This window comes from Photobacterium sp. HL06, assembly GCF_059552575.1.
Map to the genome: position 1 here is coordinate 57,672 of NZ_CM183914.1, position 57,268 is coordinate 114,939.

Here is a 57,268-nt window from a genome sequence, read left to right on the forward strand (position 1 = left end):
TGGGCACTGATGACCAGGGGCGTGATATTTTCTCGACCATTCTTTATGGTTCGCGCTTATCCCTGACGATTGGTTTGTTAGCGGTGGGTCTGCAGTTGATCCTCGGGGTGACAATCGGTTTGAGTGCTGGTTACTTCGGCGGTCGTATCGACAGCTTCTTGATGCGTTTTGCTGATGTACAGCTGTCTTTCTCGACCATGATGGTGGCGATTATCGTATCGGCGATATTCCGCACTGCATTGGGGGCCGAGATGTTTGCTCAGTATGCGGTGGTGATGTTGGTGATCATTATCGGTGTGGCAGAATGGCCGCAGTATGCGCGAACGGTGCGTGCGTCGGTACTGGCCGAGAAGAAGAAAGAGTATGTCGAAGCGGCGCGTGTTATGGGCTTTAAGGCACCTCGCATCATGTTCCGCCATATTCTACCGAACTGTTTGTCACCGATTTTGGTTATCTCTACGGTGCAGGTGGCGAATGCGATCATGTCTGAAGCCGCGCTTTCTTTCCTCGGACTAGGGCTACCGGTTGACCAGCCATCGCTAGGCTCTCTGATCAGCATTGGCTTTAACTATATCTTCTCGGGCTCATGGTGGATCACGGCCTTCCCTGGCCTGGTGCTGGTTACTTTAGTGCTAGTGATTAACCTGTTGGGTGACTGGTTACGAGATGTCTTTAATCCTAAGATTTATAAGGGATAAAGATAGCATTATTGAAAAAGCGGCCAGTTGGCCGCTTTTTTTGTGGCTGTAAAACCACCGCAGATAGCCAGCTATCTTCAAATATTGCGATGTGTCATTTTTTGCTATTTAAAATCAATCACTTGTTTTATTTAATGCAACTGTTAGCAGTATAATGCTGCTCTTTAGTTTCAATAAGTAGCAGGGTCGCTGATGATGAGCTAATTCGCAGTAGGATGGCGAATCACAGGCGACGTAATAATTGAGAATAATAATGAAAAAGTCACTAGCAACACTATTATGCCTGTCGACATCAGCTGCCATGGCCGCTGATGTTGCCGATTCGAACAAGGATGACAGCAAGAATGGCTATTCGTATTTTACTGTCGGGGTGGAGTCGGTTAATTATCAAGAACGATTTAGTAGCAAGGGTGAAAATTATGAGTCAGATGCAACCGCGCTGAGCCCGGTGATCAATACCGGTAGCCTCACTCAGGTTAACGAGACATTCGATTTTTCGATTGATGCTCTGGCAACATTTTCGCCGGGTAGTGTGGATGAAGAGTGGTCCAACAGCAATGGGGTTTATCAGCGTAACAAGTTTGAGTACATCAAGGCGTCAACAAATGTACTGTTGCATTATAAGATGACACCGGAGTGGCGCTTGGTCGCTGGTCCATCGATGACCTACCAAACCTACAAGCGTTATCAGAACCAGAATGAAAATGCCATCTACTACGGTACTTGGGAAGAAAGTTCGACAGACATCTTTATCGATGCCGGTATTGCGTATGACAGTGGTTCACTGTATGCAGATAGCCCGTGGCACTCCTATTTCCGCCTGGTGGCTGGCGTGCCACTGTGGAGTGAGACAACCAACACCGCGATTGACGGCGTGACCTTCAATGATTTTGGTTTCCGTACCAGTCTTGATGGCGGGATCAGCTACCGGGTAATGAAAGGGATCCACCTTGGTTGGTTTGTGATGGCAGGCTACGAGAAGCGCTTCGAGGAAGGGCCGACGTTCTGGCGCTACGATGACGATGGCCGCAAGCAAATGGCGACACTGCCTGAAGCCGAGACCATGAGCTTGAGTACTGGCTTGCAGGTGTTGTGGAACTTGTAAGCGAGAACTTTTGTTTCATCATAAAGAAAAAGGCGACCGCATGGTCGCCTTTGTTGTTTTACAGTAACCCGATATTACTGAATTGGTTCCATGCGGCTGTCACTCGTATGGCCTGTAGACCAGTGCAGCTTCTCGCGGTGCAAGATGCCGTCATTCTCAGAATACTGCCAGCTTACACTGTATTTTAATTCTTCTGTTGGACAGCTATCAAAGTCAGTCGGGGTATCGGTATCACAGAAGTTGTAAGTACCGTTTAGCTCGGCAACGGTACAGGTATGGCCTTCTTCAATCAGACAAGGCAGGTCATTAGGGTACTCGCTCCAGGCAAATTCTTCATCACCATAGGTTGCGCCATTTTCAGTGTAAGAGACCTTTGTTGCGTGAGCGATACCATCTTCTGTGTAGTAGTCTGTCCAGCTAGTACCGATAAAGGGAACTTCGGTATTGAGGCTAGCTTCAACAGCTGCCTTTGCGTCTTCTTCTTTGTAGTAGAGAGTCGCGGTGAAGATGCAGTTTTCATCATCAGGTGTAGCATCGCATGACGGAGCTCTGTCGACCTCGACACCGGCTTCTGCGAACTTTATCTCAGTACCGCCGTCAGTCCAGATAGTGTAGGACTCATCGACAGGTTCGTCTTCTGCCCATCCCTGGAACAGCTGGTGGCCGTTGGCCTGGTAGGCGGTAAACGAGGAGGTGATAGGCATTGCATCGCTCCAGCCTTTGGCTGGGCTGTACGCCCACTCCTGCTCTGTGACCTCGTTATTTGTTTCACGGTACAATTGGATGACTGAACCATAGCCTCCGTCTACTTCTGTGATGAAAATACCGGCTTCATCGATGATCAGGGATGCTTGTGGTTCAATGGTATCGTTACGGTCAACATAGGTATTGATGATAAACTCTTCGCTGACCGTCCCTTCATTCGGATTGGCAAATATCACCACGGATTCACCCGGTTTGATATCGGCTTGGCCTAAGTAGTCGAAGTCGATAGCACATGCGGTACCGTTATCGGCACTGAATGCGACGCCTTGGTTATCCTGACTGCTGAGATTATACATTTCGTCGGCGAACTTGCTATTTAGCAGGTGGAACTTGTAGGCCATGTTGCTACCGAAGCGGTAGCTTGGGTTGCCCATCGGATCTTTATTGCCGTCTTTTTCAAAACCAAGGCTCTCACAGTTGGTCGTCAGGTACAGGTCAACATCCAGGTCATCCATTTCATACTGCTGGGCAGCACGGCTCTTGCTTGCTGCGTCGGCTTCGGTTAGTTTCCCGTTGACAATCACCTCGGTTGTTGGCTGCTGCCAGTAAGCCTCGGCACTTTGCTTGCCGATATAGAAAGTGGCTGGCTCGTTCTGAGTTTCGTTTGTCAGTGCCAGCCCCGTCGCAGCCTTGGTGATGCTGGCTTTCGGTGATACTGCATACAGGTAAACACGAGGCATCTCTGCATCGTTCGAACGATCTTCTCTCAGCATCAGGGTCGCCGGGCTTTCGTTATCAAGGGTTAGCTTGATGTTGTCGCCGTCGAGCTCCCAAGTACCGCTTTGAGTCTGGATAGTGTCTTCAGCAGGGCATTCGCCGTTGACCGAATTGGCTTCCAATACCTTGTTATCTGCGGTCAGACGGATAGCCCAGCAATCAGGCTTGGCGGTATAACTATCACCGCCCTGGTTGATCCACTCGGCATTAAAACGATACAGGTTCTTATCGACGATAATATCGCTCAGCGGGTTATTGGTGGCCGGCTTCTCAGTGATAGATAGCTTAACGGCTGCACTAGCCTGATTATTGTCATCATCACGAGCGGTAATAGTGACGGTAAAATCACCCGGAACCTGAGGTGTGCCGGTAATGTTGACTTCTGGATACTGGACATCATAGTTCAGGCTGGTATTGCCATCGGTGAAGGTGTAGGTGAGCGTATCGCCATCTTCATCTGTGAATAGATCGGCAATATTCAGCCAAACACTACCTACATCTTGTCCTTCCTGAAGCGCTAGGCCATCGATGTTTTCCTGTAGTTGTGCTAGACGAACCGTGTCAACGACTGGTTTGGTGTCAAAAACCTTAACCTCAAACTGTATCAAGGTTGTGACTGTGCCAACTTCTTTGTCTGCGGCATCGAGATCCGTCGCTGCAAGCTCAAGATGGTAATCTCCTGCCGGTGTTTTAGAGCCACCTTCCATCGCTGTTAGTTGAATGGTGTTTTCAACAGTAAGTTCTGCGTGGATGCCTTGATCCAGTAGGTAATCGTAGCTTGCCTGTGTTATTGAAACCTTTGGTGCTGTGGTTTGGTCGGCATCCGTGAATAGACCGACAACCGTTTCGGTGCCAAAGAAAGCGAAGTTTTTTCCGGCGATCATCTCTGCTTTGGTAAGTTCAGCGGCAAGCGGGGCAAGTACTGCGGAATCAACCACTGCTTGGTGGTTAACAACCGGCTTTTCTACCACAACGTTGTCATTAGCATCTTTTTCGACTGGAACAACAGGCTTGTAGTTCGGGTTATCTAGCTGCTCTTGGGTTGCATCGTTAACGGCACCAACTGCTTCTGTGACGACTTTCTCGGTAACCTCATCAAGGTCAATACTCTCATCGGTTTGGTGGTGAGTTTCGGTGAGGATCTGTGCAGTCTTGTGCAGCTTGCTGGCCAGCTGTTTCTCTTCTACTGAGCCTGCGTTAGCCTTGGTATCGATATAATCTGCGTACAGGTCGATCTCAAGGCTGGTATCACCTTCTTTCAAGTCGGTAAGCATTGCCTGGACAGTGGCTTCTGCCGTTGCTTGGTCGACGCCTTTTTTCATTTCGGCGACAACTAAATCAGTAATCGGCGTTGCAATGGCGCTGCCTGCTGGGGCACGGAATACCACGTTTTTGCCCATCGCCTGCAGCGGTTGGTCCATATCGACGGTGTAGATCCCCGGCTCAACCTTAAAGTTACTGTAGTCTTTGTAAGGTTCTAGGATTTTTACGACGATAGGATTTGCCTTGATCGCTTCTTCGACTGTTTTGTCGACTTTGATGTCCAGTTTACCTTCGGAGTCGGTCAGCACTAGCTTGCCGTCGATATCTTTGATCACTTCATCGGCGTCACAGCTACCGTTGTTATTTTTGTCCGAGCAGACAAGGGCATTTTTCAGATAACCATCAATGGTGGTGATCACGACGCCGCCAACAACTGGCCCTGTAATTGGAGGTACGCCTTCATTACCACCAGGCTTGCTGGTGCCGCCACTGTCACCCCCTCCACAGCCAGATAAAGTGAGTGCCGTCGCCAAAGACGCTGCTAATACTGAGTATTTAAAGTGCATTATTATTTCCTTTTTAATGCATGCTGATGCGCTGTTGAAAATATTGTTGGTGTTTTATGTGTTGATAGTTTTATAAACACGCGCGCATATATAGCGAATGTCACCTTATGATCAAGATCTCATTTTTGTGTCTGTGAAGTTGGGCATGATTTTTCTTTCAAGTAGGGAGTGTTGATGCTTTTAGGGGATATTTTGAGGGTTATTGCTAATAAAGTATTGATTGCAAAGTGGTTAGAGTAATTGCATTAATATGCATGGAGAGCTGGGGAGAGGGTTCGTACCTATATAAAAAAAACCAGCTGACGGGCAGCTGGCTTTTCGATTTTTCTGAATAGTTATGGGTTAAAAGAACAAATGTCCCATTAACGCAATAACAGGTAGCGTCACGACAGTACGCAGGATGAAGATCATAAATAGTTCCCACGGCTTGACCGGGATTTTACTACCGATCAGTAGGGCACCGATTTCTGACATGTAGATCAGCTGGGTGACTGACATAGCTGCAATCACAAAGCGGGTTAGATCGCTTTCAATACCTGATGCCAGAATTGACGGCAGGAACATATCGGCAAAACCTACCACAATCGTTTCTGATGCGGCGGCAGCTTCAGGGATCTGCAACAGCTCCAGGAATGGAATAAACGGCTGGCCCAGAATGCTAAATACCGGAGTGTGCTCGGCAATGACTAAGGCCACCGTACCAATTGCCATGACGACAGGCAGGACACCAAAAATCATATCGACGGCATTCTTCACGCCTTCAGCAACAACGCTACGTAGGCTTTTCACTTCACTGGCTTTGCTTAACGCTTGCTCAAGGCCAAAACCTACCACTGTTTTGCCTGCAGGAACGGCTTCGTAGTCATTGGTAAGGTCGGTGCCATCGATGTAGTGGTCTTTTTTCCAAGAAAGCGGTGGCAGGCGCGGAACGATCACTGCGGCTGCCAGGCCAGCCAGGCAGACGGTCAGGTAGAAGGGTGCAAACATATGCTCCAGGTTCACCTGAGCGATAACCACGAGGCTGAAAGTGATAGAAACGGCAGTAAAGGTGGTACCAATCACCGCGGCTTCACGCTCAGTATAGATTTTGCTTTCGTACTGCTTGCTGGTCATCAGGACACCGACACTACCATCGCCGAGCCATGAGGCGATACAGTTAACGGCAGAGCGGCCAGGCAGGTTAAACAGCGGGCGCATGATCCGGGTAAACAAGGCACCGACAAACTCCAGCAGACCGAAGTTCAGCAGTAGGGGTAGCAGCAACCCGGCAAACAGGAATACGGAGAACAGCACCGGAAGTAAATCATTGAGCACCAGGCCGCCTGTCGCGCCATCATGGATCATCTTCGGACCGATACCGAAGAATGTCATCACCACAAAAACAGCGCCCATTAGCTGGACAATAAACCACACTAGGCTTGGGTTTAGCAGCCCATTCAAAAAGCTGTTTTCGGTGATCGCACGAGGCTTGATAAGCTTGGTGAAAATGGAAGCTATGGCGGTGAGTGAGATCACAAATGTGACGACAGCTGTCAGCATGCCATCAAACAGTGACTGAACCGATTTGGCCAGCACGGCAATAGGGATCGTGAGGGTATCTTGGTATTCGATAGGTGCCATGAATAGAAACACACCTAGCAGAGAGGGAAGAAGAAACATCAGCCAGTTGGCTTTGTTACCCGATGATGTTGATATTGCCTGATCCTGCATACTCGACCTTTAACTCGCTGTTTTGATTGGGAGTAAATAACTGCTCTTATTCCGGTCGGAATAAATATTCACTGATCATCCATAATCAGGTGGTGAAAGATTACATTTTTTATCTCAATAATGGAATAGTTCACGGTGTTTTCTGTGTTTTTATTCACTTTATGCTAAGTAATGCTAAATAGATAGCGATGTATTTTTAATCGATGGGTCTTCGTCTGCCATAAATGTGACTGCAACCTTAACTTGATGAATTTTTAGCGAAGTGCCGATTGGGGTCATTGTTTGGCTAGTTGAACAACTTATAATGGGAGCGAAAAGTAACTTCGATAACTTTAACTATAAGTACAGAGAACCATGACAATATCTCAAAAAGGACTTTCTTTGGCAGTCGCAGCAGCGTTGCCATTTGTTTCATTTTCTTCAGCGGCTATGTTTAACGGGGCTGATGCCCGTGGCGGTGCGATGGGCGGGACAGGCGTTGCCTCGGCAGAGTACCTGACGGCCAGCTTTTATAACCCGGCAATGGCAACCAACTATATCAAAGGTGATGATTTTGGCCTGATCCTGCCGATGCTTGCCGTTGGCGTGCATGATAGCGATGATCTGTATAGCGAAGTTGAAGATTTCCAGGATCTCAATGATAATCTGGGTGACAACCCGTCTCCCCAGGAGCTGGATGAGTGGCGTAACGCCTTGCGTGACTTGGACAATAAAGAAGTGGACATGGATGTGCTTGCCGGGGCTTCTGTCGCTATTCCCAACCGCTTTGTTAGCGCAAACCTGTTCTTAAAGGCCCAGATTGCCAGTATGGCAAAGGCAAATGTTGAAGAAAGCGATCTGGTTAACCCTAATCCAAATACCGAGGATCTTGACTCGACCGTACAGGGGCTGGCTGGTGGTACCGTGGATTTAGGCCTGACGTTGGCAAAAGAGTTTGCACTGCCGATCCCGGGCCAGCGTTTTTCAGTCGGTGTTTCGCCAAAATTCCAGAAGGTATTGGCACTGAACTATCTGGCGAGTGTCAGTGACTTTGATGATGATGACTTTGATATTGACGATACCGAGGAGGCAACCGCATTTAACCTTGATTTGGGTGTTGCCTATAAACCGGCTAATAACCTGACTTTTGGTCTGGCTGCGAAGAACGTGATCAAGCAGGAGCTGGATACCAATGAATCGTTTGGCACCGTAGCGACGTTCTTGGTTGAGCCTCAATATACTGCTGGTGCGGCGTTTGATAATGGCTGGTTGCTGGTTGCTGCCGATGTTGACTTGAATGAAAGACAGTTTTTCAGTGAGTCAGATTACAAAACCCAGTTTGCCCGTGTGGGGCTGGAGCTTGATGCTTGGCGCTGGGCGCAGCTTCGGGTCGGTTACAGCCATAGTATGACCGATAGCGCAGAAGATATGCTGACAGGCGGTCTCGGCCTGACTCCATTTGGTGCCGTCGGCCTGGATGTGGCAATACAATACGGTGAAGACGATCACTATGGTGTTGGGGCACAGCTAGCCTTTATGTTCTGAGTTAGCGGATACGGCTTTCTCGGGAGTGATCAAAAAGGAGGCTCAGGCCTCCTTTTTATATTGCTAAATTGCCAGGCTACACCTTAGCGCATGGTAACGAATTCTTCAGAGCCGGTCGGGTGGATCGCAACTACACTGTCGAAATCCGCCTTGGTGGCACCCATCTTCATGGCTACACCAAAACCCTGGATCATTTCATCAACGGTATAGCCAATGCCGTGTAGGCCAACCACTTTCTCGTCAGGGCCGGCACAAACCAGTTTCATCTTGCATGGCTGGCGGTGCGAGGTGACAGCGGTATACATTGCCGTAAAGCCAGATTTATAGACTTTCACGTTTTCTTCGCCGTACTCGGCAATTGCTTCTGGCTCAGTCAGGCCAATGGTGCCAATTGGCGGGTGGCTGAAGACCACGGTCGGGACCAGTTTGTAATCCATTTTGGCTTCGGTCTTGCCGTTGAACAGGCGCTCAGACAGCTGGCGACCGGCTTTTACTGCCACTGGTGTCAGCTCAATACCGCCTTCCATGATATCGCCGACACAGTAGATGCCTTTGACGTTGGTCTGCTGGTATTTATCAACCTTGATGTAGCCGCGGCCGTTGGTTTCAACGCCCGTCGCCGCCAGGTTGATTTTGTCGGTAGTCGGGTTACGGCCGATAGCCCAGATCAGAACATCGGTATTGTGGGATTCACCGTTTTCAAAGTGAAGGGTGACTGAGCCGTCTGCTTCTTTTACCACTTCTTTGGGTATCGAGTGGGTGTGCAGGGTCGGGCCTTCTGCATCCATCACCTCAACCAGGGTGTCGATGATGATTGGGTCAAAGCTGCGCAGTGGGGATTCCTTGCGGACGAACAGGTGAGTATCGGTACCCAGGGCACTCAGTACGCCGGCAATTTCGACGGCAATGTAGCCCGCACCAATGACGGCACTGCGCTTAGGTTGCTCGTTCAGCTCAAAAAAGCCGTTAGAGTCGATACCGTGCTCGGCACCCGGTACGTTTGGAATAGTGGGTTCGCCGCCGACGGCAATAAGAATGTGATCGGCTGTGTAGTGCTCGCCGTCTACTTCGACAGTTTTTTCATCAACGAACTTGGCGAAGCCGTTGATCACTTCAATCTTGTTATTGCCCAGTACGTTATCGTACGCGGCATGAATGCGGCTGATATACGCTTCGCGGTTTTCTACCAGTTTGCTCCAGTCGAATTTTTTGACATCGACGTCGAAGCCGTAATCTTTGGCATAAAGGTGCATGGCTTCAGCAACCTGTGCGCCATGCCACATGACTTTCTTCGGCACACAGCCGACGTTTACACAGGTACCGCCTAGTGCTTTGGCTTCGATCAGAGCGACCTTGGCGCCATGCATTGCTGCGCGGTTTGCTGATGCAATGCCGCCGCTGCCGCCACCGATACAAATGTAATCAAAATGCTTTGCCATGACTTTCTCCGCTTAATTCTACGATTTATTAGCTGAACCTAGTGTAATAAAGAACGTTGAGAGTTACGAGAGCTGGGGATCGAGAAAGTCGAGTGGTGGGGGAATAACTTATCAAGGGCAAGAATAAGGCGGGCTTATGCCCGCCTGCAAACGCAGCGTGGTCCGGAATACCGGGATTATTCCGGCACTATCCATTCGACCTTGTGGAAGCCGCGGCTTGGGGCAATAGCCTGCTGCAGCCAAGGCAGAATCGCCTTCATCTGGCTTTCCAGCTTCCATGGCGGGTTGATGACAATCATGCCGGATGCCGTCATGCCCCGCTCGGTGGTATCGGGCTCTACGCCCAATTCTATTTGCAGGATTTTGCGAATACCCAGTTTTTCTAGCCCTTTTAGCATTTTGTCGATGTTCTCGCGATACACCACCGGGTACCAGATAGCATAAGTACCGGTTGCCCAGCGCTTGTAGCTTTCTGCGATGGCGTTGACCACATCCATGTACTCATGTTTGAGCTCATAAGGGGGATCGATCAGTACCACCCCACGGCGCTCTTTCGGTGGCAGGCTGCCTTTTAAACGCAGGAAGGCATCTTCCTTGTAGATTTTCACCTGGCGATCGCTGCGAAATTCTTGCAACAGCAACGGGAAGTCAGCCGGATGCAGCTCGGTCAGCACCATGCGGTCTTGTTCGCGTAGCTGGGCCCGGGCAACACGTGGTGATCCCGGGTAGTAGCGTAAGTCATCACTGTTATTCAGCGCTTTGATCGCATCAATATACGCGCTGATTTCAGCGGGAATATCATCACGAGACCACAGGCGGGCAATGCCTTGCTTGAATTCGCCGGTTTTCTCGCTACGTTCATCCTGCAGATCGTAGCGGCCGACACCCGAGTGGGTATCGTGATAGACAAATGGCTTATCCTTTTGCTTCAGGGCATCAAGGATCAAGCTTTGTACAATATGTTTGACCACATCGGCATGGTTGCCGGCATGGAAACTGTGGCGATAACTCAGCATGAATGAGGTCTCTACAGGTAGTAAGTCATGGGGTAGGGGGCATATTATGGCGGATTGTCGGCGAATATCCAGAAAGCAGTCAGAACTTTAGTCATACAGGGTGTTAATTACACGTTAAAATGAAAGGATGAGTGAGATCATAAACCGCGACTAAGGGATTGAATTTATACGCCAGAAGACACATCTAATAAGGGATAGAAGAATTAAGGATTAGCGCATGTCGAACCCACTACTAACCATGACGGATCTGCCTCCGTTCTCTCAGGTTACACCCGAACACATAAAACCAGCCGTTGAGCAGGCCATCGCTGACTGCCGTGCCAACGTGGAAGCCGTAATGGCCAACGATGCTGCGCCAAGCTGGGAGACAATTTGCGCCCCGCTGGCAGAGACCGACGATCGCCTGAGCCGGATTTGGTCGCCAGTTGGCCATTTGAATGCGGTGAAAAACAGCAATGAGCTGCGCGAAGCGTATGAAAGCTGCCTGCCAATTCTGTCAGACTACGGAACCTGGGTTGGCCAGCACAAAGGCCTTTACGAAGCCTACAAAGCCATTAAGGCGGATGACAGTTTCAGCCAGTTGACCCAGGCGCAGCAAAAATCAATCACCGATGCACTGAAAGATTTTGAGCTGTCCGGTATCGGCTTGGCGGCCGCTGATCAGCACCGCTATGGAGAGATCAGCAAGCGCTTGTCAGAGCTGGCATCGACCTTCAGCAACCATGTGCTCGATGCCACTATGGGCTGGTCCAAGCTGGTTACCGACAAGGCCGATCTCGGCGGCTTGCCGGAATCTGCTCTTCAGGCAGCGCAAGCGGCGGCAGAGGCGAAATCGCAGCAAGGCTATCTCTTTACTTTGGAAATTCCGTCTTATCTGCCGGTGATGACCTATTGTGAGAACCGCGAGCTACGCCAGGAAATGTATGAAGCTTTTGTCACCCGCGCTTCTGATCGTGGCCCGAATGCGGGTAAGTGGGATAACACAGATATTATTTCAGAGAAGCTAAAGCTGAGCCATGAGCTGGCCCGCCTGCTGGGCTTTAATTCCTACAGCGAGAAATCCCTGGCGACCAAAATGGCTGAAACGCCGGATCAGGTACTGGGCTTTTTGAATGATCTAGCCTTACGCGCCAAGCCGCAGGGAGAGCGTGAAGTTGCTGAGCTGCGTGATTATGCCGCCTCAGAGTTCGGTGCCACTGATCTGGCACCTTGGGATTTTGCCTTCTATGCCGAGAAGCTGAAGCAGCACCGCTACAGTATTTCTGACGAGCAGCTGCGTCCGTATTTTCCTGAGCAAAAAGTGGTTGCCGGGCTGTTTGAGGTACTGAAACGTGTGTTCGGTATGGACGTGAAGCCGCGTGACGGGGTGGATGTCTGGGACGATAGCGTGAGCTTCTACGATATCTTCGATGCCGCGGGCGAATTGCGCGGCAGTTTTTATCTCGATCTCTATGCCCGTGAGCACAAGCGAGGCGGTGCCTGGATGGATGAGTGTATGGTGCGCCGTACCTGCACCGACGGCAGCTTGCAAAAACCAGTGGCCTACCTGACTTGTAACTTCAACAAACCAATTGGTGACAAGCCAGCCTTGTTTACCCATGATGAAGTCGTGACCTTGTTCCATGAGACCGGCCACGGTATTCACCATATGCTGACCCAGGTCGATGCCCCTGCCGTTTCTGGCATTAACGGTGTGCCATGGGATGCGGTTGAGCTACCGAGCCAGTTCCTGGAAAACTGGTGCTGGGAAGAAGAGGCCCTGGCGTTTATCTCTGGTCACTATGAGAGTGGTGAAGCCCTGCCAAAAGAGATGCTGGATAAAATGCTGGAAGCGAAGAATTTCCATTCGGCGATGGGGATCTTGCGCCAGCTGGAGTTTGGCCTGTTCGATTTTACCCTGTACACCAACTACGATCCGGAAGTGGGTGCCCAGGTGCTTGATACCCTGTTTGATATCAAGTCTCGGGTATCGGTCGTGCCAAGCCCTGAGTGGGGCCGTTTCCCTCACAGCTTCAGCCATATTTTTGCAGGTGGCTACAGTGCGGGCTACTACAGCTACCTGTGGGCAGAGGTATTATCGGCTGATGCCTATTCGCGGTTTGAGGAAGAGGGGATTTTCAACACCAAGACCGGTGCCGATTTCCTTGATTGCATTTTAGAGCGCGGTGGTAGCGAGGAGCCGATGGCGTTGTTCAAGCGCTTCCGTGGCCGTGAGCCTAAGATCGATGCATTGCTACGTCATTCCGGCATCACCGGCTAACTTTGCAGATTAGGCTGGTTATTTCACCCCATTGCGGCATCGGACGTGCTCATTGATGGTTATCAACTCCACGCGGCCTCTTTGCACTGAGGTGAAATTCCAGCGCTGAACCAGCAAAGTGGCTATTGCCAATTAATGAATATAAAAAAGGCTCCCTAGGGAGCCTTTTTTGATCGAACGGGTATTGCAAAGAGCGGTGTTACTCGCTCTCTTCTATGACCAGGGGCCAGCCCATATCCGTCTGGCGGATCGCTTCTTGCTGCAACTCGGCCTGGGTCAGCGGATTGGCATTAAGCCAAAGCGCAGGCAGGGTTAAGGTCAGCTTGTTGTCATCAACCGCCAGTGTAAACGGCGGCTGGTGGTTATGGTCACGGCGGTGACACAGGATCACGGCCAGGCGCAGCAGGCGTAAAATGCGCGCTGCACTATGGGCCGAGAGCGCGTGCTGTTCCGGCAGGCTGGTTAGCTGCTCGCGGAAGCGGCGCAGCAGTTCGGCGATCAGGTGCTTTTGGGCACGGGTAAAGCCAGGTAGGTCGATGTTGTTGATCAGGTAGGCAGCGTGCTCACCACTTTTCTTGAACTCAATACTGGTGCCGATTTCATGCAAAGATGCACTTGCATGGAGCAGGTATTTTGCCTGTGGCTCTAATTGCCACATTGGCTCACAACTGTCTAATAGTGACATCGCCGTATGGGTAACGGCTTCGGCATGCTCGGCATCAAGCTGAAAGCGGGCCTGCAGGCTCATCAGGGTACGCTCACGTACATCGTGATGGCGCATTTGGCTCATCATCTCGTAAACCATACCTTCGCGCAGGGCGCCACCGGCCAGGGTCATCGACTGGATATTCAGTGACTCGAAGATAGCGATAAGGATCGACAGGCCGCTCGGGAAGACCAAGGCCCGTTCCAGGGTTAGCCCTTCGATATCAAGGTCCTCCAGGCGTTCATATTGCATGGCCTGGCGCTGCATGCGTTTGAGTTTCTGCAAGGTGATGATTTCATCCATCCCCTGTGCCAGCATGATTTCCTGCAGTGCCTGAACGGTACCACTGGCACCGACGCAGGTTTCCCAGCCTAGCGTGTGGTAGGGCTTGACAATAGGCTCGATCGCACGCTTCGCTGCATTGATTGCCGCTTCAAAGTTCTCTGCCGTTAGGTAACGATCCTTGAAGTAACGCTCCAGCCAGGTGACACAGCCGATCTTCAGGCTAGTCAGGGCACTGGCATCAAAGCCTTCGCCGATAATGACCTCGGTACTGGCACCGCCGATATCGACCACCAAGCGTTTGCCGCACCCACCGGAGGTGTGGGCCACACCTTGATAGATGATTCTGGCTTCTTCTTCGCCAGGAATGATCTCGACACTATGGCCAAGGATATCCTTGGCTTTAGAAAGAAAAGTATCTGCATTAACTGCTGTACGCAGCGCTGCGGTTCCGACAATCCGGATTTTGTCGGCGGGGATATCTTGTAGCCTTTCTGCAAACAGGCTCAGGCAGTCCCATCCGCGTTGCATGGCTTCTTCACTCAGCTCGTTCTGGCTGTTGAGGCCTGCCGCGAGGCGGACTTTCCGCTTGATTTTGGCCAGTGTCTGCACACTGCCGGCGACTTCCCGCACAATCCACATATGAAAGCTGTTAGAACCTAAATCAATCGCGGCGTACAGAGGTGATACTGTTCTTTCCATAAGCATATCTTATTGTTGTTTTTGTTGCTGCGGGCGGCGGCGGTTGTTGTTGCGCTGACGCGACTGACCCTGACGTGATGAATTGCTGCGGCGGTTTCCGCCCTGGCGCGGAGCGCGTGGGATGCTTACCGGGGCAGGCAGATCGTCCAGCAGGGCTTCTCCATCGTACTTAGACAGTGGAATAGCGTGCTCGATATAGGTTTCGATAGCCGGTAGGTTGATAGCATATTGCTCACAGGCAAAGCTAATCGAGTGGCCACTGGCACCAGCGCGGCCAGTACGGCCAATACGGTGAACGTAGTCTTCCGCATCGTCAGGCAGATCGTAGTTGAATACGTGGGTAACCTGAGGAATATGAAGGCCTCGGGCAGCAACGTCGGTAGCAACCAGAATATCGACTTCACCCTGGGTGAACTGTTCCAAAATACGAACACGTTTTTTCTGTGGCACATCGCCAGTTAGTAAGCCTACGCGGTGTTTGTCTGCCGCTAGGTGGGCCCAAATATCTTCACAGCGGTGCTTGGTATTGGCAAAAATGATCGCACGATCAGGCCATTCTTCTTCAATCAGGGTTTGCAGCAGACGCATTTTGTCCTGGTTGGATGGGTAGAACAGCTCTTCCTGGATACGGTGGCCAGTTTTCTGCTCTGGCTCAACAATCACACTTTCTGGGTTGTTCATGTGCTCGAAAGCCAGCTCTTTCACGCGGTATGACAATGTCGCCGAGAACAGCATGTTCAGGCGTGCTTTTGGCATAGGCATACGGCGGAACAAGAAGCGGATATCTTTGATGAAGCCTAGATCGAACATACGGTCAGCTTCGTCGAGTACCACAACCTGAATTGAGTTCAGATCGATAACACGCTGCTTATAGAAGTCGATAATACGGCCACAGGTGCCGATCAGGATATCAACACCGGCTTCCAGTGTTTTTTGTTGTTTCTCATAGGCTTCACCGCCGTACGCGAGGCCAGCCTTAAGGCCTGTGCTTTCGAGCAGCGGTTTGGCATCATTGTAAATCTGGATTGCCAGTTCGCGTGTAGGTGCCATAATGATGGCACGAGGGTGGTTAGTTTTGCGCTCCTCCGATGCTGGATTGAGTAGCAAATAGTTAAAAGTCGCCGTCAGGAAGGCCAGGGTTTTCCCTGTGCCTGTTTGAGCCTGACCTGCAATGTCTCGGCCGGTGAGCAATACCGGCAATGCCAACGCCTGGATAGGTGTACAATTGTGGAAACCTTTAGCTTCCAGTCCTTGTAAAACCTTAGGGTCTAAACCCAGGTCGGCAAATTTCTGCTCTGTGATGTGAGTCGTCTTCATTCGTATAGAATATCAGCTTAGGGTTGCAATACGAAACGGATTCCATTCAAATAGGGCATCGATTTGCTGGTTAAAATAAAATCAGCCAAGAAAATCAACCATTGGAGTGGAAGATGAGCGACAAGATTGTGCAGCTGACAGACGCAAGTTTTGATAACGACGTGATTAGCGCTGCGGGCCCTGTATTAGTCGATTTTTGGGCTGAATGGTGTGGTCCTTGTAAAATGATTGCCCCAATTCTTGACGAAATCGCGGACGAGTACGAAGGCAAGCTGACGATCGGCAAACTGAATATCGATCAGAATTCAGCGACTCCGCCTAAATTCGGCATCCGTGGTATTCCAACACTGCTGCTATTTAAAGACGGCGGTGTGGCAGCTACTAAAGTAGGTGCACTATCTAAGAGCCAGCTTAAAGAGTTCCTGGACGCGAACCTTTAAGACACCTCTTACCCGAACCGTGCGCAATTTCTCAGTTGTGCATGGTTTGACTTCCGACTATGCTAGACGGATGAGATGTTTAGTGCTAACTTATTGCACGTAAATTGTTCATTTGTTCATTCCTTGACCTGCCCCATTGGTCAACGCTATCTCAACTAACATAGAACCCCGATTTTGACTGACAAGAAACCCACCACTATGAATCTTACAGAACTGAAAAACCAACCTATCCCTAAGTTGGTTGCGCTTGGCGAAAGCTTAGGATTAGAAAACCTAGCGCGTTTGAGAAAACAAGACATTATCTTTTCTATTCTCAAGCAGCATGCGAAAAGTGGTGAGGACATTTTTGGCGATGGTGTTCTAGAGATCCTTCAAGATGGCTTCGGCTTCCTTCGCTCTGCAGACAGCTCTTACCTTGCCGGCCCTGACGACATCTACGTATCTCCTAGCCAAATCCGCCGATTCAACCTACGTACTGGTGATACCATTGCCGGGAAGATCCGTCCTCCGAAAGATGGCGAGCGCTATTTTGCTCTGCTGAAAGTTAACGAAGTTAACCATGATAAGCCGGACAATGCTCGCAACAAGATCCTGTTTGAAAACCTGACCCCGCTGCATGCTAATGACCGCATGCGTATGGAGCGTGGTAACGGTTCGACCGAAGATATCACAGCACGTGTTCTGGATTTGGCATCACCAATTGGTAAAGGCCAACGTGGTCTGATCGTGGCACCGCCGAAAGCGGGTAAAACCATGCTGCTGCAAAACATTGCACAGAGCATTGCCTACAACCACCCTGAGTGTGAGTTGATGGTATTGCTGATCGACGAACGTCCGGAAGAAGTGACCGAGATGCAGCGCCTGGTTAAAGGTGAAGTAATTGCATCGACGTTCGATGAGCCAGCTTCTCGTCACGTACAAGTCGCTGAGATGGTTATCGAGAAAGCGAAGCGTCTGGTTGAGCACAAGAAAGATGTGGTTATCCTGCTTGATTCCATCACCCGTCTGGCTCGTGCCTACAACACTGTCGTACCATCATCAGGTAAGGTACTGACTGGTGGTGTGGATGCCAACGCCCTGCATCGTCCTAAGCGTTTCTTCGGTGCGGCACGTAATGTTGAGGAAGGCGGCAGCCTGACAATCATTGCTACGGCACTGGTTGATACCGGTTCGAAAATGGACGAAGTTATCTACGAAGAGTTCAAGGGTACAGGTAACATGGAACTGCACCTATCTCGTAAGATTGCCGAGAAGCGAGTTTTCCCTGCGATTGACTTCAACCGTTCAGGTACCCGTCGTGAAGAGCTATTGGCGAAAGCGGACGAGCTACAGAAGATGTGGATCCTGCGCAAAATCGTTCATCCAATGAGCGAAACCGACAGCATGGAATTCTTGATCGACAAACTGTCGATGACTAAAACCAATAACGAGTTCTTTGACGCAATGCGCCGTCAGAAGTAATTATTTAGCTGCCTAACTCACAGTTTTCTGAAACGCCACCTAGTGTGGCGTTTTTTATTGGACAGAGATCCTGCATAATCCTATCAAACAGTATTCGATTACATTTCAGAGTGGATGGCGATCACTGTATTGAGGTACTGTAGGCGCTGGATTTGCGGCTGATTGTGAACCAGGAAGGTGAGCAGGCTGCAGCGCGTAGGATTGAATGCGTTCTTCACCGTAAGGAGGTGACATGCGACAAGGATGGTGCATGCTGTTGTTACTTCTGGCTGGTGGCCTAAAGCCGGCCATGGCCGTTGAAGTCTCTGAACAACAGGTGAGACAGGCTGCCGCCTCTACCCAGGTGCAAGCCCGGGTGATAGCACTGACAATCCTCTATGATCGGAGTGATTTCAGGGCTCTTGAGTTTAACCTTTCCCAATTGACGCTGTTGCAGCAGGAAGCGGTTCGCGCCCAGTTGGTTCAGCATGCTGTCGAGAGCGGCGAACTTGATCAGGCAAAAGCAAACTGGCTGCAGGCGCAGGCTGAGCGCAGACCTGCTTTTACTGTGGTTGAGCAGGGGGATGGCTACCAGGTAACCCAATCAGCATTCCACTACGGCGCCCAGGCCCGTGGCCTGGTGATGCAGTGGCAGCAACTATTGCTGGCCCGGGAGATGGCTGCGCAGGCCGAGGCGGGGGAGTTGGTACTCTCTAGCTGGCTGGCGGGAGATCTGCGTACCCAAACTATCCGCCGGGATATCTTCCTCAAGCAATTGCCGCAGCTCTCTAAGCATGCTGTAGCGCAACTTGTGACCCAGTTTAGCTCTGACACCAAACTGATGTGGTTGCCAGATAATGGTGTGATCGCCCATTTGGCAGCAGCGTCGGGTGATGAGCAAATGTACCACCTGCTATGGCGGCGGCGTACCGATCAATACAGCCTGGCCGAACTGAACCGATTGGCAGCCTTGGCGCCGACACCAAACGCTGTTGAGCAGCTAATGGCTGCGACCATTAACCCGTCTCTGAAATCCCAGGCGTATAAAGTCCTCATTACCCTCAAACCATTGCCAACTGCGGCACAAGAGTTTCTGGCTGAGAAGCTAGACGAAGTCGATGATGGCCAGATGGTGGCGTTCGAGCTGGCGCAGCAGGGATATGTGCAATGGCTGGAGCAACTCGCTACCGATAGCCGAAACCAGGTGCTCCAGAACAACTTCAAAGCGGCGATGGCTAAATTACCCTGATAGCCAGGCTTGGTTGATTTTCCAGTGTGTTCACGTTAACAACTCGTTATAATGTCGCCAATTTAATGGCAGATCCCGGCTCGTGAGGTTATCAGGCCGGGATTTGGCGCGTTTAGGATAGTGGGTAACAACGAGCCTATGAAATTCAAGGATCTGCGAGACTTTATTGAGTATCTGGAACAAGAAGGCCAGCTTAAGCGAATTAAGCGGCCTGTCGATCCGGATCAGGAAATCACAGAAATTTGTGACCGTACACTACGTGCTGGCGGTCCGGCGTTGCTGTTTGAAAATCCGATTGGTTACGACATGCCGGTACTGGCTAACTTGTTCGGCACTCCTGAACGGGTAGCAATGGGCATGGGGCGCCAGGATGTCAAAGAGCTACGTGAAGTCGGCGAGTTACTGGCCTACCTGAAAGAGCCCGAGCCGCCACGCGGATTCCGTGATGCCATCGATAAAATCCCGGTGTTTAAGCAGGTTTTGAATATGCCGGCCAAACGGCTGCGCAAAGCGCCTTGCCAACAAGTTGTGTGGGAAGGCGATGAGGTCGATCTGGATAAAATTCCGGTAATGAGCTGCTGGCCGGGTGATGTCGCACCGCTGCTTACCTGGGGGCTGACGGTTACCAAGGGGCCGAACAAGAAGCGCCAGAACCTGGGTATTTACCGCCAGCAAAAGCTGGGCAAAAACAAGATCATCATGCGCTGGCTTGCTCACCGTGGTGGCGCATTGGATCTGCGTGATTGGATGGAAAGCCATCCTGGTGAACCCTTTCCGGTTTCCGTGGCATTTGGTGCCGATCCTGCCACTATTTTAGGCGCTGTGACCCCGGTTCCAGATACCCTGTCGGAATATGCTTTTGCCGGTTTGCTGCGTGGCAGCAAAACCGAAGTCGTAAAAAGTATCAGCAACGAGCTGGATGTACCGGCCAGTGCGGAAATTGTCCTGGAAGGGTATATCGATCCTGAAGAGTTTGCTGATGAAGGCCCTTATGGCGACCATACCGGCTATTACAACGAGGTCGAGAGCCACCATGTGTTTACCATTACACACATCACGATGCGTAAAGACCCGATTTACCACAGCACCTACACCGGACGTCCGCCAGATGAGCCTGCCGTACTAGGGGTGGCGCTGAACGAAGTGTTTGTGCCTATCTTGCAAAAGCAGTTCCCGGAAATTGTTGATTTCTATCTGCCGCCGGAAGGGTGTTCTTACCGGATGGCGGTCGTCACCATGAAGAAGCAGTACCCGGGTCACGCCAAGCGGGTGATGCTGGGGGTCTGGTCCTTCCTGCGCCAGTTCATGTACACCAAGTTCGTGGTCGTCTGCGACGATGATGTCAACGCACGGGACTGGAACAGTGTTATTCAGGCAATGACAACCAGAATGGATCCGGTTCGTGATACGGTGATGATAGAGAACACACCTATCGACTCACTCGATTTTGCGTCTCCTGTGGTTGGCCTTGGCTCAAAAATGGGACTGGATGTCACCATTAAGTGGGAGGCTGAAACGGCTAACACTCCGAGCGAAAACAGCCAGACCAATCCATCTTTCGATATTGAAGCGGGCACCAGCAGCTTACTCAAGCAATTTCCAGAGATTGTCGACTTCTATTTACCGCCGGAAGCGGATGCCAATAGAATGGCTATCGTGAGTATCAAAAAAGATGCCGCAGGCCAAGCCCCGCGGGTGATGGATGGCGTCTGGTCGTTCCTGAGCCAGTTTACTGATGCCAAGTTTGTCATTGTCTGTGACGATGATGTCAATGTACGCGACTGGAACGATGTTATTTGGGCAATTACGACCCGAATGGATCCGAGCCGTGATACCCAGCTGATCGCCAATACCCCGATTGAACTAGTGGATTTTGCTTCTCCTGTGGTTGGCCACGGCTCAAAAATGGGACTGGATGCAACCAATAAGTGGCAGGGTGAAACTGATCGCGAATGGGGAACTCCAATTAGCAAAGATCCCAACATTGTTGCCAAGGTCGATGCTACCTGGGACGAGCTGGGAATTTTAGATTAAACAACCAACATAGCAGGGCCGGGTAACAGGGGTTATCCGGCTCTATGAGTAACCGATATGCACCAAGTACGCCTATTGCCTCATGATATTACGTTTGCTGCTGATGAGCAGGAAACGGTGTTGCAGGCAGCGCTCAACGCAGGCGTCGCTTTTCCTAACCGATGTCAGGTCGGGGCATGTGCCATGTGTCTGTGTCGCAAGCTATCTGGCGAGATAAGTTACCAGCTTGAGCCTATGCTTACTGAGAAAGAGCAAGCCGAAGGTTGGATCTTTACCTGTCAGGCCACAGCCAAAAGTGACTTGGTATTAGAGTTAGACTAGAGGAAGACAATGTCTATTAAATGTGAAGTAAAGTCAGTTGAATCGCTCGCGTGTAATACCTACCGTATTCTGCTTCAGCCAGAGCAACTATTAGAATTTAAAGCTGGCCAGTACCTGCTGGCGGTGATGGGCGAAAAAGATAAGCGTCCGTTTTCGATTGCCAGTAGCCCTTGCCGTGAAGGTGAGCTGGAGCTGCATATCGGCGCGGCCGAGCATAATCCGTATGCCATCGAAGTGGTTAATGCGATGAAAGCAGCACTTGAAGACGGTCAGCCGTTTGAGATTGAGGCCCCCCATGGCGATGCCTGGGTCCGCGAAGATAGCGACAAGCCATTGCTGATGATTGCTGGGGGAACCGGGTTCTCTTACGTGCGTAGTATTTTGGATAACTGTCTGAGCCGCGGCGTGAGCCAGCCAATTTTCGTCTATTGGGGCGGCCGAGACGCCTGTCAGCTGTATGCCAATGATGAGCTGCAGGCACTGGCAAAGCAGCACAGTAACCTGACCTACGTGCCGGTAGTGGAAACTGCGCCGGAAGGCTGGCAGGGTAAAACCGGTAATGTCTTAGAAGCGGTGAGCAACGATTTTATCAGCCTGTCGGCTTACGATATTTACCTGTGCGGCCGCTTTGAAATGGCAGGCGCGGCACGCGAGCAGTTTACGGCTGAAAAAGGTGCCGAGCGCGAGCGGATGTTTGCTGATGCGTTTGCGTTTATCTAATCGCGCGCAACGCGCACGATTAGAGGAAGCGTAGGGGGGCGCTTTGCTTCGGGAAGCGGGAAGGAGCTGCTCTTTCCCGCTTCCCGTAACCCTTTACGCTTCTTTCTGTTAAGCTCTTGCCAGCTCGACTTTTCGCTTCACCCACGTCTCGTTAATCCACAGCGATGCCATGATGATCACCCCGCCGATGACCAGGCGCAGGTAGTCGACGTCGCGGTTCCAGATCAAGATATTGACAATCAAACCGGCTGGAACCAGGGCATTGTTCATGATGGCCAGTGCACCGGCGTTCACCAGCGTAGCTCCTTTATTCCAGATGAAATAGCCAAGGCCGGAGGCGATTGTGCCGAGGTAGATCAGAATGCCCCACTGGGTGTTGGTGGTTGGTAGCTTGTCGAGGTTACCAAACAGCAGGAACATTGGCAGGGCGACGCAGATGGCACCGAGGTAGAACAGGCCGAAGACGGTATGCTGCGGCAAATCGGTGTTTTCCTGCTCCATGATCCGCTTGTAGCCGACCTGGCCGATGGCAAAACACAGGTTTGCCCCCTGGACGATAAAAAAGCCGATAATGAAGTTTTCGTTGATCCCTTCAAACTTGATGACGGCGGCGCCTAATACCGCAATAGCAGCGGTGAGCAGGTACCAGGCGGAGAATTGTCTATGTAGCAGATCGTAGATCAGGGTGACATAAATCGGAGTGAAAATGGTAAAGAGCAGGACTTCCGGCACGCTCAGGTAGAGGAATGACTGGTAATAAAAGCAGTACATCAGCCCGAGCTGGAAGGCGCCGACGACCATCAGCTTGATAGCGAGTTTCGGGTGCAGGTGTTGTTTGCGCAGAAAAGGCAGGAATACCAATGCCGCGAGGGCCACTCGGGTCAATACTGAAAACCAGGCATCGACCTGGCCAGCTAGGTAAACACCGATCAGACTGAAGGAGAACGCCCATAGCAGGGTGATAGCAGATAAATATCCCATATGAATGAATAACTAGGTTCCATTGAATAATGGGGATAGTGTAACTGATACCGTTGGGATGAAATATGGTCAATTGGTGTGGGTATTGGCAAGGTAGCAATCACGGCAAGTGATCGCCCCCCGATTATATAGCCCACAAAGAGTACACAGCGGACAAAAAGCTTACTTTAGCGGGACCATTAGCAGATCGACCGGGGTATGGTTAATAAGCTGTTTGGCTGAAGAGAGGATTTTGCTCCAGAAATCCTGGTGGTGGCCGCATACCACCAGCTCTACGTCGATATCATTGATGGCATGGCAGATTTCGTCGCTGAGATCGCCACTGCCGACCAAGGTATGCGAAACCGGGTAGTTGGCCTTGGCTGCCAGTGACTGCAGCTGTTTTTGTGCATCATCGGCCATGCGGTGCTGGGCTTCGGAAAGGTTAATATCGATCAGCCCGGTATAGAGCTCGGCATAGTTCACATCAATATGGATAAGGGATAGTTTTGCATTGAGCGATTTGGCCAATTGGGCAGCTTTGCTAACCAGCGTGTAGCTGTCATCAGAGAGATCAATTGCGACCAGAATGTGTTTGTAAGCCATACTTTGCACTCCTTATCATATGTTTTTGCCCATGCTAGCACCGAGTATAACGGAATAATATCGCTCAGATCGCATCCTGATAGGCTTGGGAGCACTGTGATGGTGATAAATGAATTTCTTTGAGTTGCATTCTCAATTTTGCATTGTGACAATGGGTTATCGGCGATTTCATACTGATCGGTGAGATTGGTATAAACTAGAATAGATAGGAGTAGTGCGATGTTAGCTCATGCAATGGTTGAAAAATTGAACGAGCAAATCAACTTGGAGTTCTTTTCTTCTAACCTCTACCTGCAAATGAGTGCGTGGTGTGAAGACAAAGGCTTTGAAGGTGCAGCTGAGTTTCTGCGTGCCCACGCTGTCGAAGAAATGGAACACATGCAGCGCCTATTCACTTACGTGAGTGAAACCGGTGCGATGCCAATCCTGGGTGTGATAGAGGCGCCTAAGCACGAATTCTCATCGCTGGGTGATGTTTTCCGCGAAACCTATGAGCACGAGCAGCTAATTACTGACAAAATTAACAAACTGGCTCATGTCGCGTTTACCACTCAGGACTACTCTACCTTTAACTTCTTGCAGTGGTATGTTGCAGAACAACACGAAGAAGAAAAACTGTTTAAAGGTATTTTGGATAAGATTGAGCTGGTGGGTGAAGACGGTAAAGCACTGTTCTTCATCGATAAAGATCTTGCCGCGATGGCAAAAGCTGAGTCTTCATCGGTAATGGATACACAGGCTGGCTAATGATGGCTGAGGGCGTGCCTGCCACGCCCTTGAATCACCCGGCCAGCATCTGAGTAAAGTTGTTCGGGGGTTATTATGATCAGTGGTGATGCACTTATATTCGCTCTCTTTTTGGTCGCTGTCGTTAATATTTCTCGCTATATCAGTACACTACGTACGTTACTGGCGGTGATGCGCGAGTGCGATCCTCTTCTCTACCAACAGGTTGACGGTCGGGGCTTTTTCTCATCCCAAGGCAACGTCACCAAGCAAATTCGCTTGTTTCATTATATTCGCAGCCAGCAATACCAGAATCACCATGATCCGGTATTCATGGAAAAATGCGTTAAAGTCCGCAAGTTGTTTGTCTTGGCAAGCACGTATCTGATGGTCTTTTTTATTTCGATCTTTGTGGTGGCTTATCTCGGTATATAGCGGTGGCGCTATCACATGATTTGGGCTGAGTGACCGCGTCAGATCACCAGAACAGAAAATGCCATGATCGCAGGGGTAAAAGGACCATAGCGACTAATGCGGGCTCAAAACCTTCCACTGGTTTGTACTGGAGGTGGGCGGTGCTGTGATCTTTTCCTTTCCAATCATGATGCTATATCTACCGCCATTTTCTGTGGCAACGAGGACGTTCCCGCGCTTAGTAACGATAACGGATTCAATTTGGTATTCAGCATCGGGGTAGGTAGAATAGCCCCCGGTTTTGAGGGATGCAGGCAGCTTGGCTCTGGCATCCCTTTTTCATTGCTCTGCAAAAATAGCATAGTGAAATAACAGGTTAGTAAAGACGGTACTGAAATGGCAGACAAGTTTGATGTGGTGATTATAGGTGCAGGCGCGGCAGGGCTGATGTGCGCGGCAGAAGCCGGCAAGCGTGGCCGCTCGGTGCTGGTGGTTGATCATGGTAAAAAGCCAGGACGGAAAATCCTGATCTCCGGCGGCGGCCGCTGTAACTTTACCAATTATGATGTTGCTGCCAATAATTACGTCTGCCGTAATCCTCACTTTGTGAAATCGGCGCTGTCGCAATATACCCAGTGGGATTTTATTGCCATGGTTGCCAAACACGACATTGCCTATGAAGAGCGCGATCACGGCCAGTTATTTTGCGAAGAATCTGCCAAAGATATTGTCAGTATGCTATTGGCAGAGTGCGATCAGCCAACAATAGCCCAGCGCTACCGCTGTGATGTTCATCATATCAGCAAGACTGAAACAGGTTTTAGCCTTAAGCTCAACACCGATATGGTTGAGTGTGAATCTCTGGTGATCGCGACCGGCGGCCTGTCGATGCCGAAGCTAGGCGCCACACCGTTTGGTTATCAGGTCGCAGAGCAGTTCGGCCTCAAGATGGTGCCGACCACTGCAGGGTTGGTTCCCTTTACCCTGCACAAAGAAGAAAAAGAGGCCTATGCCGAGCTGTCGGGCATTGCGATCCCGGCAGTTGTCGAGGCTGAAGATGGTACTACGTTCAAAGAAAACTTATTGTTTACCCACCGCGGCTTGTCTGGCCCGGTGATCCTGCAAATTTCCTCTTACTGGACCCCGGGCCAGAAGGTGACGGTTGATTTGTTGCCGGATCTTGAGCTTGCTGAGACGCTTGCGGCCATGCGAGAAAAGCACCCGAACCAGAGTGTGAAGAACTCACTGTCACGTCTGTTGCCCAAGCGCCTGATTGAAGTCTTGATTGAGCGTGGTGATATCCAGGACAAGCCGCTCAAACAGCTTAATCCCAAAGATATTGCTGCGATGGCAGCCTATTTCCATCAGTGGCAAATTGCACCCAACGGTACCGAGGGTTACCGCACTGCCGAAGTTACTCTCGGTGGGGTTGATACTGACGAGCTGTCATCAAAGACCATGGAGGCCAAAAAGATACCGGGGCTGTATTTTGTCGGTGAGGTAATGGATGTTAGCGGTTGGCTCGGTGGCTACAACTTCCAGTGGGCCTGGAGCTCGGGCTTTGTTGCCGGACAGTATGCTTGATCAGCAATGATAAAAAATACGAAACGGCGCACTGCGCCGTTTTTAATATCTATACCTGTAATATTACTGCCTGTAATGTCGCTTGTGGTTTGCGGCTTGTTACGCTGCACTTGCCTTTTATTAACGCATGAGAAACATCTGCGTGCTTTTGGTAAATTTCATAGAAAAACCTCTGGTTAGATCACAGAAAATCCCTATAATCCGCTGGCTTTTTAATCTAGACAAGAAAACTCGGAGTTAGCCGGAAATGAAAAAAACAGCGATGAAAGCCGTTGCGATGACAATCCTTGCGACATCACTGACAGGTTGTATCGGTCAGATGGGAACGTCTCAGTTGGTAACCAAAGCTAACCTGAGCGCTGTGGATAACCGCTATGGCCGTGCTGGCCTGTTTGTTCTGATGAGCCCGGTTTATGGCCTTGCCGCCACCGCTGACCTGTTCATCTTCAATACGATTGAGTTCTGGACGGGTAAAAACCCGATCACTGGTAAGTCACCGGCAGTCGCTGATCAGCCTGTTGATGCGATCTTCAAAGTGAACGGTAGCCTGGACAAGTCAATGACCTCTGCCCCTCTGGCTAGCGTTCAGCACAGCAATATTGAAGCTGCAAGCTTGCGTCAGCTGGATGAAAAAACGCTGGAAATGAATGTTGCTTACCGCAATGGTGACAACGCTGTACTGCGTGGCGAGAAAAACGGCGAAGAAGTGAACTTCTTCCTAGACGGTGAATTCGTTGCAGCCGTGAGTATTGATGAGCTAAACCAGTACGCACGTAACCAGGCATAACGGCTGGGCTGGCAGGTGAATACAAAAACGGGAGCATGGCTCCCGTTTTTGATTTCTGTATTTCGCGTAACGCTTATTACGGCACTGATTTACTGTCGCCGATTGGCGACAGACCCTGCCATAAAATCTGAAATGCCCCTTCCTGATAGGCCGGTAGGGTGGCTAACTCCGGCCGTTCGGCAAACAGGTTGGCTGTCGCTAGGTAATGGCTGTGGCAGAAATTGACCACCAGATCTACTGGCAGTGCGGCAAGCTGGTGCTGCTCTTGTGCCTCGTTTAGCAACTCAATCAAAAAAGCCATCGAGGTGGCCATTAATTCCTGGTGCAGCCCGATCCCGAATTGTGGGTCATGGGCGATTTGCTGCATGAACTGCAGCTTCTCTGGATTTCGCTGAGCCCATTGCAGGGCTTGTTGCCAAAAGTGACGAACCTGGCACTGAAGTGCTTCCTCATGTTGGTGAAGCTGCATGGCTTGGCCAAGCTCGGTTTTTATGTCGCGGTAGAGGGTAACAACCAAGTCCTGTTTGCTGGCAAAGTGGTGGAATAGGGTGCCTGTTGCGACGTTGGCCTGTTTGGCAATACTGGCTGTTGACGTCGCCTGGATGCCATGTTGGACAAATAAGCTCAGGGCGGTGTCGAGAATTGCCTGTTTTTTGGTGCTGGTCATAACAAGGTGCTTACTGTCTGTGGCTGGAAAGGGTAATCCCCGACCTCCTGTCTGGAGTGCCGGGAAGGTCGCTTGGAATTAGCGTAGGAAAAATGCCAGCATCAGCTTCTGTATCCAACCGCCATAGGGCGGGGTTGCAAGCGTGGTTGTGGTGAGCTTGCCGCGGCTGAGTACTGTCTTGGCCTTGGAAAAGCTCAAGAATCCTTCCTTGCCATGGTAGTGCCCCATCCCTGACGGGCCTATGCCACCGAATGGCGCATCATCGGCGCCGACGTGCACTATGGAATCATTAATACATATTCCGCCGGAATGGGTTGTGGTTTTGACCTGCTGCTGCAACTCGGGATTTAGGCTCATCAGGTAGAGTGCCAGCGGGCGTGGGCGCTGGCGGATGTAGTCCAGTGCCTGGTCGATTTGCTGGTAGGGGATCACCGGCAGCAAGGGCCCGAAGATTTCTTCCTGCATCAAAGTCATGTCATCGGTAGTGTTGAGAACTAAATGGGTGATCATCCGGTGCTGCTGGTCATCGCGGGCCTGGGTATGACAGGGGATCACCTTGGCGCCTTTTTCCCTGGCATCATCTAGCCATGCACTCAGGCGGTCATACTGGCGAGTGTTCACTACTGAGGTGAAATCGTTGCTGGCGACGCCCTGAGGATACATTTTGCCAAATTGCTTTTGGTACTCGGCAACAAAATCATCCACTTTCTCTTCAGGTACCAGAACATAGTCAGGGGCAACGCAGATCTGCCCGGCGTTCAAGCTTTTGCCGTAAACCATCCGTTCAACGGCCATGCCCAGCGGCATGTCAGGGGCGATCAGGGCCGGTGTCTTGCCACCCAGCTCCAGGGTGACAGGGGTCAGGTTGTCGGCCGCAGCGCGCATGACATGGCGTCCGACAGTGGTAGAGCCGGTAAACAGCAGGTGATCAAACGGTAGGGCAGTAAAAGCGGCTGCGGTATCGGCCTCGCCTTCGAAGACGGCGACTTCATCGTGGCTAAAGGTTTCTGACAGTAGTTCACGTAACACCGAATTGGTACGGGGGGTGAACTCGCTGAGCTTGATCATTGCGCGATTTCCGGCCGCTATTGCTGTGATCAGCGGGCCAAGGCTTAGCATCACCGGAAAATTCCACGGCACCACGATGCCGACTACGCCCAGCGGCTGATAAATCACTTCAACCTTGGCCGGAGCCAGCATCAGCCCGGAATGGCGGCGGGATGGTTTCATCCACTTTTTCAAGTGTTTGATCGTGTAGTTGAGGTTCATCACGCAGGGCAGGATATCGGCCATCAGGGTATCGTGCGGGCTGCGCTGGCCATAGTCCTGGCCAAGCGCGTTACATAATGGCTCTTTGGCGCTGAGCAAGGCGCTTTTCAGTGCTTTCAGTTTATCGAGGCGCTGTTGGAGAGACGGCATGGGCTCGGCCATGAACCGGGCCTGTTGTGACTGCAAGGTTTTTTCCATTACGGCGCTATCTAAGCGCTGAGTGTTAATCTCTTCTATTGCTGTCATTGCCTCTCTCCTTTGGGGGCCTGCCGTTTATTAAGACGTTGACCAGCCAACCGACTAGTCAGTCGGTTTTAGTATAGTTGATAATTTCATAATCTGGGGTGTTCCAGCCCTCTGATGGACTGGCGAGGTTTAAGGCTGCCTGGCATGACCGCTTTTATCTGCATGAAAAGTGCTGATAAACTCTTGAAAGTATAGGTTTAGCTGAGTGGCTTGAGCGGGTTCGCCTAATAATTCCAGCAGGGCAATGCCGGCTTCACAGGTGCAGAGGTTACCTGCTTGCTGGTTGCGGCGCAGCTGATAGGCAGATGTTGACGCTGGGGTGAGGCTCAGGCGGGGCAGCTGCGCCAGCCAGGCGCTTTTACGAACCATCTTTCGCGCTTCCTGCCAGGTAGCATCAAGCAGAATGAACAGGGGCTGTTTACCATCGGCAGCGGGTTGATAGTGGGAAGCCGGGTGCTGCTCATCACTGGGAAATAATAGCCATGGCTGATAATGGGGGCTGCTGAGCTGTTCCAGCAATGTCGCGGGAGGGTTGACCCTATCCCAGGTATAGCGCTGGCAATGGGGCAGCGTACGCAGCATCAGCTCGCCGGTATTGGTGTCCTTGCCGAGCTCTTTGGGGTGGGTGAGCAGAATAAAATGGGCATCACAGCTTAGTTGGGGTTCGGTATCGCAGATGCAATTATGCACAAAGCCGCAGCGGGGACAGGACATAATGGGGTCTCGTGGTTGTTCTATTGGCTGGCAGGGAGTGTGACACATCCCTGCCAGAGAGGGCAATCCAGTGCGGGATGGTGCGGTTATTGCTTTTTCAGGTTCAGGCCATCGCCACCTAGGCTGTAGGTCTGGCCGTTGACCGTCTCCTCTTTGGCCGTGATCTGATTGCCATCAAAGGCAAATACCCGTGTGCTGATCAGGCGCCTGCCTTGGTGTTTGGCCATCACTACCTGTACTGCATTTTCCCCGGCCTGTTGCCAGAACCCCGTTTCATTCAGGCTTGGCTCGCCGGAAGGATAGTCATAGCGGGTGGTGGCCGAGTGATCCGGGTGCAAGGTGACGGTTGTTGTCAGCACCGGAGAGCCGTTAATGTATGACGTCCCTTGGTAACGGCCTGCCCAGTTAAGGGTAATATCGGTGGCACCGAGTGTTGCGCAGCCTTGATACTCTCGGCCTTGCCATTTCAGGCTGGCCTGCCAGCCAAACAGGGAGTCGCTCATGGTGTCGTTGCACTGGCCTTTTGCCAGTTCAAGTGTGAAGTCTTCGCCCTGGTAGCGCTGCTTGCCAGCCTGGATGTGCTTATTGGTGATCGCTTGTTGCTGGCGCTGTTGTCCGGGGCGGATCAGACTGGCTTTATCACCATCAACTTCGACCACCCAGCCGGGCTCATGGCCAAAAGCACGGGTGGTATGGGGGAGCTGGTGGCAGCCGCTGATCATTTCGGCCGAGATCAGGTTAATTTGTTTGACGTTGAAGCGGCCGTCATAGTCGGCCGCAAAGCCTTCGGCAGGGGCGGGTTCAAGAGAGCCAATAAATTCGCCATACATTGGCTCGTAGCCCGGACGGGTGATTTGGGCCAGCGACTGGCGGTCGGCGAGTGGGGTATTGAGCCAATATTGCTGGGTGCTGCCACAAGGCTGAATACTGCTAGACTCATGGCCAAGAACCACGGTGCCCCGCAGCATAAATGCCTGTACTTTGCCCTGTTCGGCAGCCATGGTTGGAGCGCTGTCGGCTTGGGTTACCTCAACAGGAGAAGACGTCGTCGAGGGCGATGGAGCGGAGCAGCCCGCCAGAAGCATCAATAGGGCAGATGCAGGTAAAGCCTGTTGCAAGTGTGTCATTCGGTTCCCCCGGTATGTTAGGTTGAGAAGCTGTAAAGTCATTATTCCGCCCGCTAAGACTTACAGAGTTATAGCGTAGCTTGGCAACAATAACGAGAACGATATGGCCAATTGGTTATTTAAAACAGAGCCAGATACATTTTCGATAGACACCCTGAAACAGCAAAAAGTTTCCTGCTGGGAAGGTGTTCGCAACTATCAGGCCCGTAATATGATGCGGGACGAGATTAAAATCGGCGATCAGATCTTTATCTATCATTCTTCCTGCAAGGATGTCGGGGTCGTCGGGATTGCAACAGTGGTAAAAGAGGCGTATCCAGATCACTTTCAGTTTGATCCCCAAGGGCCGTATTTTGACCCGAAGTCTGATCCTGATAACCCTCGATGGGTGATGGTCGATATTGAATACCAGCGCCACCTGCGTCTGGTGTCGCTCAAGCGGCTCAAGGCTAATCCGGCATTGGCAGAGATGCCCTTAGTCAAACGGGGCAACCGCCTGAGTATTATGCCGGTGACTGATGGGCAGTGGCAGGAAATACTACAGATGACAGGTCAGTTTTAGGACTATTCTAGAATAGTTCTAGGCCTTTTATGGATATGGAAACAGGCAGCCTTGGGCTGCCTGTTTTTGTTCCTGCTGGTACTAGAGCAGGGTGTCAGCGAGGTAATGGGCGACAGCTTCATCACTGCAGGCACCAATCACGCTATTGTCCGGAAGGGCTTGTTTCACTTTGTCATGCGCCGTGCCCATGATCAGCCCTTTGCCAGCCATGCTTAGCATTTCGACATCGTTCATACCGTCACCGAAGGCCAGGCAGTCTTTCAGCCCGTAGCCTTTTTCTTTTGCCACGGCTTCAAGGGCATGGCCTTTCGATACGTTCGCATCCATCACTTCCAGGCACCATGGGGTCGAAAAAGCAATGTTTGCCTGTTGGCCAAATGCGTCATTGAAACGCTGTTCCCATTCCACCAGCTTGTCGTGGTCCCGGTCATCGCGGATAAAGAAAACCTTGGCTACGCCCTCTAGCGGCGGGTTGTCGACATCAAATAGCTGGTAGCTAAATGCCTCGTGGAAATCTTTCAGGGACAGGTCTTCGGCACTCAGCAGCCAGTCGTCATGACGGTAAATATGAATTTTCAGCTCAGGATCTTGTTTTGCCATCGCAATAATACCGCTGATCACTTCAGGCTGGACATCCTGTTGGAAAATGACCTCGCCCTGGCAGTTGTGAACACGGGCGCCGTTGGAGGTGATCATGTAAGCCGGGATCCCCAGGTGCTCACGCATGCCTGCGACATCGATATGGTGGCGGCCCGTTGCAAAGATGAAATCTTTTCCCTGTTGGTGAAGCTGGTTGAGGACATCTTTGGTGAAAGGGGCGATTTTGTGGTCGGGGGTTAGCAGGGTACCGTCCAGATCTGAAGCAACTATCTTATACATGGAAAATCTCGGCTCTAGGAACAGGGAACCCTTAACCTTGAAGGCTAAGGGGGAATAGGATGAATATTAAACCAGTTTGATGGCGAGAAAAGAGGTTAATCTAACACTCTTCCTTTTCCGCTTTCTTGAAGTGGTTGATGGTGGCCGCCAGCACGGGATGACGGTATTTGTCGACTTCAAACAGGAGTTCGTGGCGGGCCCCTTCGATCACGGTTAACTGGCAGGAACGCTTTGCCTGCTGCATGGCCTGGCAAAACAGGTTGTGCGCCTGGTTATCGACAATATGGTCGGCACTCCCCTGGAGCAGGAGGATTGGTGTGGTGATCTCGGGTGCCAGGTTGATACACCGCTTGGCGGCGGCGATGCCCTGCCACACCCAGCGTGCACTTGGGCCGCCGATTTTTAGTTCAGGCTTTTGTTCATACAGGTCGCGGAACCACTGGTAGCGGATCTGGCTCTGGCACAATGGGTTGTCGGCAAATGGTTTTGGGTAGTAGGGCACTTGCCCTGGCGCATAGTCGGGCTGGCGCTGCAGCTGTTCAACGACACGGGCCAGTGGGGAGGCGATCGGCTTCATCCAGTTGTTGATGTTAATCCCGTGCATCGGGGCGCTGAGTACTGCACTGTCAATCAGGGAGGGGTGCTGAGCCATAAACAAGCTGCCGATGGTGCCACCCATAGAGTGGGCCAGCATGAAATGTTGCTGATATCCTTTCGGGGCTATCACTGTATCAAAGAACGTTTTGAGATCGCTGACATAGTCGTCAAAATCTTCGATGTGGCCAAGCTCGCTGTCTTCGGCCAGTCGGTCCGACACCCCCTGGCCACGGTGATCCAGGGCAAAGATATCGTAGCCCTGCTGCACCAAGTCATAAAACAGCTCCTGGTATTTCCAGTAACTTTCGATCCGGCCGTTAACCACGATGATGGCTTTGTCATGGTTAAACCCAGTTAGGCTGACCCAGCCGACATTGAGCTGATCGACGCCCAGAAACATGCCTTCCAAACGGTGTTGCCACAACTCGGCAACGGGGCCTGCCATGGTATCGCAGAACTGAGATTCCCTGGAAAAATGGAAGTAGTGTGGTGGTTGGACAGTCATAGCATTTCTCAGCGTAATGAAAAGGATATAAATTGCTTGTGTGCGGTCAGTCGCAATGACTGATGACAAAATCTACGTTCAGTATAACGTAAAGTGATCACATCACTATTAGTGAGTGTGAGTTGCTTTAGTGATTGAACTACTGTTAACTTGTAGCCGCTTTAGGCGTAGAGGCGACTAAAGCCCCCTTGCTAATTGACGATTAATTGCGGGCACGATAGAGATTTTCACTAAATGAGGGAGAGTTGGAGTGAGTATCGAAGTATGGCTGGCCTACCTGGCGACAGCGGTCGTATTTAGTTTGGCCCCGGGCTCGGGGACGGTTAACTCAATCAGCAATGGTATGGTCTATGGCTGGCGTAAGTCATTGGCTTCCATTCTAGGACTGCAGGCCGGGCTGGCTTTTCATATTATGCTGGTAGGTGTTGGCCTTGGTGCGATTGTGGCCAAGTCTGCCACGGCATTCATGCTCATTAAGTGGGTCGGGGTTATTTACCTGGTCTGGCTTGGCATTCAAAAGTGGCGGGAGAAGGCCACGGTGGATGTCACGGTAAGCTCCACACAGGTTTCTGCCTGGCAACTGTTTCGCCAGGCTGTGATGGTTAACCTGACCAACCCCAAAACCATCGTGTTCCTTGTTGCCCTGTTTCCCCAATTCCTTAACCCGGCGGAGCCGCAATTACTGCAGCTGACTGTGCTGGGGATCACGACTCTGGTGATTGATACCATTGTGATGTTGTTTTATGTCACCTTGGCGTCAAAGCTAACCGTATATATTCGTTCTGCCAAGGTGATGGGCGGATTAAACCGCTTGTTTGGTTCCATGTTTGTTGGCTGTGGTGCGTTGCTCGCGACCGCCAAGGCATGATTATGCAGTAATTAGGTTGTTGACTGTTATAATCAACGTAGACATTTTATTTATATTTCAAACCATTAAGGAACCACGCAGGCATCATGTACTCTTACGTCGCACGCCAGCCTATTTTTAACCGCCAGCAACGTACTGTTGGGTACGAGCTGCTGTTTCGTGACGGTGAAAGTAATGCCTTTCCTGTCATCGAAGCGAATAAAGCGACGTGCCGATTATTGGTTGAAAACTATATGGCGGTAGGCGATAACCCAGCAACTGCCGGCCAGCGAACCTTTATTAACTTCCCCCATGAAAGCCTGATCCGCCTGCTTCCGATGCTATTGCCGAAAAGAAAGGTAGTCATTGAAGTGCTCGAGACCTGTACGCCGGATGAAGAGCTGTTTGTCGCCATCAAATACCTCAATCGCCAAGGCTACGTGATTGCGCTGGATGATTTCGAAATGGAACCGCAGTGGCAGCGTTTTTTGCCCTATGTACATATTATCAAGCTGGATCTGATGAAAGTCGGTATCGAGCAGGCGTGTGAATATGTGCTCCAGAATCGTGCGCGTAAGCTGAAGTTCTTGGCCGAGAAAGTGGAAACTCACCAAGACTTTGCTTTAGCCTATGAAGCTGGTTTTCAGTTCTTCCAGGGCTATTATTTCAGCAAACCTGAACTGCTGAAAAATCGCCAGGTAGAGCCGGAAAAACTCACCACGATCCGCTTGTTACAAGAAATTTGCCGTGATGAGGTGGATTTCAACCGGGTGGAGAAAATCATAGTCAGCGATGTGTCGCTGTCCTATTTGCTATTGCGTTATGTTAATGCGGCTGCCCACCGTGCAATTGAGCCGATCAGCTCATTCAAACAGGCACTGGTATACCTTGGTGAAGAAAAAATTAAAATGTTTGTCAGTGCAGTCGCCACGGCCCATGCCGCGATCGATAAGCCGAGAGAGCTTTACTCCCTGTCGTTACAGCGAGCCAGAATGTGTGAGATGCTGGCTGCCAGCAGTCGCTTGCCGATTGTGAAGGATAAGGCTTTTCTTACCGGGATGTTTTCTTTGCTTGATGCCCTGTTGGATAATTCGCTGGAGCAGATACTGGTTGTGCTACCGCTGGAGCCGGAAGTTCAGGATGCCTTACTCAACCACCATGGTGAATTGGGGCAGATGCTTGCCCTGCTCGATGCCTACGATCAGGCTGATTGGGTACAGATCAGCGCTTATTGCCAGGCCCTGGGGATCAAGGAAGAGATGGTCGCTAAAAGTTATCAGCATGCGCTGAAGTGGTCATCGCAGTACATGAACGCTTCACCGGCCTCTGGTTCCTCGACGACCTGATAGTTGTGCCAGATGAACCTTTTTTGAAGAGGCGGTGACAAGGCTTATTTGTCACCGCCTTTTTGTTTACACTGGCTTTTTGGACTAGACCAAATTCATGTCTCAGGAGATTGGAAGTCAGTGTCTGTTTTTGCGCTTGTGCTGGTCGTGCTCTCTGCCATTATTCATGCCAGCTGGAACCTGCTGGGGAAATCCCGGACACCAACCCCTGCGTTTTTCTGTGTGGCCAGTATCGGTGCCGGGATTCTGTTGCTCCCGGTGATGGCCGTTGTGCTGGCTAGGCAGCCGATACTGCCGGTTTCATTTTGGCTGTTGTTGCTTGCCAGTGGCTTTTGCCAAATGGTGTATATGGCTAGCCTGGCTCGTGCTTATCAGCAAGCTGATGTCGGCGTGGTTTATCCGATCGCCCGTGCACTGCCGGTGCTGATGGTCGCCACCGTCAGTAGCTTACTTGGCCAGCCACTGCCGGCTTCGGCATGGTCAGGGATGGTCTTGGTAACACTTGGTTGCCTGATGGTGCCCATCGTTTGTTTTCGACGTTGGCACTGGCGGGCTTATCGGCAAGACGGGTGCCTGTGGGCATTACTGGCGGCAATTGGGACGGCAGGTTATTCAGTATTGGATAATCATGCGCTGGCAGTCATGACGGAGAGTGCTCAGGGCACGCTTTCGCCATCGCTGGTGGCGTTCGGCTATCTGGGCATGCAGTTTATTGTCACTGGGTTTTGGCTACTGCTGTGGTGCTGCAACGGATTGGGATGCCAGCAGCTGAGGTATGGCTGGCAGGATAAAGGTGCCGCTTTGCTGACCGGCGTTATGATGGGCGGGACTTATGGCCTGGTGCTACTGGCAATGACGCTGACCGACAATGTCAGTTATGTGGTTGCCCTGCGCCAGTTGAGTATTCCTATTGGGGTTGGACTGGGTATCTGGTTATTACGCGAGCCCGCACACAGACCGAGGCTGGTCGGGGCGGGGCTGGTTTGCCTTGGGCTGGTGGCCGTGTCGCTACGTTAAATAGCAGGGACTAGGACCTTCCCCCTGCATACTGACTCAACACCTTCACCGCTGCGGTCAAAGCCGGGTTAAGGGTTTTATTCGACGGGTAACAGAGCCCCAACCGGCGGAACATCCGCGGTCCGTCTAACGGGACGGTGACCAGCTGGTTCGCGGTTTCCAGTACCCCGGTCGGTAGAAAAGAGATCCCCAGCCCCGCCTGCACCAGGTGCATTACCTGGGTTTTGTGTTCGGCTTTGGCAACCAGGTTAACGGCCAGGCCATCACAGGCCAAAAGGCCTATGGTCTGCTGATGTGCTTCACAGGGTGGGCACTCAATAAAGTCATGCTGGTGGAGCTGCTCAGGCGGCACTTTTTCCAGAGCGGCCAGCGGGTGATCCGGCTGCATGCACAGCACATAGTCTTCGTCCCAGAGTGGCAGGAAAATTTCATCTTCTGCCTTGAACATATCTAATGTCAGGCGGGCATCTGCAGGGGCGTCATGATCGACCAGCTCCAATAACAGGTTGGGAATATGCTGTTTGAGCTGTGCCAATACCTTGGCAAGTTGCGCTTGGCTCAGATCCGGAAAGTTGGCCAGTTTCAGCGGTAGGCACTCGGTACGCTGCTGAAAGAGCTGTGGCAGGCGGTTGATATCTCCAAGCAGCCGGATTGCTAGAGGGTAGAGGTAGTGGGCCTCATCGGTGAGATCGACCCCCTTCTTATGGCGTACAAACAGCGGGGTGTTGAGCTCGGTCTCCAGCTGTTTGATGGCATTGGAAATGGAAGGCTGTGAGACAAAGCAACGCTCGGCGGCGAGCGTAATGTTCTTCTCTTCGTAAACTGCAACAAAAAAGCGTAGCAGGCGTAAATCCATAAGGGGAAACTCGTTTGGGATCAGGCAATCATGATAACAAACAGCATAGCGGCTGGCGGGATAAAAACAAAAGCCGGGAATCATCCCGGCTTGTTGGTTGAGGCGAGTACTTAGCCTCCGATATTGTAGAAGGTGGCAGCACCTGGGCCGACAGGGATCCCCAAGATGAAGACCCAGACGTAGAACATGATGCTCCAGCCGAACACAAACACAATGGAGTATGGCAGCATGGTTGAAATCAGCGTACCTAGGCCAAGGTTCTTCTGGTAACGGGTAGCTACCGCCAGGATCATACCGAAGTAGCTCATCATCGGGGTGATGATGTTGGTAACAGAATCACCGATACGGTAAGCCGCCTGGATCGTTTCCGGTGCGTAGCCGACCAACATCAGCATCGGAACGAAAATTGGTGCGGTAACCGCCCACTGGGCTGAGGCCGAACCGATCATCAGGTTGATGAAACCACACATCAGAATAAAGGCGAAGAACAGCATAGGGCCTGTCAGGCCGATGGATTGCAGGAAGTCAGCGCCGGCAACCGCAAATACCTGGCCGAAGTTGGTCCATTTGAAGAAAGCAACAAACTGGGCGGCGAAGAAGACTAGCACGATGTACATTCCCATCGAGGCCATTGACTTCGACATCGCATCAATCACATCGCGGTCATTCTTCATGGTGCCGACGACCTTGCCGTAGGCAAAACCCGGAATAGCAAAGAACACGAAGATGAAGGCCACGATCCCTTTCAGGAACGGCGAGCCTGCGATCAGTCCGGTGTCTGGGTGGCGCAGGATCCCGTTTTCCGGCACGATAGTGAGTGCCAGCAGCGCAGCAACACCTAGTGCGGCCAGCCCTGCCGCCTTCAGGCCTTTTTTCTCAAGCTCGGTCAGCTTGCCCATCTTGTCTTTGCCCAGATCTTCGCTGGCTTCTTCCGAGTTGTATTTCCCCAGTTTTGGCTCAACGATTTTCTCGGTGACGAATGCACCCATAATGGTGATGGCAAACGTCGAGGCAAACATGAAGTACCAGTTGACCTCTGGCCCTACCGAGTAGTTTGGATCAATCATCTGGGCGGCGGTCTGGGTGATGCCTGATAGCAGCGGGTCAACGGTGCCCAGCAGCAGGTTGGCACTGTAACCACCGGAAACTCCGGCAAATGCGGCAGCAAGACCGGCGAGAGGATGGCGGCCCAGCGAGTGGAACAGCATTGCGGCCAGTGGTACTAGTACCACATAACCCAGCTCTGATGCGGTGTTGGAAATGATACCGGCAAAAACGACAACGAGTGTCACCATGCGGCGGGAAGCGCCCATGACAAGGCCACGCATCGCCGAAGACAGCATGCCAGAGTGTTCGGCAATCGCGACACCCAGCATGGCGACCAGTACAGTACCCAGAGGGGCAAAACCGGTGAAGTTGGTCACTAGGTTGGCTACAATTTTCTGCAAGCCTTCAGCATTGAGCAGGCTGACTACATGGATCATGCCATCGGTAGCACGGCCTGCTGCCCCCTCTGGACGGGGATCGGCAACGGCGACGTCAAAGAAGCCGGCAATACCGGATGCCACCAAGATGGCAAGGCAGAAGAGGGCAAATAGGGTGATTGGGTGGGGCAGTAGGTTGCCGAGCCATTCAACGGTATCAAGAAAACGGGTGAACAGGGTTTTCTTCGGTTGGTGTTGTGTTTGCTGTGAAGCAGATGAGTGCATCACGACCTCCATTTATCGTTTTAATCCCATCAATGGGTACATCTCTTGTCGGGAGGGAGGTTACGTCATTGTTAATGCCTCAAACAAAATATAATTGTGTCAAAATGTTTCACTTGTTTCTATTGTGTCTGTCTGGTGTTGGTTTTTTGGTTGATTGTTTTGTTGTGCCTATGTTTTGGTCAATGGTGATTTTGTCTGGTTATGATGCTGGTTGATTATTGCCCGGTCGTGGGCTGGATAACAGGTATTAGGGAACAGTGAGTTAGCGAAACTAGCGTAATAATTTCGTGTTCCAGCTCACAAAATTTGTTTTCATACAATGAATAAAGCTTTACTGGTAACTTTTTGATAACAACCAACCGTGATCAAGAGAAGTGAAATGTGGCCGTTGAATGGTCTATCCATAGCTAATTCTTATGGTAAACAGAAAAAATGGATATTTTTCACGACCATGCTAGCCAGATATAGTAGCGCCATCAACTTAACGGCGCCGTTGATGATATCTCTTATATCTATTAGCAAAGGGTTTAATTATGTCTAAGTCTCTTATTGTGATCACAGGTGCAAGTTCAGGCATTGGTGAAGCAACGGCACGTAAACTGTCCGCAGAAGGACATCCGCTACTGCTGCTGGCTCGCCGTGTTGAACGCCTGGAAGCACTGCAGCTACCGAATACACTGTGCCGCCAGGTGGATGTGACTGATGCCAAGGCATTTGCAGCCGCAATTAAGGATGCAGAAGCACAGTTCGGCCCGGTGGATTGCCTGATCAACAATGCCGGTGTGATGCTGCTGGGACTGGTCCATGAACAAGACCCGGCCGAATGGAAAACTATGTTTGATGTCAATGTGATGGGGCTGCTCAATGGTATCCATGTGGTACTGGCAGAGATGAAGGCGCGCCAGCACGGCACCGTCATTAACATCAGCTCGGTTGCTGGCCGTAAGACATTCCCGAGCCATGCCGCATACTGCGGTACGAAGTTTGCTGTTCATGCGATCACCGAAAATATCCGCGAAGAAGTGGCCGATGACAATGTCCGCTTTATTACCATTGCCCCGGGTGCGGTAGAAACAGAATTGCTAAGCCACACGACCAGTGATGAGATCAAGGCCGGTTATGAAGAGTGGAAAGAGGGCATGGGCGGTGTGATTGCACCGGAAGACATTGCCAATGCAATCAGCTTTGCCTATCAACAGCCACAGAACCTGTGTATTCGCGAGATTGTTCTGGCAGCCACGCGTCAACAACCATAATGTCAGCATTGGGTTAGTTATCGCCTAAAGCCAGAGTAAGTTCAGGTACTTACTCTGGCTTGCTGCTATATTAAGAACAGGATTGGAGAGCAGGCCTTGGTCGCTCCCCCTTGCTAGGGCAAATGCTGGGCTGTTGTTAATGGGAGGCTGACGGGTGAGGCAAAAGGTTGTCTTTTTTGATTTACTGCGCTGCATAGCGGCTATTGCCGTTGTCGTTATCCACGTCCTCGGCCCTTATCGTGACCAGCTGGGAGTCATATCTGACAGCGCTTGGATCACCGCCACCAGTTTTAATAGTTTTAGTCGTTGGGCTGTGCCGGTATTTATCATGATCACCGGGGCTTTGATGCTCACCGATACCCGTGAGTTTGATGCTAAATACTATGTAAAAAGACGGCTCGGTAAGGTATTGGTTCCCTTTCTGGTATGGTCCGTATTTTATGCCGTCTTATCTGGGCTGACGGCGGCGGGTTACAATGCGGGTACTGCACTAGAAACGCTGATAGCGCTGCCCGAGCATGAAACCTATTACCATCTTGGCTTCTTTTACTACTTCCTTCCTTTGTACTTTGTGGTGCCTTTCTTTCGCTATTATGTCCAGCGTACCGATCGTGTAGGGGCGATAGGGCTTACTTGTGTCTGGCTGGTGCTGACAACCTTGTTCCTGTTTAAAGTCGATGGCTTATGGAGCCATCGGCTGATTTTGTATAGCGGGTACTTACTTTTAGGCTACTGCCTGTTTCAATATCAATGGCCTGTATTGAAATGGCTGTCGGTACTGGGTATCACAGGGTTGCTGCTGACGGATTATATGGTTGTCAGTAACAGTTTTGCGGCGGGGGAATATACCGTTGGACGCTGGATGTCCTACAAAACAATCAATACTGTTCTCATTGCAGCGATGATTTTTGCACTGTGCCAGCATGTTGGCGAGCGTTTGAGTCCGGCCTGGCTGGCGCGGGCTGCCTTCATGAGCCGTTACAGCCTCGGTATTTATCTACTGCACCCGATATTCTTATGGCCGGTACGTGAATATGATCTGTATTTTGCTCACCCGATCATCATGATCCCGTTCTGGACCCTGATTTGTACCGGGCTGGCGCTAACGGCCAGCTGGCTGTTGGTAAAGAGCGCGAAGACTGCGTGGTTGGTTCCTTAGGCAGAAACGTGCCCGCAGTCGCTTGCCGGGACGGACAGTTAATCGCGCTGTAGGGCGAAGTGGAGAAAAGAGAGTCCCTTATAGGTCATGGTGCCGCGATCACCTGGATTCAGCGCATGGTAATAATGTACGCCAACCATGAATTCGCGCTTCGGGCCGCCTTTGGTTGGTTGAACATAAACCCAGTACTCTTTGTTATCTTCACCTGGCTGGGCACCAATGACAGCAGTACTTTGTTTATCCAGGATTTCTACATCAATTTTTCGCTCGGGAGCATTTTCTCCCTGCATATGGCGGCGATAAAAGCGGATAAAATAAAAAATAGACACAGTAAACAGAACGACAACTGCCAGTGCAATCCATATTGGCATTAATGAACTCCTTGATTATCCAGATAATCTGATGAGATCTATTATTATGGAATGTTGCTGCTGACAGTACATCCTCATGAATAAATCGTGAACCCTACGGGGTTTTGCCCGTGGTAAAAGGAGTTGGTATACCCTGAGGCAATAGCCTTGCTCATATTTCGTCAATTGGGAAGCCCGGGTAAATCAGTGTCAGCAGGCTTTGCATGTGTATTAAGTCACGGTAAGGTAAATATATAGTGAGTAGAAAGGAGATCGGCGTATGGCCAATATCGAATTAGTCGTGACGCGTTCAAGACGGATTGAGCACTTGCTTCGCCAGCACTACCATGCTGAAGGCAAAGGTTTACACCAGCTTATCACTAGCTGTGAAGAACGCCTGCCCCATGAGATCATTCCTAAGCTCCGCTTTGTTGCGTCGGTGCGAAATAAAACGGTTCATGAAGAGGGCTACCGACTGGATGACAAGCCGGGCTTTTTGGCAGCCTGCCGGGATTGTGAAGATGAGCTGACACCGCGTAGCGGGCGTTTTGTCTGGACCGTAGCAGCCATGGTGGTGTTAGGTTTTACCGCTTTGGCTATCTGGTTTTACTCTGAGCATTGGCATCGTATCAATTTAACCCCTTAGCCGTCTTAGAGTTGTTATAAACGTAAGCCCGTATTTTCTAGCCCGACACAGGGCCCCTACCCACAAACTTTCATCTGTTAAGACGAAAAAAGGTGCCATTAGGCACCTTTTTTTTGAATTTTTTATTTTGCTTAGTAGATAACAGGCAGCGTCATTAAACCGACAACCACTGCGATCATCATAAGCCCTTGTTTTTGAGATGTTGTGAACATAGGTAGGATCCTCGTGTTGCTGCTGATTATGTCTTGATGATTAGAATAGCACTGTTTTTGTTGTTTAGGCAAGTTTGATTGCTATTTTACTGCTGAAGTGGCAGTTATGTTGGCTGTAAATGGCCTTTTTGTGCTAAAGAAACTGTGTTTTTCGGTTGGTTTAAATAATAATCTCTTTGTCTTTCTGTTGTATCTTCTATTTTAACTTATTGTTTTTAAGTGTTTTATTTTTGTTGTCTGACGCTGGCTGTGTGGTTGTTTTTGGTTTTGTTCTTTTTGTTGATCAAAAGTGGCTTGTGATCTTCTATGGTGTGTTTTCAGGTCTTGTCGCTTTGGTTGTAGGTTGGGTGAGAGCATCGTGAGTCGAATTATTAGATAATTATGCTATTGGTTTGTATGGTTAGGTTTTGAAGGTTTAGTTTTAAAACACAGGTCGCCTTGGCCAATATATTTTTGCTTTTCTTTATGTGATTGACGGTAACATGTTGATATTAAATTGTTATTGGTGTTGGCTTGAAAGTTGAATTGATCAAAATAGGGACATGTAAGGCATGATTTAGTTGTCTTGATTTAATATTCATTATCTTGATGTATGGCAATCGTTTGCTTTGGGGGTTTTGTTATTATACGTCTTATGTCACAAGGCTTGTTCGGCGGTTGCGATGAGCTTTTGCCGATATCTAAAGCTTGCTGCTCTAGGTGGCTATGTCTTAGCGTTTTTATAAGCGGGGTCTAGTTCTGGTGGATCCCTGCTAGACAATCCTGATTGGGTTTCTAAACTGTCCCTGCTTATAACTATAATTATACCGGTGATGTTATGTGGGTTTGGTTAGCCATATCTTTATCTGCTCTATTACATATTACAGCTGCGTACCATGGCCCGAAGTGGCAGTACTATTTTTTTAAGCCGTTTACCATGGTGCTTTTGCTGTTATTAGCTTGGCAAAGTGGACTCGAAAGCGTCTATCACCAAGCCATTTTTGTCGGGTTGGTGCTTTCTGTCGTCGGCGATGTTTTCCTGATGCTGCCAAAAGATAGGTTTGTACTCGGTCTGGTTAGCTTTCTTATGGCGCATATTGCCTATTCACTGGCATTTTGGAGCCAGCTTGACGGTAATATGGTGTGGTGGTTGCCGGCGATGCTGTTTGGCGGCGGGATCATCGTATTTCTGTTGCTGCTACCCTCTCTTGGCGCTTTGATTGTGCCTGTTGCTATCTATATCGCGATGATCGTTCAAATGACCTGGGCCGCAGGTGAGTTCTGGCTAACCGTGGGCTCAACCGCTGGGCTACTGGCATTTATCGGCTCACTGGTCTTTATTCTGTCTGATACTGTGCTGGCCGTGGATCGCTTCCGGGGGCCATTCAAACCCTCTATCCCGTTTATTATGTCTAGCTACTATTTGGCGCAGTCATTGTTTGTAGCAACCTTGCTGGTCTAGGGTATTGGCTCATGGTTGGTTGAAAGATTTCGCTGGTGATGAGGTCTGTGTGGGGGGAATTGCCGGGCAGACTGGTATCCGTTGATAAGGAGCAACAGATGAGTGGGCCATGGATCAAAGTGTATGATGCTGCCAATAACCTAGAGGCGCACAGTATTAAGGGTATGCTCGAGAGTGAGCATATTGAGGTACAGCTTCGGGGCGAGGGCCTGGCTTCGGCGGCAGGTGAGCTGCCAGCAGATGTACTGCAGGTGGGGATATGGGTGAGGGAAGAGCAGGCATCATCTGCCCGGAGACGCGTTGAGCAGTATGAAAACGCCGTATACTGCGACTGGCAGTGCCCTTGCTGCGCAGAGCAAAATGAAGGCCAGTTTGAGATTTGCTGGCAGTGTGGCCACGAAAAACCTTAATACATATATACCAAATGCATTTATTTGTTCTGGGTCAATCCGGACCGCGAGCAGTATGCTCTAATGGCTAGCTCTATTATTAATGACTGCGAGTAATACGATGAACCAGATCCACGCCCATGCTGTCCTGAATATGCTGCTTGCTGCCGAAACACCTTATTCAGTCAACTCGCTGAAACAAGCGATTGTTGCTGAATATGGGGAAGATGTGCTTTTTCATACCTGTAGCCTACAGGATTTAACGTTTGAGGCATTGCTTGCGTTCTTTCTTGAGCGTGGCAAAGTCGTGCAAGATGGTGATGTTATTACTGCTAACCGCGAACGTATGTGCAGTCACTAAAGATATCGCCGATATTCCATATCATAGATAAAGTGGCAAAAATATCGCCACTTTATTGTTCGTTTGTTATACTTTCGCCCTCCTAGTCAGCTTTCTGGCTGATACTGTTGTTTTTCTTAATCTTCTTACGATTAATCTCTATCTGAGGTCTGCTCTGTGGAAATAATATCTGCAGCGGTCATGTTGTTTCTGATCATGGATCCGCTGGGTAACTTGCCGGTAATGTTATCGATCTTACGGCATATTGAGCCGAAAAGGCGACGAGTTATCATGGTTCGCGAACTCCTGATTGCCTTGGTCATATTGTTGGCATTCTTGTTTGGCGGCCAGCAGATGCTCAACTTCCTGCACGTATCACCGGAGACGGTCAGTATTTCAGGCGGCATTATTCTGTTTCTGATAGAAGTCACCCCTAAAAACATAACATTCCACCGAGTGAGTGAGTGGATGGCTAGTAAAATCAATGGATTCAGAGCCACTCCAGAAATGTTATACATAACAATTTAGTATAATATTTATATTTTCTTCTCGCGGTCATCATCCCGAACCTCTTCCTCAATTCATTTCCATTATCGAAGCCTAAAATGTGTCAAGGTTACTCATGGTTACCAAAATAGGTTACCGAGGTTTACCAAGTAGAGTCTGATTGGGGAGTAAGGCAGGCGTTTTCAACGCTGCAAATGCCCCTCATAATACCGTCGTAACATGGCGGCATTTTCTTGAATATCCTGTTGGATCAAATCAATCGGGCGGCAGCTATCCAGCTCTTTATTACGAATGTTCATTATGTCGAGTTGGTACATTGAATCGCTAGAGTTGGCAGGATGGAACGGATAGAGTTGTTTGAGGGCTGCATGAATTGAGAGGAGGTCTTTGGTGACAGACTGAGGGTCGTCACAGGTTTGCAGCAGTCGCTCAGGGTCTTCGATGCCCCACCGTTCAAGCAGCTTGACCGCAGACTTGTATAAATCATCCATAACATCCCCTCCGCAACAATTTTTCTATGTCGGTTCTAGAGGTAAAAAGGGAGAAGCCAAGCCTAAGTTTAGCTCCTCCCTCTTTGGTTAGTGTCGATGACCCTAACCCCAACAAGAACAATATAGCACCGTAAAACAATATTAAACAAGTCGCATTATCACCAGTAGACTCAGGTGGGCACTTGGTTCTTAACGAAGCACCGCGCAACACCGACCAACGTCATATCTTGCGTCACACGACCATGGCGAGAATCCGTGAGCGCATACCACCGCTCGTTACGCCAAAAGAGCTGACAAACAATTCGTTCGCCCTCGTGGTCAACCAAGGCCAGACAGGCGTCATGCGGTCTCCTGTCGGTCTCAATAATCAGTAAATCCCCTTCAACAAGGTTCATTCGGCTGTAGGTCGTGTCTATCGGCCAAAATATGGTTGAAGACGGCTTTCTTATCAAATGTTCGTGGAGAGTATCACCAATAAATTTCTCTTCGTGACCTGCCGCTGGGCTTGGAAATGCTGACACCTCGCCGCCCTTAAAGAATTAATGACTGCAAATTGATCAAATTACTGGATGAGTATACAGTATGAAATAAAAGTGGCATATGGAAAAGCAAGGAGCTGTAGATGGATGTCTTAGTTTTGGACTGTGACAGTATTCGTGTCACAGACATCAGCGAAATCGTCGGAGATTCACGAGTATTGTGCTCTGCCAATACACTAACAAAACTCCCAATTGCCCATGGGGTACGCCTTGGTATCGTGTCTCCCAAAATCCCCAACGGGGCTGACTTCCTGCTGGTTTCGATGCTGACCGAGGCACTGGTAACAGCCGAGGTGGCACGGGTTGAAGCCGTGACAAAAGACAAGCCGTTGGGTCACATGTTCGAGCACATTTGTACCATGAATGACGTTAGCTGTTATATCCATAGATCTATGTCTGAGATCGGTTGCTGCTCGGTTATCTGCGAACTCGATGAGCGGCGGAACCAACACCTTAAAAACGCTATCTTCCAACTGTTCATTGTTCGCAAGCTACTGACTCTATGCGCCCTCAAGGTTCATTTCGGGGTAGCCCCTAGAGTCATCAAACGGGCAGTTCGTGAGTTGGCTAGAGAGGGGAAGGTCAAACATGAACACGGTCAACTCTGGCGGTTACAAGATTGACCGATGAGGTGGAGAGTTTGAAAATCGGCTAGAGCTGGGAAGGTCAGACACCAGAAACCACACTTTTTGGTACGAATAAAAGTAAACAATTTTCTTTGTTCGTAAAAACGACACTATGTTATTTCTTCGAACAGTTTGCCTGAGTACTTGTGTGTTCGAAGAAATGACATTACGTCATTTCTTCGAACGGGCTTACAACAAAGCCATGATCATCCAGTAAGCCTCTAACGAGCAACGGTATAGCTAAGTACAAAACTTCACGAAATACCTAATCTCATAAATTATCAACAAACACCTTTAAGACAAGCTAAAAGTTGAGAATGCCTATGTATTATTAGGGATATCAGCAAATTTGACAGGTTGCTCTAAGTCATTTCTGCCCCAAAGTGTGCTACAACCCTAAGTCCTAATTCAAACAGTCAAGTCGCTTTGACACACAAAAGCTAATTTTTTCCAAAGGAGTATTTAAATTATCAAATTGTCAATAAGTGGCTGAGTTGTAATATTTTCTTTCCGCCATTGAAATCACAGAAATAGCCCTCAAATAGTATATGGTCACTAAACAACCTACATTTTGGAGGGACTTATGAACAAGAAAACCACATCCAAAAAGGTGGCATCTAAGGCTGCCAAAACCCTTTCAGACCCTAAAGCATCAAAAATCAAGAAGTCATTAGCTGCGAGTGCAATGTCGCAAGCAGATAAAGACAAGCAAACAGGCAAGGAGATGGAAACAAGAGCCTCCGCCGTCCTCCAAAGTGACAAGTACAGCGAAGAAACCAAGGAATTTGCGGCGTCCGTCCTTTCTCAATCCAATAAAAAACGTTAGGAGTCATGCCATGACTATTTGTAATAACGCTCACAGGTAGTGGCCTTTTTTCGAATCTTTCCTTATGACCAAGGTGGTGCAGGTCGCCACAAATGCAGTGGTTGTGCTTATGAACGAGGGTATCTGGCAGGTCTAGAACGCTCAGAACAGTTAAATCTAGATATCGACTCACTACCAGAAAGCCAAGTTGGCACCGTGCGACACAAAAGCCCACATGCAGCATTTGCTATGGGTTATCAAGATGGCGTTCACGCGTCATACCGAAATCAAGACTAACAGAAGGACAATGAATGAAGGCAGACTACAGCGCTTACGACTTCGCTAAAAGCAGAGAGCGAATTGACGAAATTCTCAAAGGTGCAGACGCGGACTACAAAGATAAAAAATCAATCCCATCGCGTGATGACCTCACGTTTACCAACGGTTTCAATGTTGAATGTTCAGCCCTTTTTGTTGATATTCGAGGCTCGAAAGCTATCAACGAAAAGCACACAAAACCCGTGCTAGCAAAGATTTACAAGACGTATATCTCCGAACTTGTTGCGATACTGAAAAATCACTCCAAAGTAAATGAAATTAGCATCGAAGGCGACTGCGTTTGGGGAATATTTGATACACCATATCAGAGTGATATTAATGAACTGTTTAGCACTGGTGCCAGAGTAAGCTCACTGATTGATGTACTGAATATCAAATATCGCAAGCGAGGCTATTCGGAGCTAACCGTAGGCATAGGGATGTCTTATGGCAAGTCCCTACTAGTGAAGTCTGGATACAAAGGCAGCGGTATTAACGAAGTGGTCTGGCTTGGCAACTTAGTAAGCGAGGCAGCCGAACTTTGTGGATTCGGAAACAAATCTTGGTCTGACAATGAAATGATGGTTTCAGAACTTTTCTACAACAACCTGAATGACAGCAACAAAAAGCTACTATCTTGGTCTCAAACTAGGCAGTGCTATCACGGAAGCGTGATTAACACTTCTATGAACGAATGGGTCAAAGAGAATGGATAGCAAACCAGAGTTCATTGTTGCAGCTATTCAAGACTGTCAAGCAACGATTCGCGCTACTGATGTGAAGGTTGGCGCACTGCTTGCTGGTCTACTTCTACCATTCTCACAAATATCTCATATCTGGAAGTACCTTGAACAGCTATCAACTCTTATTGAGTGCTACGCTGTTACCTATGTCTTTTTTGCCCTCTGGTTTCTAGCGATATGCTCACTTGTGAGAACAATCTCAGCGATTGATAACCCTGCAAACCACATCGTGAATGAGAGTACATGCAAAGGCACTTTCTATGGTGGCGGGCTATATCGCTTCGGGTTTCTGGACTCACTTATAAACAGAGAAATAATCAAGGCGGACAAGGATATTGCGAACTTTGCTGCAACGTATCCCGATACGCCCGATGATATCGAGTTGGAACTGTCCTTCGAGCACATGAAGGTGATTTACATACGTGAAATCAAAATGCATCGGCTAGATTTCTCGCTCAAGATTACCGCTCTGTGGTTTATTGTGGGTATGTGTGCATTATTGTATTTAAAGTCAAACGGCTAACAATAAGCCGACCCGATTTGGTCGGCTTACATTCTTGCAGGTAAGGCTATCGAAGCAATTGCTGATTTCGCGTTAGATCTGGTTTATGAGAACTTTGCTACAGAGCTACTAAAGGATTTATTGACGATGTTCGGAAGTTGCAAGCGCGAACATGCAAACACTTAAGGTTTCAAGATACTTATTCTAATCCTCAACAAGCTCTTTAGTACAGGTACTCTAAAACGCTTCTGTCCAGCTTCGTGCCAGCCTCTTCATCTGGCACGATTATGCCCCGTCAGCTCTATGTACCTATCTGAAAGACTTTGCCACGTAAGCGAGAGCTCAGTTTCATCAACAAGTGACTGTTTTATGGAGCTAGATCCTTGACGTACTCGAAGTATCCAAAGATCCCATTCAGGAACATCTGTACTGAAATCATCAATAGCAGCATACCCATGAGGCGTTCAATTGCAGCTAATCCACGAACACCAACGATTCGTTCAAAGACTTCACCGAACATCAAAATAACTGCTGATGCACCCCATGCTAGAACTACGGCAATAGTCCAATCCAGCATCCGGCTAGGATCTTGATGCGCGATTAATATCAGCGTCGCCAAAATAGATGGCCCTGCCAGCATTGGAATTGCGAGCGGCACGATAAATGGCTCTTCACCCGCAGCTGTATGACTTTTGGGGTCATGTGAAGGAAAGATCATTTTCAGCGAAATCAGGAACAGAATTATCGCACCTGCGATAGAAATCGCTTCTCTCTTCAGAGATAGGAAATTCAGGATTGTTTCGCCTGCATACAGGAACAGGAGCATGATCGCTAATGCGATAAATAGCTCACGAATAAGAATTACACGTCTGCGTTTTTTCTCGATATGTCGCAAAATCGATGAGAAAACGGGGAGGTTCCCCATTGGATCAATTATTAAAAATAACATGACCGCAGCAGAAATTGTTTCCATATAACAAGCACTCAAAAAATAGCAGATTGAAAGGGGGGGCTACTATATCATCAAGTTAGCTATTGTTTAGTTAATTAGTTATAGTTTTTCGCTATATTAAACTGAAGTTAACTGCAAAATTGGCAGATATAACCACCTCTTTTAAAATGGTTTTATCCATAAAAATCAGAATGTTGGTTTTGAGTTGTTGATTTGAGCTTAAAAAGCGGTACTCAGCGTGGGTGAGGGGCAAAAGTTATGAAAAGTCTTAACTAGAAGCAGGAGCTGGCCTAGCAGGGGGCGCACGCATGGCTGCGCATGTAACTTTGCCCCATAAGTTGTTAAGGGCTTCGGGCGGCATTGAATCCTGACTACCTCTCAGACGTTCTTTCCGCCCTTATGTCGCTGCGCGATAAAAGCAAAGAAACACGACATAGTCTGATTGATGTGACGCTTATAAATTTTTAGTTGCGGGGGGTAATAGCTTTTGCCTCAAAGTGATGCTAGGCAGGAAGTTGACGTTTTTGCATTCTAACCCCGCATTATGTGATTGATGGCAAGGAGTTTTTGTCTTGTGCATGGAATCATATGCAGAATTTTCCCGTATATAAAGCGTTCGACACTTAGGCAAAAAAATGACTTATGAAGATATAAAAACAGTAGCTGCTTTTGGTGGGCTATTGTTAGGTATTACAAATTTGGCTATTACTATCTATGAAAAATTCCTTAAAAGGTCTTCTGTTGTAATTGAAGTTGGTACACCCAAAGTAAAATATATAGATCGTGGCTATTATGTATTTCAATTTGATGTTTGCTTAACTGCCAAAGGCAACAATCTATGGGTAAAGCATGTTTTTATTGAAAATAAAGAAAAATTTATTAGCTTCAAGGGTGCAGACGAGGGGCGCGATCTCGTTAGTAACCAATTATCTATTTATTCTGGGTTACCGAAGACTAGATTTGATTTCTTAAAGTTATCTAAAGACGAAATGACCAAGAAGGTAAAAGACGAGCTTAAAAGTGCTATACACTTCGATGATCTAAAGCTTGAAGATGGTGAGCGGAAAACTTTTACCATTGTAGGTGATTTGCAATCGGAACAATTACCGGGTGAGTTTGTTGAAATGCCATTGCAAAATTGGAGCTTCACTGTTGATAACGGTGACAGAAAGTTTAGAGAAGCTATTGAGTTTACTCCTCACTACACTACAGAAAAAGTCACTACAGAAACGCTACTTAGGCATGAAGGTTTCAAGCGTGCTTAACACATATTGCTCAAGCGGACTCAGTTACACTCTGCATTTTAGATTTGTAGTGAGTTAAGTATTTATGGTGCAATGAGGGAGCTTATGTAGTGCGGTTCGGGTTACTCAACAAGGCGCTAGTAATTTCACAGAAATTGGAGAATAAATGGACAAAACTTGGGCATCAGGTGCACTTGAATTACTTCGACATGCTGATTCACATATCCAGCTAGGTTCGGCATTTGATAGTCGAATAGCCTTTATCAGTATTGATAACTCAGTGGAGACATCAATACGTACGTTCCTTTCATTGCCTGAAAAACTTTCTGGTTATAAATTTCCTCGTAAAGAACGTGATGAAGCTGGAAACAGCTTCCCAAAAATGGTGGATTTGTTGTTTAAATATGCATCATTGAAGTTAATAGGCTTGGATGAGGGTGACATTGAGCATTATCACCGCATTCGAAATCAGCTATATCACGATGGTACAGGACTATCAGTCGATGAGCGTTACCTAAAAGCATATCGACAAATCGCAGCAGTTTTGCTTAATAACTTGTTTGACGTTGAAACTGAAAAAGTCGATAAGGCTGTGAGCTTAGATAATCTTATTCTATTGTGGAACCAACTTGAAATTGTGTTGCGTAATAAGTTCAACAAGCACTCCATATCTTATGGTCACACATTCAAATGGGAGCAACTTGAGCAGACTGGCGAGATATCATGGGAACAATTCGAACGCTTAACTAAAGTTCGCATGATTCGAAATCATCAAATTCACTCAACAACTGATAGTTTCGACAAAGAGCAGTTAGCGACAGGTATACAAATTGCTGAGTCGTTACAAGCTGAATTGATTGAAGAGCAAGTGTTCGATTATATGGTGGCCCGACCGAATGAAGCGTTCACTAACCGTGGGTTATCACATATTCTTTTAATTAATAAGCATTCTATTTTAGATGCACTTTACCTTCTTGAATCACAAGGAAAGGTTGTAAAAGGTATGGATGAAAAAAATCTAGTTTGGCAGGCAAAATAAAAAATTGATTCAATCAAGCTTGCCGTACATCTACTAATCTGCACTATATCGAATTATCCAAATAATCTAACAAGCTTCTGCCCCTTTTCTATATGGCTGCACTTATGCAGCCAACAGACGATGCAATGTTGTATTACGCCGTTCAGCTGCACTAACCCGTCGAATTGCGGCTTCGAATTGCTGTGGTGTCCCTACAATCTCGATGTATTTCTCTGCACGGGTTAGAGCGGTATAAATCCATGAACGGTCAATCATTGCGGAACCAGTGAGCGCCACAATTACCCTTGGGAACTGGCTACCCTGAGCCTTGTGTAGGCTTACCGCATAGGCTGGATGCATGATGTTAACCAGTGACTCCGTGAGTTCTATTGTGCGTCCATCATCCAGTTCCACCACACCAAATTGGGTGTCACCTCCAGTGCTGATTAAGCGTCCCATAGTGCCATTCTGAACATCTTCATCCCATTCGTTTTCAGTGAAGATGATAGGGTCGCCAACCCTGATATTTAGGTACATATGGTCGCCATACATATTGAATTCCAGCCTTTGCCCCGCAGGGTTGCACATTTCCTGACAAAGGTTGTTTATAACGTTGATACCACCATTGATTGCACTATAGGTCGCCCCTACAACTTGGCTGTTGGCTGGGTCTTCGGCGTACAGCTCCGTAATTTTCTCGTTCAACGATTCTGGCTGAGCGAAATGGAACCTGATGTTAGGGCTGGTAAATTCTGGCACTTGCCCATTACGAACCGCTAGGGTGAACTCAGGAATGCCAGTAGAGCCCTTCTGTCGCTTCACGATATTTAGCTCTGTTCCGGCAATAGAGTTCGTTTTAACAACGTCATGCAGAACAAGGCCATAGCCAATAGGTGAGAGCTGGGCTGGGTCGCCAACCAATAGGATTCGAACGTCATTGTGCAGAGCCATAACAAGCTTATACATGGTGTGTAGATCAACCATGGACGCTTCATCGATAACGATAATTGCTTGCTCATCGTCTTTGATGGTAACGTTTTTCAGGAAGCCTGCGATGGTGCTGGCATGGAAACCAGTCCCTTCCTTAATTCGTTTTGCGGCACGGCCAGCCAAAGCCATTGGGTAAATCTGGTATCCAAGCTTCTGATAGGCGCGGAGAATGACTCTAAGAACTGTGGTTTTGCCCGTACCTGCACCGCCAGTAAGCACCGAAATTGGGTTAATCAGGCTTGAGCAAATCGCTTCAGCTTGCCGTTCCAGTAGGGGGAATTGAAGGTCTTCCATGCCATGCGCTAGTGCTTCATCAAATCGGCCATCCCACTCGTTTTTACTGCCAGCCAGATGAAGGAATCGGTGTGCCACAACCTTTTCCATAACCAAAGCGGCTGTTGGGTGATAGTTGCCTTCATCATCAATGATGAAATCGCCTTTCTCATAGGACACCATTAGCGCTTCTGTCGCCAACTCTGAGCTATCGAGCACCCGATTCAGAATAGGTTTCAAGTCGCTATGAGTTGCAACCGTATGCCCTCGCTTGGTGTAGCGATAAAGAGCCTCCTCAACAGCAGCGACAAGACGTCGCGGATCGCTTTTAAATTCAGCATAAGGGTCGCCCTCATAGTCGCTTTCCTGTTTTTCACTTTCGGAAGTGCCTTCAGACTCGCTTTCTTGTTTGCTTTCCTCAGCTTTTTTGAAGATTCTCAGGGAGAGCTCATCAACCTCATCAAAGTTCATGCCAAAGGCTTGCAGGATGTATGGATTTGCTTGGACTTGCTCAATCGCTCTCTCATCGTGATATTTCATGATCTTTGAGCTTATGTATGGTGGTACGGCGTGCTCAGCAAACCAGTGGAGGTGCTTGAGATTGGAGTATTTCTTCCAAGCTTCGACCATCGTTTGGGCGGTTTTTTTGGTCAGCACCAGCTCAAGCATTTCGGTGTTGCCGTCATTGAGGGTTTGGTAGATGTCCAATTGTAACTTTTGGAACTTATTCCAGAGTCTCCTCGCGTACACATCGCCAACACCAACAAATTCCTTGTCCGAAGCTACAAATTCGACAAAGTTATCGTCAGTTTCCGGCATGGTGACACGTAGCCGCTTTGCCTGAACATCCACCTGAGTCTGGATGAAACCATTATGCTGCACCTGTCTTTCTGTTTTGGTGCCAGAAACACGCCAGTGCTGACCTATTACGGGCATCATTGGGAACAACTTGATGTCCGCCTTGACTACAATGAGTTTCTTTGTAGAGGCTCGCATAGAGCCTTTTAGCGGCATACCGCAAAAAGTGATGGTTTTGCCTTTGGTGTTCCAGATCGAGGTTATGCGAATATCGTAACGGCTGGTTTTCATCGTGGCAGCCTCCCGACGTCGGCCAGCGCTGAACCTAGGGCTTCAAAACGCTCCAATTTTCGCTCCAGTTCGGCCTTTTCTTTCTCTAAATCTACAACCCTAGCTCTTAGTTCTACGACTTCTTGTTCTACTCGGCGGAGGTGAATCCCTTGTTTATCACGCTTAATTTGAGCTTGGTCTAGCTCCTGAGGCTCACTGTCGGGGCGAGACTTTTCCACTTTAAGCGGTGGAAGCAAACCACGTTCGCGAAGCTCAGATTCCAGTTCGCCAAGCAGCTTTTTTACTGCTGGGTTTTGCTGCAATACGGACTTGGCAAAGCCACATCCTTTGGCTATTGCACTTCGTTTAAGGTTGCCCCGATATTCCATTTCACGATAATCATCATCAGTCAGAGACGCACGCCAACCCTCGAACTTATCGACGTTTTCCTTTCCAAGTTCTTGTCCATTAGCCATTATTCATCTCCATTAACATCCAATGTCTTTTCAATAGCCCGAACAAACCCCGGTTTAAAAACAGGCTTGTCGTCTGCACCGATAATTTCACCGCGCTCACCAATACTCAGTCCTTTGCGCCTTAGGTGGTTGGGGTCGATGGCTGACTTGAGAGCATTAATCTCGCTATCCGTATAGCTTGCCTTGCTAGGCAGAGCATCCAATTCAGGATTCAGGGCATTTTTACTGACCACCTGAATTGGCACTTCGGCGTTGTGCAAGTCGCTTTTCAGTTGGTTTACCTCTGCTGTCAGTGCTGTCTTCGCAGCTATCAAATCACGAACTAACCACTGTATAGTCTGGCTTTCGATGTCATTAACCCAGTCGTGTTCTTTGTTTCGAATAGCCGGAGAGACTGACTTTGCTACAGATTCGGCATAGACGTTAATCAAGTCCCGATATAGTTGCCCAGACGTATTGCGGATAGCCTGTGTGCTGGGGCCACCTTTCTTCTCAGAGTGCGCCCCGATATTTGCTACAGAGAAATTAATCTCACCAGATTGCAATTGTTCCAGACAAATATCATTTATAATCCCAAGGCTCTTTCGAGCCTTGTTGGACTTGGCTTGTTCGCAGATTGCCTCATAAGCGATTTTGGTTTGGTTATTAGGCGTATTCACGAGAACGATCCTCTAATTTATTAGCGTTTTCTAGTAGGGCTTTAACATCTTCAGATAGCGGAATTAGGTCTGAATCACTGGTATGGCCTAGAACATCCAGTGGTCGTTTACCATCAAGGACATTATTAAGCTCACCCCAGCCGCCGAGGCGAGCTAGCATGGTCTGAGTTAGGTGGTTACCTAGTGCCAACTGCTGCCTCTCATTGAGCCTGAAGAACTGAGGGGGAATGTTGTTTTCAGCTAGCATTTTGTCGAGTAGCTGGCTACGGCGGTTCACGGCACTATCGGCATTAGCAGATGTGAATATTTCTGCATTTTCACAGACTTCGGCAAGAGCTTGGTGGTGCGAAACTTCATCAACACTAATCGAAAGCTTATCGGTGTTCATAAGCATCGGTACTTTCTCGCCATTGGATACAGGTTTGTTCAGTAGCTCGATAGCGCTATTGGTTAATTGGAATGCTGACAAGAAGTCACAGGACAGCATGTCACAACGAGTTTGCTCTTGTTCAAGCAAGTTGTTGAGTCGCTTGTATTCCATTTTGACTTCGACAGGCGCTTCTTTCCCGCTC

General features: G+C 49.4%; 53 protein-coding genes and 1 pseudogene (2 of these 54 only partly in view). 31 read left to right on the plus strand and 23 right to left on the minus strand.

Features of this window, described 5'->3' with window-relative positions; all coding sequences use genetic code 11:
• On the plus strand, window positions 1-698 hold the 3' portion of the coding sequence (locus AC51G0_RS00265) for an ABC transporter permease (RefSeq protein WP_496300187.1). Its footprint begins 244 nt before the window's first position; only the last 698 of its 942 coding nucleotides appear in the window; its start codon lies off the left edge, out of view; the stop codon is at window positions 696-698.
• Between the two features lie 253 nt (window positions 699-951).
• The gene (locus tag AC51G0_RS00270; protein ID WP_496300188.1) at window positions 952-1,803 is read left to right on the plus strand and encodes a hypothetical protein; all 852 of its coding nucleotides are present in this window, start codon (window positions 952-954) and stop codon (window positions 1,801-1,803) included.
• Window positions 1,804-1,877: 74 nt separating this feature from the next.
• On the opposite strand, the gene AC51G0_RS00275 is transcribed toward AC51G0_RS00270, so the two are convergent.
• Window positions 1,878-5,114, minus strand: a complete 3,237-nt coding sequence (locus AC51G0_RS00275; protein WP_496300189.1) for a hypothetical protein — start codon at window positions 5,112-5,114, stop codon at window positions 1,878-1,880.
• Window positions 5,115-5,456: 342 nt separating this feature from the next.
• Window positions 5,457-6,824 (minus strand): YjiH family protein, encoded by a 1,368-nt coding sequence (locus AC51G0_RS00280; protein ID WP_496300190.1) that lies wholly within the window; start codon window positions 6,822-6,824, stop codon window positions 5,457-5,459.
• Window positions 6,825-7,178: 354 nt separating this feature from the next.
• Between AC51G0_RS00280 and AC51G0_RS00285 the strand changes: the two genes are divergently transcribed.
• Complete coding sequence (locus AC51G0_RS00285; RefSeq protein WP_496300191.1) at window positions 7,179-8,348, plus strand: conjugal transfer protein TraF; 1,170 nt, start codon at window positions 7,179-7,181, stop codon at window positions 8,346-8,348.
• Between the two features lie 83 nt (window positions 8,349-8,431).
• On the opposite strand, the gene gorA is transcribed toward AC51G0_RS00285, so the two are convergent.
• Both gorA and AC51G0_RS00295 read right to left on the minus strand, forming a co-directional pair.
• Entirely contained in the window at window positions 8,432-9,787 is a 1,356-nt protein-coding gene (gene gorA / locus AC51G0_RS00290; RefSeq protein ID WP_496300192.1) for a glutathione-disulfide reductase, read from the minus strand.
• A gap of 176 nt (window positions 9,788-9,963) precedes the next feature.
• Entirely contained in the window at window positions 9,964-10,803 is an 840-nt protein-coding gene (locus AC51G0_RS00295) for a 23S rRNA (adenine(2030)-N(6))-methyltransferase RlmJ (protein WP_496300193.1), read from the minus strand.
• Between the two features lie 217 nt (window positions 10,804-11,020).
• On the opposite strand from AC51G0_RS00295, the gene prlC reads away from it, so the two are divergent.
• Window positions 11,021-13,063 (plus strand): oligopeptidase A, encoded by a 2,043-nt coding sequence (gene prlC, locus AC51G0_RS00300; protein WP_496300194.1) that lies wholly within the window; start codon window positions 11,021-11,023, stop codon window positions 13,061-13,063.
• Window positions 13,064-13,262: 199 nt separating this feature from the next.
• On the opposite strand, the gene gppA is transcribed toward prlC, so the two are convergent.
• Window positions 13,263-14,753 carry a guanosine-5'-triphosphate,3'-diphosphate diphosphatase gene (gppA, locus tag AC51G0_RS00305; protein WP_496300195.1) on the minus strand — a complete coding sequence of 497 codons (1,491 nt, stop codon included), beginning with the start codon at window positions 14,751-14,753 and terminating at the stop codon, window positions 13,263-13,265.
• A 9-nt stretch (window positions 14,754-14,762) separates the two neighbouring features.
• A complete protein-coding gene (rhlB, locus tag AC51G0_RS00310; protein ID WP_496300196.1) occupies window positions 14,763-16,070 on the minus strand; it encodes an ATP-dependent RNA helicase RhlB in 1,308 nt (435 codons plus the stop codon).
• A gap of 113 nt (window positions 16,071-16,183) precedes the next feature.
• On the opposite strand from rhlB, the gene trxA reads away from it, so the two are divergent.
• From trxA to fre, 6 genes are all read left to right on the plus strand, one after another.
• Complete coding sequence (gene trxA / locus AC51G0_RS00315; RefSeq protein ID WP_496300197.1) at window positions 16,184-16,510, plus strand: thioredoxin TrxA; 327 nt, start codon at window positions 16,184-16,186, stop codon at window positions 16,508-16,510.
• 198 nt (window positions 16,511-16,708) lie between these two features.
• Window positions 16,709-17,971: a transcription termination factor Rho gene (rho, locus tag AC51G0_RS00320; protein WP_496300198.1), complete on the plus strand. Its 1,263-nt coding sequence runs from the start codon at window positions 16,709-16,711 to the stop codon at window positions 17,969-17,971.
• A gap of 250 nt (window positions 17,972-18,221) precedes the next feature.
• Entirely contained in the window at window positions 18,222-19,199 is a 978-nt protein-coding gene (locus AC51G0_RS00325; RefSeq protein WP_496300199.1) for a hypothetical protein, read from the plus strand.
• A 138-nt stretch (window positions 19,200-19,337) separates the two neighbouring features.
• Complete coding sequence (ubiD, locus tag AC51G0_RS00330) at window positions 19,338-21,233, plus strand: 4-hydroxy-3-polyprenylbenzoate decarboxylase (RefSeq protein ID WP_496300200.1); 1,896 nt, start codon at window positions 19,338-19,340, stop codon at window positions 21,231-21,233.
• A 57-nt stretch (window positions 21,234-21,290) separates the two neighbouring features.
• Complete coding sequence (locus AC51G0_RS00335) at window positions 21,291-21,554, plus strand: 2Fe-2S iron-sulfur cluster-binding protein (RefSeq protein WP_496300201.1); 264 nt, start codon at window positions 21,291-21,293, stop codon at window positions 21,552-21,554.
• Window positions 21,555-21,563: 9 nt separating this feature from the next.
• Window positions 21,564-22,274 (plus strand): NAD(P)H-flavin reductase, encoded by a 711-nt coding sequence (fre, locus tag AC51G0_RS00340; protein ID WP_496300202.1) that lies wholly within the window; start codon window positions 21,564-21,566, stop codon window positions 22,272-22,274.
• 108 nt (window positions 22,275-22,382) lie between these two features.
• Here the strand turns inward: fre and AC51G0_RS00345 are convergent, their stop codons facing one another.
• The gene (locus AC51G0_RS00345) at window positions 22,383-23,255 is read right to left on the minus strand and encodes a carboxylate/amino acid/amine transporter (protein WP_496300203.1); all 873 of its coding nucleotides are present in this window, start codon (window positions 23,253-23,255) and stop codon (window positions 22,383-22,385) included.
• 162 nt (window positions 23,256-23,417) lie between these two features.
• Window positions 23,418-23,840 carry a universal stress protein gene (locus tag AC51G0_RS00350; protein ID WP_496300204.1) on the minus strand — a complete coding sequence of 141 codons (423 nt, stop codon included), beginning with the start codon at window positions 23,838-23,840 and terminating at the stop codon, window positions 23,418-23,420.
• Between the two features lie 219 nt (window positions 23,841-24,059).
• Here AC51G0_RS00350 and ftnA point away from each other — a divergent pair, with 219 nt between their 5' ends.
• From ftnA to AC51G0_RS00370, 4 genes are all read left to right on the plus strand, one after another.
• Window positions 24,060-24,587 carry a non-heme ferritin gene (ftnA, locus tag AC51G0_RS00355; protein WP_496300205.1) on the plus strand — a complete coding sequence of 176 codons (528 nt, stop codon included), beginning with the start codon at window positions 24,060-24,062 and terminating at the stop codon, window positions 24,585-24,587.
• A 75-nt stretch (window positions 24,588-24,662) separates the two neighbouring features.
• On the plus strand, window positions 24,663-25,001 hold the full coding sequence (gene uspB / locus AC51G0_RS00360; RefSeq protein WP_496300206.1) for a universal stress protein UspB: 339 nt from the start codon (window positions 24,663-24,665) through the stop codon (window positions 24,999-25,001).
• A 375-nt stretch (window positions 25,002-25,376) separates the two neighbouring features.
• Complete coding sequence (locus AC51G0_RS00365; RefSeq protein WP_496300207.1) at window positions 25,377-26,564, plus strand: BaiN/RdsA family NAD(P)/FAD-dependent oxidoreductase; 1,188 nt, start codon at window positions 25,377-25,379, stop codon at window positions 26,562-26,564.
• Window positions 26,565-26,811: 247 nt separating this feature from the next.
• Window positions 26,812-27,351 (plus strand): DUF3332 domain-containing protein, encoded by a 540-nt coding sequence (locus AC51G0_RS00370; RefSeq protein ID WP_496300208.1) that lies wholly within the window; start codon window positions 26,812-26,814, stop codon window positions 27,349-27,351.
• 76 nt (window positions 27,352-27,427) lie between these two features.
• On the opposite strand, the gene AC51G0_RS00375 is transcribed toward AC51G0_RS00370, so the two are convergent.
• From AC51G0_RS00375 to AC51G0_RS00390, 4 genes are all read right to left on the minus strand, one after another.
• Window positions 27,428-28,018, minus strand: coding sequence for a TetR/AcrR family transcriptional regulator (locus AC51G0_RS00375; protein ID WP_496300209.1), 591 nt, complete (start codon window positions 28,016-28,018; stop codon window positions 27,428-27,430).
• A 78-nt stretch (window positions 28,019-28,096) separates the two neighbouring features.
• Entirely contained in the window at window positions 28,097-29,533 is a 1,437-nt protein-coding gene (locus AC51G0_RS00380) for a coniferyl aldehyde dehydrogenase (protein ID WP_496300210.1), read from the minus strand.
• A 129-nt stretch (window positions 29,534-29,662) separates the two neighbouring features.
• A complete protein-coding gene (locus tag AC51G0_RS00385; protein WP_496300211.1) occupies window positions 29,663-30,247 on the minus strand; it encodes a tRNA-uridine aminocarboxypropyltransferase in 585 nt (194 codons plus the stop codon).
• Between the two features lie 86 nt (window positions 30,248-30,333).
• Window positions 30,334-31,374: a COG3650 family protein gene (locus AC51G0_RS00390; protein ID WP_496300212.1), complete on the minus strand. Its 1,041-nt coding sequence runs from the start codon at window positions 31,372-31,374 to the stop codon at window positions 30,334-30,336.
• A 103-nt stretch (window positions 31,375-31,477) separates the two neighbouring features.
• Here AC51G0_RS00390 and AC51G0_RS00395 point away from each other — a divergent pair, with 103 nt between their 5' ends.
• Window positions 31,478-31,936: an EVE domain-containing protein gene (locus AC51G0_RS00395; RefSeq protein WP_496300213.1), complete on the plus strand. Its 459-nt coding sequence runs from the start codon at window positions 31,478-31,480 to the stop codon at window positions 31,934-31,936.
• 81 nt (window positions 31,937-32,017) lie between these two features.
• Here the strand turns inward: AC51G0_RS00395 and AC51G0_RS00400 are convergent, their stop codons facing one another.
• Entirely contained in the window at window positions 32,018-32,815 is a 798-nt protein-coding gene (locus AC51G0_RS00400; RefSeq protein ID WP_496300214.1) for a Cof-type HAD-IIB family hydrolase, read from the minus strand.
• Window positions 32,816-32,915: 100 nt separating this feature from the next.
• Window positions 32,916-33,917, minus strand: a complete 1,002-nt coding sequence (locus AC51G0_RS00405) for an alpha/beta fold hydrolase (protein WP_496300215.1) — start codon at window positions 33,915-33,917, stop codon at window positions 32,916-32,918.
• A 250-nt stretch (window positions 33,918-34,167) separates the two neighbouring features.
• On the opposite strand from AC51G0_RS00405, the gene rhtB reads away from it, so the two are divergent.
• From rhtB to AC51G0_RS00420, 3 genes are all read left to right on the plus strand, one after another.
• Complete coding sequence (gene rhtB, locus AC51G0_RS00410; protein ID WP_496300216.1) at window positions 34,168-34,785, plus strand: homoserine/homoserine lactone efflux protein; 618 nt, start codon at window positions 34,168-34,170, stop codon at window positions 34,783-34,785.
• 86 nt (window positions 34,786-34,871) lie between these two features.
• Window positions 34,872-36,110, plus strand: a complete 1,239-nt coding sequence (locus tag AC51G0_RS00415; RefSeq protein WP_496300217.1) for an EAL and HDOD domain-containing protein — start codon at window positions 34,872-34,874, stop codon at window positions 36,108-36,110.
• Between the two features lie 120 nt (window positions 36,111-36,230).
• Entirely contained in the window at window positions 36,231-37,127 is an 897-nt protein-coding gene (locus AC51G0_RS00420) for an EamA family transporter (protein WP_496300218.1), read from the plus strand.
• Between the two features lie 10 nt (window positions 37,128-37,137).
• On the opposite strand, the gene AC51G0_RS00425 is transcribed toward AC51G0_RS00420, so the two are convergent.
• Window positions 37,138-37,983, minus strand: coding sequence for a LysR family transcriptional regulator (locus tag AC51G0_RS00425; RefSeq protein WP_496300219.1), 846 nt, complete (start codon window positions 37,981-37,983; stop codon window positions 37,138-37,140).
• A 110-nt stretch (window positions 37,984-38,093) separates the two neighbouring features.
• Window positions 38,094-39,692 carry an AbgT family transporter gene (locus AC51G0_RS00430; RefSeq protein WP_496300220.1) on the minus strand — a complete coding sequence of 533 codons (1,599 nt, stop codon included), beginning with the start codon at window positions 39,690-39,692 and terminating at the stop codon, window positions 38,094-38,096.
• Window positions 39,693-40,225: 533 nt separating this feature from the next.
• Between AC51G0_RS00430 and AC51G0_RS00435 the strand changes: the two genes are divergently transcribed.
• Both AC51G0_RS00435 and AC51G0_RS00440 read left to right on the plus strand, forming a co-directional pair.
• A complete protein-coding gene (locus tag AC51G0_RS00435) occupies window positions 40,226-40,948 on the plus strand; it encodes an SDR family oxidoreductase (RefSeq protein ID WP_496300221.1) in 723 nt (240 codons plus the stop codon).
• A gap of 154 nt (window positions 40,949-41,102) precedes the next feature.
• A complete protein-coding gene (locus AC51G0_RS00440; protein ID WP_496300222.1) occupies window positions 41,103-42,107 on the plus strand; it encodes an acyltransferase in 1,005 nt (334 codons plus the stop codon).
• Between the two features lie 38 nt (window positions 42,108-42,145).
• Here the strand turns inward: AC51G0_RS00440 and AC51G0_RS00445 are convergent, their stop codons facing one another.
• Window positions 42,146-42,478, minus strand: a complete 333-nt coding sequence (locus AC51G0_RS00445; RefSeq protein WP_496300223.1) for a DUF2500 domain-containing protein — start codon at window positions 42,476-42,478, stop codon at window positions 42,146-42,148.
• Between the two features lie 259 nt (window positions 42,479-42,737).
• Between AC51G0_RS00445 and AC51G0_RS00450 the strand changes: the two genes are divergently transcribed.
• From AC51G0_RS00450 to AC51G0_RS00470, 5 genes and pseudogenes are all read left to right on the plus strand, one after another.
• Window positions 42,738-43,103, plus strand: coding sequence for a DUF4145 domain-containing protein (locus AC51G0_RS00450; RefSeq protein WP_496300224.1), 366 nt, complete (start codon window positions 42,738-42,740; stop codon window positions 43,101-43,103).
• Between the two features lie 1,029 nt (window positions 43,104-44,132).
• The gene (locus tag AC51G0_RS00455; RefSeq protein ID WP_496300225.1) at window positions 44,133-44,756 is read left to right on the plus strand and encodes a lysoplasmalogenase; all 624 of its coding nucleotides are present in this window, start codon (window positions 44,133-44,135) and stop codon (window positions 44,754-44,756) included.
• Between the two features lie 98 nt (window positions 44,757-44,854).
• Window positions 44,855-45,166: a putative signal transducing protein gene (locus AC51G0_RS00460; RefSeq protein WP_496300226.1), complete on the plus strand. Its 312-nt coding sequence runs from the start codon at window positions 44,855-44,857 to the stop codon at window positions 45,164-45,166.
• 100 nt (window positions 45,167-45,266) lie between these two features.
• The gene (locus AC51G0_RS00465; protein ID WP_496300227.1) at window positions 45,267-45,506 is read left to right on the plus strand and encodes a YecH family metal-binding protein; all 240 of its coding nucleotides are present in this window, start codon (window positions 45,267-45,269) and stop codon (window positions 45,504-45,506) included.
• 156 nt (window positions 45,507-45,662) lie between these two features.
• Window positions 45,663-45,914, plus strand: a pseudogene (locus AC51G0_RS00470) (MarC family protein); the annotation flags it as partial.
• A gap of 260 nt (window positions 45,915-46,174) precedes the next feature.
• Here AC51G0_RS00470 and AC51G0_RS00475 read toward each other — a convergent pair.
• On the minus strand, window positions 46,175-46,483 hold the full coding sequence (locus AC51G0_RS00475; protein WP_496300228.1) for a hypothetical protein: 309 nt from the start codon (window positions 46,481-46,483) through the stop codon (window positions 46,175-46,177).
• A 622-nt stretch (window positions 46,484-47,105) separates the two neighbouring features.
• On the opposite strand from AC51G0_RS00475, the gene AC51G0_RS00480 reads away from it, so the two are divergent.
• The 4 genes from AC51G0_RS00480 to AC51G0_RS00495 all read left to right on the plus strand — a co-directional run bounded on the left by AC51G0_RS00480 (window position 47,106) and on the right by AC51G0_RS00495 (window position 50,037).
• Entirely contained in the window at window positions 47,106-47,645 is a 540-nt protein-coding gene (locus AC51G0_RS00480; protein WP_496300229.1) for a hypothetical protein, read from the plus strand.
• 586 nt (window positions 47,646-48,231) lie between these two features.
• Entirely contained in the window at window positions 48,232-48,474 is a 243-nt protein-coding gene (locus AC51G0_RS00485; protein ID WP_496300230.1) for a hypothetical protein, read from the plus strand.
• A 290-nt stretch (window positions 48,475-48,764) separates the two neighbouring features.
• Window positions 48,765-49,487 (plus strand): adenylate/guanylate cyclase domain-containing protein, encoded by a 723-nt coding sequence (locus tag AC51G0_RS00490; protein WP_496300231.1) that lies wholly within the window; start codon window positions 48,765-48,767, stop codon window positions 49,485-49,487.
• Window positions 49,480-50,037 (plus strand): hypothetical protein, encoded by a 558-nt coding sequence (locus AC51G0_RS00495; RefSeq protein WP_496300232.1) that lies wholly within the window; start codon window positions 49,480-49,482, stop codon window positions 50,035-50,037. The genes AC51G0_RS00490 and AC51G0_RS00495 overlap by 8 nt, the downstream gene beginning before the upstream one ends.
• A 346-nt stretch (window positions 50,038-50,383) precedes the next feature.
• Here the strand turns inward: AC51G0_RS00495 and AC51G0_RS00500 are convergent, their stop codons facing one another.
• Entirely contained in the window at window positions 50,384-50,989 is a 606-nt protein-coding gene (locus AC51G0_RS00500; protein ID WP_496300233.1) for a YhgN family NAAT transporter, read from the minus strand.
• A gap of 614 nt (window positions 50,990-51,603) precedes the next feature.
• On the opposite strand from AC51G0_RS00500, the gene AC51G0_RS00505 reads away from it, so the two are divergent.
• Both AC51G0_RS00505 and AC51G0_RS00510 read left to right on the plus strand, forming a co-directional pair.
• Window positions 51,604-52,233: a hypothetical protein gene (locus tag AC51G0_RS00505; protein WP_496300234.1), complete on the plus strand. Its 630-nt coding sequence runs from the start codon at window positions 51,604-51,606 to the stop codon at window positions 52,231-52,233.
• A 145-nt stretch (window positions 52,234-52,378) separates the two neighbouring features.
• The gene (locus AC51G0_RS00510) at window positions 52,379-53,251 is read left to right on the plus strand and encodes a hypothetical protein (protein ID WP_496300235.1); all 873 of its coding nucleotides are present in this window, start codon (window positions 52,379-52,381) and stop codon (window positions 53,249-53,251) included.
• Window positions 53,252-53,353: 102 nt separating this feature from the next.
• Here AC51G0_RS00510 and AC51G0_RS00515 read toward each other — a convergent pair whose 3' ends face one another.
• The 4 genes in view from AC51G0_RS00515 to AC51G0_RS00530 are tightly spaced (each overlapping or abutting the next) and all read right to left on the minus strand, a layout consistent with a single transcriptional unit that may run on beyond the window.
• Window positions 53,354-55,582 (minus strand): AAA family ATPase, encoded by a 2,229-nt coding sequence (locus tag AC51G0_RS00515; protein WP_496300236.1) that lies wholly within the window; start codon window positions 55,580-55,582, stop codon window positions 53,354-53,356.
• On the minus strand, window positions 55,579-56,037 hold the full coding sequence (locus AC51G0_RS00520; protein ID WP_496300237.1) for a VPA1267 family protein: 459 nt from the start codon (window positions 56,035-56,037) through the stop codon (window positions 55,579-55,581). The genes AC51G0_RS00515 and AC51G0_RS00520 overlap by 4 nt, the downstream gene beginning before the upstream one ends.
• Window positions 56,037-56,696 carry a gamma-mobile-trio protein GmtX gene (gene gmtX / locus AC51G0_RS00525; protein WP_496300238.1) on the minus strand — a complete coding sequence of 220 codons (660 nt, stop codon included), beginning with the start codon at window positions 56,694-56,696 and terminating at the stop codon, window positions 56,037-56,039. The genes AC51G0_RS00520 and gmtX overlap by 1 nt, the downstream gene beginning before the upstream one ends.
• Window positions 56,683-57,268 carry the 3' end of a VPA1269 family protein gene (locus AC51G0_RS00530; protein ID WP_496300239.1) on the minus strand. The gene runs 3,515 nt beyond the window's last position, so the window shows 586 of its 4,101 coding nt (coding positions 3,516-4,101); its start codon lies beyond the right edge, outside the window; it ends in the stop codon at window positions 56,683-56,685. Before AC51G0_RS00530 ends, gmtX begins: the two co-directional genes overlap by 14 nt.

What these genes read in the sequence shown, in the direction of transcription:
- AC51G0_RS00365 (WP_496300207.1), top strand. Translation starts at nt 25,377, where the DNA reads ATGGCAGACAAGTTTGATGTGGTGATTATAGGTGCAGGCGCGGCAGGG.
- rhlB (WP_496300196.1), bottom strand. Translation starts at nt 16,070, where the DNA reads ATGAAGACGACTCACATCACAGAGCAGAAATTTGCCGACCTGGGTTTA.
- uspB (WP_496300206.1), top strand. Translation starts at nt 24,663, where the DNA reads ATGATCAGTGGTGATGCACTTATATTCGCTCTCTTTTTGGTCGCTGTC.
- AC51G0_RS00435 (WP_496300221.1), top strand. Translation starts at nt 40,226, where the DNA reads ATGTCTAAGTCTCTTATTGTGATCACAGGTGCAAGTTCAGGCATTGGT.
- AC51G0_RS00375 (WP_496300209.1), bottom strand. Translation starts at nt 28,018, where the DNA reads ATGACCAGCACCAAAAAACAGGCAATTCTCGACACCGCCCTGAGCTTA.
- AC51G0_RS00385 (WP_496300211.1), bottom strand. Translation starts at nt 30,247, where the DNA reads ATGTCCTGTCCCCGCTGCGGCTTTGTGCATAATTGCATCTGCGATACC.
- AC51G0_RS00505 (WP_496300234.1), top strand. Translation starts at nt 51,604, where the DNA reads ATGACTTATGAAGATATAAAAACAGTAGCTGCTTTTGGTGGGCTATTG.
- AC51G0_RS00350 (WP_496300204.1), bottom strand. Translation starts at nt 23,840, where the DNA reads ATGGCTTACAAACACATTCTGGTCGCAATTGATCTCTCTGATGACAGC.
- AC51G0_RS00515 (WP_496300236.1), bottom strand. Translation starts at nt 55,582, where the DNA reads ATGAAAACCAGCCGTTACGATATTCGCATAACCTCGATCTGGAACACC.
- AC51G0_RS00430 (WP_496300220.1), bottom strand. Translation starts at nt 39,692, where the DNA reads ATGCACTCATCTGCTTCACAGCAAACACAACACCAACCGAAGAAAACC.
- AC51G0_RS00390 (WP_496300212.1), bottom strand. Translation starts at nt 31,374, where the DNA reads ATGACACACTTGCAACAGGCTTTACCTGCATCTGCCCTATTGATGCTT.
- AC51G0_RS00400 (WP_496300214.1), bottom strand. Translation starts at nt 32,815, where the DNA reads ATGTATAAGATAGTTGCTTCAGATCTGGACGGTACCCTGCTAACCCCC.
- ubiD (WP_496300200.1), top strand. Translation starts at nt 19,338, where the DNA reads ATGAAATTCAAGGATCTGCGAGACTTTATTGAGTATCTGGAACAAGAA.
- AC51G0_RS00275 (WP_496300189.1), bottom strand. Translation starts at nt 5,114, where the DNA reads ATGCACTTTAAATACTCAGTATTAGCAGCGTCTTTGGCGACGGCACTC.
- AC51G0_RS00460 (WP_496300226.1), top strand. Translation starts at nt 44,855, where the DNA reads ATGAGTGGGCCATGGATCAAAGTGTATGATGCTGCCAATAACCTAGAG.
- AC51G0_RS00380 (WP_496300210.1), bottom strand. Translation starts at nt 29,533, where the DNA reads ATGACAGCAATAGAAGAGATTAACACTCAGCGCTTAGATAGCGCCGTA.
- AC51G0_RS00455 (WP_496300225.1), top strand. Translation starts at nt 44,133, where the DNA reads ATGTGGGTTTGGTTAGCCATATCTTTATCTGCTCTATTACATATTACA.
- AC51G0_RS00415 (WP_496300217.1), top strand. Translation starts at nt 34,872, where the DNA reads ATGTACTCTTACGTCGCACGCCAGCCTATTTTTAACCGCCAGCAACGT.
- AC51G0_RS00345 (WP_496300203.1), bottom strand. Translation starts at nt 23,255, where the DNA reads ATGGGATATTTATCTGCTATCACCCTGCTATGGGCGTTCTCCTTCAGT.
- AC51G0_RS00405 (WP_496300215.1), bottom strand. Translation starts at nt 33,917, where the DNA reads ATGACTGTCCAACCACCACACTACTTCCATTTTTCCAGGGAATCTCAG.
- AC51G0_RS00425 (WP_496300219.1), bottom strand. Translation starts at nt 37,983, where the DNA reads ATGGATTTACGCCTGCTACGCTTTTTTGTTGCAGTTTACGAAGAGAAG.
- AC51G0_RS00495 (WP_496300232.1), top strand. Translation starts at nt 49,480, where the DNA reads ATGGATAGCAAACCAGAGTTCATTGTTGCAGCTATTCAAGACTGTCAA.
- AC51G0_RS00395 (WP_496300213.1), top strand. Translation starts at nt 31,478, where the DNA reads ATGGCCAATTGGTTATTTAAAACAGAGCCAGATACATTTTCGATAGAC.
- rho (WP_496300198.1), top strand. Translation starts at nt 16,709, where the DNA reads ATGAATCTTACAGAACTGAAAAACCAACCTATCCCTAAGTTGGTTGCG.
- gorA (WP_496300192.1), bottom strand. Translation starts at nt 9,787, where the DNA reads ATGGCAAAGCATTTTGATTACATTTGTATCGGTGGCGGCAGCGGCGGC.
- AC51G0_RS00500 (WP_496300233.1), bottom strand. Translation starts at nt 50,989, where the DNA reads ATGGAAACAATTTCTGCTGCGGTCATGTTATTTTTAATAATTGATCCA.
- ftnA (WP_496300205.1), top strand. Translation starts at nt 24,060, where the DNA reads ATGTTAGCTCATGCAATGGTTGAAAAATTGAACGAGCAAATCAACTTG.
- AC51G0_RS00485 (WP_496300230.1), top strand. Translation starts at nt 48,232, where the DNA reads ATGAACAAGAAAACCACATCCAAAAAGGTGGCATCTAAGGCTGCCAAA.
- AC51G0_RS00335 (WP_496300201.1), top strand. Translation starts at nt 21,291, where the DNA reads ATGCACCAAGTACGCCTATTGCCTCATGATATTACGTTTGCTGCTGAT.
- AC51G0_RS00465 (WP_496300227.1), top strand. Translation starts at nt 45,267, where the DNA reads ATGAACCAGATCCACGCCCATGCTGTCCTGAATATGCTGCTTGCTGCC.
- AC51G0_RS00370 (WP_496300208.1), top strand. Translation starts at nt 26,812, where the DNA reads ATGAAAAAAACAGCGATGAAAGCCGTTGCGATGACAATCCTTGCGACA.
- trxA (WP_496300197.1), top strand. Translation starts at nt 16,184, where the DNA reads ATGAGCGACAAGATTGTGCAGCTGACAGACGCAAGTTTTGATAACGAC.
- AC51G0_RS00490 (WP_496300231.1), top strand. Translation starts at nt 48,765, where the DNA reads ATGAAGGCAGACTACAGCGCTTACGACTTCGCTAAAAGCAGAGAGCGA.
- AC51G0_RS00480 (WP_496300229.1), top strand. Translation starts at nt 47,106, where the DNA reads ATGGATGTCTTAGTTTTGGACTGTGACAGTATTCGTGTCACAGACATC.
- fre (WP_496300202.1), top strand. Translation starts at nt 21,564, where the DNA reads ATGTCTATTAAATGTGAAGTAAAGTCAGTTGAATCGCTCGCGTGTAAT.
- AC51G0_RS00475 (WP_496300228.1), bottom strand. Translation starts at nt 46,483, where the DNA reads ATGGATGATTTATACAAGTCTGCGGTCAAGCTGCTTGAACGGTGGGGC.
- AC51G0_RS00510 (WP_496300235.1), top strand. Translation starts at nt 52,379, where the DNA reads ATGGACAAAACTTGGGCATCAGGTGCACTTGAATTACTTCGACATGCT.
- AC51G0_RS00450 (WP_496300224.1), top strand. Translation starts at nt 42,738, where the DNA reads ATGGCCAATATCGAATTAGTCGTGACGCGTTCAAGACGGATTGAGCAC.
- gppA (WP_496300195.1), bottom strand. Translation starts at nt 14,753, where the DNA reads ATGGAAAGAACAGTATCACCTCTGTACGCCGCGATTGATTTAGGTTCT.
- AC51G0_RS00325 (WP_496300199.1), top strand. Translation starts at nt 18,222, where the DNA reads ATGCTGTTGTTACTTCTGGCTGGTGGCCTAAAGCCGGCCATGGCCGTT.
- AC51G0_RS00445 (WP_496300223.1), bottom strand. Translation starts at nt 42,478, where the DNA reads ATGCCAATATGGATTGCACTGGCAGTTGTCGTTCTGTTTACTGTGTCT.
- AC51G0_RS00270 (WP_496300188.1), top strand. Translation starts at nt 952, where the DNA reads ATGAAAAAGTCACTAGCAACACTATTATGCCTGTCGACATCAGCTGCC.
- AC51G0_RS00520 (WP_496300237.1), bottom strand. Translation starts at nt 56,037, where the DNA reads ATGGCTAATGGACAAGAACTTGGAAAGGAAAACGTCGATAAGTTCGAG.
- prlC (WP_496300194.1), top strand. Translation starts at nt 11,021, where the DNA reads ATGTCGAACCCACTACTAACCATGACGGATCTGCCTCCGTTCTCTCAG.
- AC51G0_RS00295 (WP_496300193.1), bottom strand. Translation starts at nt 10,803, where the DNA reads ATGCTGAGTTATCGCCACAGTTTCCATGCCGGCAACCATGCCGATGTG.
- AC51G0_RS00280 (WP_496300190.1), bottom strand. Translation starts at nt 6,824, where the DNA reads ATGCAGGATCAGGCAATATCAACATCATCGGGTAACAAAGCCAACTGG.
- AC51G0_RS00285 (WP_496300191.1), top strand. Translation starts at nt 7,179, where the DNA reads ATGACAATATCTCAAAAAGGACTTTCTTTGGCAGTCGCAGCAGCGTTG.